We start from the raw sequence: 57,671 nt of genomic DNA on the forward strand, positions 1-57,671 counted from the left end.
GCGCGAGCCGCGCCGGCGCAAGCGCGCCGGCCGCGGCGGCATGCGTGCCGCCGGCGCCGAGCGCGAGCCACGTCCAGGTCGCGATGAGGCAGGGCGCCGAATAGACGGAGAGGCCCGCGTGGCGCAGCCAGCGCGCGAGCGGCGCGCCTATCCACGCACTGGCCGCCGACGCCAGCAGCGCGAGTGCGACGGCCGTGCCGGCGTCGCCCGCGAAGGTGAACGCCGCCAGTCCCGCGAGCGCACCGTTGAAGCCCGCGAGGCCGTCGCGGATCTCCGTGCGCGGCTGGCCGGCCAGCCGCGCGCAGACGTTGGCCGTCGTCGCGCCGATCAGCGCCGCGCACGCGAGCCGCAGATCGCACAGGGCAAGCGCCGCGAGTACGCAGACGCCGGTGCCGGCGTGCCGCTGCAGGACGATCTGACCGAGGCTGCGCAGGAGCGTGCGCAACGGCCCGGCGAGGCCGGACGGGGCGTCCGTGGCAGAAGCGTCGGTGCGTGGGCTGGCGAAAGCGGCGTCCGGATCGGCTTGGGCGGTCGCTGGGGTGGACATGTTGGGCGAATGGGAGCGAAGAAGGCGCGGACTATGAAATGCGGATTCGGGCAAGCGAGGGCCGCAGCGGACTCAAAACACGGACGAAACTGCGGACCAGAGACGAGGCGGACCCAAGGCAGCGGGCCGGAAACCGCGCCCGGTCGACCCGCTTCGCGAGGATAGGCGAAGCGGGGCGTCTTGCGCATGCGCGGGCGTTGATAGTCGCTATTTGCAAGCGATTGGGCGCCGCTGTGCCGAACTCGCGGTTCTGGTGACGCGCCTGCCTAACGGGCATCGCGTGGCTGGGACGCCGTCTGCGCTACGATGGCCGTAGCGGCCTGGCAGCCGCCCGGCATGAGACCGCGAAGCAAAGAACCCAAGTAAGCGCTCTGCATGGGACCGGAGTAAGCGCTGACTCGGGTCGACCGCGAAGCAAACGACAGGAGACGAATCATGCGTGAGGTACGTTGGGCTTCGGAGGAGGGCGTTGGCATCGAGCATCTGGCCTTCGATGCGAGCGGCGGCGCGATCCGCGTGGAAAGCGTGGTGGTCGGGCAGCGCTACGGCAAGGCGTATGGGCTCTGCTACACGGTGCATTGCGACGCGCTCTGGCGCGCGACTTACGCGGCGTTCCGCGTGATGGGCGGCAAGGCTTTCGCGATGCATGGCGACGGCCACGGCCACTGGCGCGACGGCGAGGGCCACACGCTAGAGGCGATCGAAGGCTGCATCGATATCGACATCGCGGCCACGCCCTTCACGAACACGTTGCCGATCCGGCGTCTGAACCTCGCGCGCGGCGAGCGCCGGGAGATCGAGGTCGCCTATATCGCGGCGCCCGGGCTCGTGCCCAAGCGCGTCGAGCAGGCCTACGTCTGCCTCGAGCCGGATCGCGAGTACCGCTACGAAGGCATCTTCCGCGATTTCATCGCGGACCTGCGCATCGACGAGGACGGCCTCGTGATCGACTATCCCACGCTGTTTCGCCGCCTGCCGCCTCCCACGCGCTGACACGGCGGGGGCGCGCGCAACCGGTGCAGCGGCATCAGGCAGGCGCCGCAAGCGGCCTGGCCTCAAGAGGCTCGACCCCAGTCGTCTCCGCCTTACGCGGCCTGACCTCAAGCGGTCCCGCCTTGCGCGGCCCGACCGGCATCCGTCTTGCCGAACAGCAGATGCTCGATGAGATCGTTGTCGATGGTCTCGTTATTGAGCGTGCGCGCGAGCAGCTCGCCCGCGAGCAGTTGCGGCGAGAACACCATGTCGGGCTGCAACAGGCGCAGGCGCTGCAGGTTGCGGCTGTCGTTCACGAGCGCCACGGTGCGCACCTTCGGCGCGAGCTCCTTGATCGCGAGGATCACGAAGGCATTCTCGGCATCGTCCATGCGCAACGCGAGCACGGCGAGTGCCGTCTCCGCGCCCGCGTGATGCAGCGTGGCCGTGTCGCTCGCGTCGCCTTCCACGAGATCGGCCTCGGGCGGATAGGTGTGCGGCGTGCCCGGCGCGACGATCACCGTGACGGCGTAGCCGCGCTTCTTGAGGCCCGCGTACACGCTGTGCGCGAGCGGCGAGGCCCCGACGATCAAATAATGGTTCTTGCGGGTCACGTTGGAGATGCCTCCCTTCACGATGCGTTTGAGCTTGCCGCCGATCACCGGCCCGAGCACGGCGCTGACCGACGTGGCGAACACGGTGATGCCGAGCACGACGATCGAGGTCGTGAAGAGCCGTGCGGTGTCCGAGCGCGGCACGATATCGCCGTAGCCCACCGTCGACATCGACACGATCGAGAAGTAGAACGCCGTGACGAGCGTGCGGATGGGCGGCTCGAAGCCGTCGCCGAGATAGAGCGCGCCGAACACCGCATAAATGAGCAGCGAGCTGATGCTCAGGAATGCGAACAGCGTGCTGGCGGCGAAGCTCGAGCGGTCGAAGCGCCGCCAGTAATAGACGAGCGCGAAGGCCAGCGCGAGCGTGAAGGCGAACACGACACTGCTGCGGTAGTCGCCCCACAGGCTGATGCCGGCGGCCGCGGCGAGCAGCAGGAGCGAGATCCCCCACGCCACGCGGGCGCGCAGCGCAATGCCGATCGCCATCGTCGTGAGGCCCGCCGCGATCACGGCCTGCGGCAGCGCGAGCACGCCGAACGCGTTGATGAGCGAGATCCAGTCCTCGAACCACGAGCCGCGCGAATGGCGCAGCACGTTTTCGGCCACGGGTCGCAGGAGCATCAGCCCGTCGACGACGAGCAGCAGCGCGAGATACCCATGCGGCACGAGCTGGGTGGCGAGCGTGCGCAGGCGGCGCGCGAAGGCTTTCATACGGCCAACGGCTGGCAGGGCGTTACGCGCCGTGCTGGGCCGTCGGGCCCGCCGCCGGCAGCGCCGCTTGTGCGGCTTGCGTGGCGCGAGCGGCTGGCTCAGCCTGCGTCTGCACGATATGCAGCTCGCGCGCGCGCAGCGGCAGCGCACATTGCGCGTCGGTCAGCGCCTGGCGCACCTTGCGCGAGAGATTCCAGCGCATGTCCCAGAACGTGTCGATGTTGGACCAGACGCGGATGTTCAGGACCGCGGTGCTGTCGTCGAAGCGGCTGACCATCACCTGCGGCGCGGGCGTTGGCAGCACGTTCGGTTCGGCGGCGGCGAGCGTGCGCAGCACGTCGATGGCACGGTTCACGTCGTCGCGCACCGAGACCTCCACTTCGAGGTCGAGGCGCCGCGTGGGATTGCGGCTGTAATTGCGGATCGAATTGCTCCACAGCGCGCTGTTGGGCACGTATTCGCAGATGCCATCGGGCTTGGTGAGGCGCGTCGTGAAGAGATTCACTTCCTCGACGGTGCCCGCGACGCTGACGCCACTGCCGCCATCGATGTAGTCGCCCACCTTGAAGGGCCGCAACAGCAGCAACATGATGCCCGCGGCGATGTTCTGCAGCGTGCCTTGCAGCGCGAGGCCGATGGCGAGGCCCGCGGCGCCGAGCACGGCCACGATGCTCGCGGTCTGCACGCCCACTTGCGAGAGCGCGCCGACGATCGCGACGAGGCGCACGCCCCACAGCGACGAGTCGCGCACGATGGGGCGCAGCGTGGCGTCGATACTGTCCTGGCGCGCGAACCAGTTGCCGACGCGCCGCGCGATCCACCAGCCGATCCAGAGTATCGCCGCGGCTGCACAAAGGCGCAGCGCGAAGCCGGTGAGGGCGTCCCACAGGAAGTTCCAGTTGGACGGGTGAACTTGATTGAACAGGGATTCCATAAGCGCGAAGTCCTCGAAGTCTGCCGGACCGGCGCGCGGCCGGCCTGCCTGGAGGACGTATTGTAAGGGCGCGCGTGCAGCATCGAGCCGCACGGTGCGCACTTCTCACTCGATATTGCGCTCAGTTTCCCGCTCAGTGGCGCGCGCTCTTGTGCGCCGTTGCCTCCGGCAAGGTGCGCTGGCCTTCGCCCAGCGCGCGCTGCATGAGGGTCGTGTCGCGCCAGGCGTCGTGCTTGAAGCCCACCGAGCGCAGCGTGCCCACGAGTTCGAAGCCGAGACTCTCGTGCAGCGCGAGCGAGCCGCCCTTCGGGTCGGCGACCACGGCAATCATCTGGCGCCACGGGCCGGCCTCGCAACGCGCAATCAGCGCTTCGAGGAGCGTGCGGCCGAGGCCGCGTCCGCGAAACGCCTCGTCGATGTAGATCGAGTCTTCGATGGTGTAGCGGTAGGCCGCGCGAGGCCGGTAGGGCGTGGCGTAGCAATAGCCGGCCACCCGGCCGTCGATCTCGGCAACGAGCCACGGCAAGCCATGCTCGCACACGGCGGCGTGGCGGCGCAGCAACTCGTCCTGCGCGGGTGGCGTCTCTTCGAACGAGGCCGCGCCATACAGCACGTGATGGGCGTAGATTGCCGCGATGGCGGGGAAGTCGGCGGGCGTGGCGTCGCGCAGGAGCGGCGCGGCGATGCGAGGTGCATTCATGAGCTTGGTGCGGGGTTGGAGCGCTTTCGTGGGCGCCGCGCGGGCGATATCGGCATCAGGCATGGGCAGCGCGGCAATGCTTTTCACTATGCCTTGGACGGGCGATGAAAAGAAGCGCGCCAAAAATGGTGCGGTCCTTCGAGAACGTTCCGGTTGCGCTGCGGCAACATTTCGACGGCGCTTCTACAACGTCATCCGCGTTGCGCCTGCGGCGCGCGGTTCGATGCCGGAGCACCGCGGCCGAAGCGGCGCGCCCCGGCCACGCAGCCGATCACCACGACAGTCACGGCGATCATCGCGGGCGGCACGGCCTCGTGCAGCAGCAGCGCGGCGAGCACGAAGCCGAAGAACGGTTGCAGCAACTGCAGCTGGCCTACGCCCGCAATGCCGCCGAGCGCGAGGCCGCGATACCAGAACACGAAGCCGATCAGCATGCTAAAGAGCGACACATAGGCGAGCCCCCACCACGAGGCCGCGCTGACCGCCGCGAACGAGGCGGGCAAGCACCACCAGGCGAGCGGCACCATCACCGGCAGCGAGATCACGAGCGCCCAGCAGATCACCTGCCAGCCGCCCAGGTGCCGCGAGAGCCGCGCGCCTTCGGCATACCCGAGTCCACAGGCGACGATGGCGGCCAGCATCAGCGCGTCGCCCCCGGGCGACGCATCCACGCCGTGACGCAGCGCGAACGCGACCACGGCGCCGCTGCCGATGGCCGAAAAGACCCAGAACGCCGGCTGTGGACGCTCGCCGGCGCGCAGCACGCCGAAGATCGCCGTGGCGAGCGGCAACAGGCCGACGAAGACGATTGCATGTGCCGAACTCACATGGCGCAGCGCGAGCGCGGTGAGGAGCGGAAAGCCCACCACCACGCCGAGCGCCACGATCACGAGCGGCCAGACCTCGCGCCGTTCGGGCCGCGGCGCGCGCAAGACGAGCAGCAGCAGCGCGCCGAGCGCGCCCGCGATCGTGGCGCGCGCACCGGTGAGAAAGAGCGGGTCGAGTCCGAGCACGGCCAAACGCGTGGCGGGCAGCGAGCCGCTGAAGATGAGGACGCCTGCGAGGCCGCAGAGCCAGCCGTCGGTGGTGGAATCGAGGGGTTTGCGCATGGATGGTGTAGTCGTGAAGAGCCTGTGCCGGTCGGGCCATGATGCGCGTTCGGCGGCAAACCGGTAAGCCAAGGATCAGTACAATATGGGCAAACTGTATTGAACACGGAGCAGTACAGATGGAAGACACCCGGCAGACAGCAAACCTGGCGCTCACCCGCGTCGAGCAGGTGATGCAGGCGCTGCGCGAGCGCATCGCCTCGCGCGCGCTGGCGGCGGGCGCGCGCGTACCGTCCATCCGCACGATGAGCGAGCAGCTCGGCGTCTCGAAATCCACGGTGGTGGAGGCGTACGAACGGCTCGTCGCGGAAGGCGCGCTCATCGCGCGGCGCGGCTCGGGCTTTTTCGTGGCGGGGCACGCGCTGCCGGGCGCGCAGGGAGCTTATGGGGCATTCGCGGCGCGCGGTCTGCCGGGTCCGCGCCTCGATCGCGAGATCGATCCCTTGTGGCTCACGCGCCAGTCGCTCGAAACCGATGCGCGCGCGCTGCGGCCCGGCTGCGGCTGGCTGCCCGCTTCGTGGCTGCCACAGGATGCCGTGCGGCGCGCGTTGCGCGCCATCGCCCGCGACCCGCGCGCCCAGCTCACCGACTATGCCTCGCCGCTCGGGCTGCCGGCGCTGCGCCAACAACTGGCGTGGCGGCTGGCGCAGCACGGCGTGGAAGCCGCGCCGGAGCAGATCGTGCTCACCGATGGCGGCAGCCAGGCGCTCGACCTCCTGTGCCGCTTCCTGCTCGAGCCCGGCGACACCGTGGTGGTCGACGACCCGTGCTACTTCAACTTTCAGGCGCTTTTGCGCGTGCACCGCGTGAAGGTCGTGAGCGTGCCCTATACGCCCGCGGGCCCCGATCTCGCGGCGTTCGAGCGCGTGCTCGCCGAGCACCGTCCGCGCCTGTACGTGACCAACTCGGCGATCCACAACCCCACCGGCGCGGCGCTCGCGCCCACCGTTGCGCATCGGCTGCTCAAGCTCGCCGAGGAATACAAGCTGTTGATCGTCGAGGACGACATCTTCGCCGACTTCGAAACCGATCCGGCGCCGCGCCTTGCTGCCTTCGACGGGCTTGCGCGCGTCGTGGCCATCGGCAGCTTTTCGAAGACGATGACGGCGGCGGCGCGCTGCGGCTATATCGCGGCGCGCGCGGACTGGATCGAGCCGCTCGTCGACCTGAAGCTCTCGGTGTCGTTCGGCAATGGGGAGCTGGCCGCGGATCTCGTGCAGCGGCTGCTGGTGGACGGCACGTATCGGCGCTATCTGGATGGCCTGCGCGCGAAGCTCGCCGACGCAATGGGCGACACGTTGCGGCGCCTCGCGGCGGCGGGCGTCACGGCGTGGACGCGCCCGCAGGCCGGCATGCTGCTGTGGGCGCAATTGCCCGATGGGCTCGATGCGGCGCTGGTCGCGCGCGAAGCGCTGGCGCACGGCGTGGTGCTCGCGCCGGGCAACGTCTTCAGCGTCTCGCGCAGTGCGGGAAGCTTCCTGCGCTTCAACGTTTCGCAGTGCAATCGGCCGAAGGTCTACGAAACGCTGCAGCGCGCGATGGAGCGGGCCTCGGAGGCGAAGGCCGAGCCTGCTTGAGCCCGCTTGAGCCTGCGAGGGCATGGCGGCAGCGCGGCGCTTTTGTGCGTCGCGCCGCGCCCTTATCCGCGTGCTTGCCCGGTCAGGGCTCGTGGCGCAGATACCCTTCCTTGCTCGGATCGCGCATGCGCCACGACACGATCAGCGAGACCGCGCACAGCGCGGTGACGTACCAGTAGAACGTCGACTCGCTGCCGATCGACTTGAACCACAGCGCCACGTACTCGGCCGAGCCGCCGAAGATGGCGTTGGCAACCGCATACGAGAGGCCCACGCCCATCGCGCGCACTTCGGGAGGGAACATCTCCGCCTTGATGAGGCCGCTGATCGACGTGTAGAAGCTCACGATCGCGAGCGCGACCACGATGAGCCCGAACGCGGCCATCGGGCTCGACACGTCCTTGAGCGCATGCATGAGCGGCACCGTGCCGAGCACCGAGAACGAGCCGAACAGGATCATCGACATGCGCCGGCCGATCTTGTCGGAGAGCGCGCCGAACACCGGCTGCAGCAGCATGTAGACGAACAGCGCGCCGGTCATCACGTTGCTGGCGGTTTTCGCATGCATGCCGGCCGTGTTCACGAGGTACTTCTGCATATAGGTCGTGAACGTGTAGAAGATCAGCGAGCCGCCCGCGGTGAAGCCCACCACCGTCAGGAACGCGCCCTTGTGCTGCCACACCCCGCGTATCGTGCCGGCGTCCTTCTTGTGGCGCGATTCGCTCGTGGAGGTCTCGTCGAGCGACTTGCGCAGATACAGCGAGATCAGCGCGGCGGCCGCGCCCACCACGAACGGAATGCGCCAGCCCCACGCCTTGAGCTCCTCGGTCGAGAGCGTCTGCTGCAGGATCACGAGCACGAGCAGCGCGCAGAGCTGGCCGCCGATCAGCGTCACATACTGGAACGAGGCGAAGAAGCCGCGCCGGCCCTTGAGCGCGACCTCGCTCATGTAGGTGGCGCTCGTGCCGTACTCGCCGCCCACCGAGAGCCCCTGGAACAGGCGCGCAATCAACAGCAGCAGCGGTGCGAACGCGCCGATCTGCGCATAGGTCGGCAGGGCCGCGATCACGAGCGAGCCGCCGCACATCATCAGCACGGAGATCATCATCGCGGCGCGGCGGCCGTGGCGGTCGGCGATGCGGCCGAACAGCCAGCCGCCGATCGGGCGCATCAGGAAGCCCGCCGCGAACACGCCGGCGGTGTTCAGCAACTGGGTCGTGGTGTTGCCGCTCGGGAAGAAAGCGGGCGCGAAATACAGCGCGCAGAACGAGTAGATATAGAAGTCGAACCACTCGACGAGATTGCCCGACGAGGCGCCGACGATGGCGAGCACGCGTCTGCGGGTGTCGTGCGCGGTGGGCACGGCTGGCTCGGTCTTGACGTCCATGGGTGGGTCTTTTCCTGTGTAGTGCGCTGGGTGATGCGCTTATTGGGGCACGACGGCTGTGTGAGCGTCGCGTGCGATTGCGCGGACCGCCCTGTCAGGCGCGCGGCCACAGGATTTTAGCTAATCGTAATATTTTTGCCAGAAAACGTAAGGTTGGCGCGCGCACGCTGAACACGGGGGCGCGCCCGGGCGCAGTGGCGCCGGCAGGGGCAGGACATGCGGCCTACGCGCGGCGCGCGGGAAAGGGGGGCGGGGCGGCCGGGGTGTCAGCGCGCCGCCGCGGAATTCAAGGGTGCTTGCGCAGCGGTACGTCGCGCAGTAGCCACGCCAATGCGAACGCAAACACGACCACGCACGCCGCCGAGAAATAGACCGTGTGCAGCGCACCGGCGAACGCATCGAGATACTGGGTGTGCACCGCAGGCGGCAGATGATGGATCGCATCGGGTGTGAGCGGCTGGGGCAACTCGACCCCGCTGCTCAGCATGGTTTCGAGGCGTGCATTCAGCCCGTGCGAGAACACTGCGCCGAATGCGGCCACGCCCACCGAGCCGCCAATCGAGCGAAACAGCGTCGCGCCCGAGGTGGCCACGCCCATATGCTTGAACGCCACGGTGTTCTGCACCGCGAGAATCAGCACCTGCATCACCATGCCGAGACCGCAGCCGAGCAGGCCCATATACAAATACATCCGGGTGATCGGCGTTTCGATGCGCAGTTGCGCGAGCAGCGTCATCGCGGCGGCCACGAGCGCGGTGCCGACGATCGGGAACATCCGGTACTTGCCGATCTTGCTGATGAGCCTGCCCGAGATGATCGACATGATCAGCACGCCGCCCATCATGGGCAGCATCTGCATGCCGGCCTCGGAAGGCGTCGAGCCCTTCACGACCTGCAGATAGAGCGGCAGGAAGGTGACCGAGCCGAACAGCGAGACGCCCACGATGAAGCCGATCAGGCTCGAGAGCACGAAGGTGCGCTCGCGAAACAGCTCGAGCGGCATGATGGGCTCGACGGCGTGCTTTTCCTCGTGGATGAAGCCCGCGACGGCCACCATGCCGAGCACGAGCGTGAGCCATAGCTGCGGCGAGCTCCACGGCAGCAGCGAGCCGCCTTCGCTCGTGAAGAGGATCAGGCAGGTGAGTGCGGCGGCGAGCCAGCCTGCGCCCATATAGTCGATCACGTGCTTCACGTGCGCGACGCGCGGCTTGAACACGGCGCCGATCACGGCGAGCGCCACGGCGCCCAGCGGCAGGTTGATATAGAAGATCCAGCGCCACGAGAGATGCTCGACGAGAAAGCCGCCGATGAGCGGTCCGATCACGGTCGCGAGGCCGAACACGCCGCCGAACATGCCCTGGTACTTGCCGCGCTGCGCGGGCGGAATGACGTCGCCGATGGCGGCCATCGTTACCACCATGAGGCCGCCGCCCCCGATGCCCTGCAACGCGCGCAGGACGATCAGCTGCTCCATGTTCTGCGCCACGCCGCATAGCGCGGAGCCGAGCAGGAAGATGGCGATGGCGGCCTGCAGCACGATCTTGCGGCCGAACAGGTCGCCGAACTTGCCGTACAGCGGCACCACGATGGTGGAGGTGAGCAGGTACGCGGTGACGACCCACGAGAGCCGGTCGAGCCCGCCCAGTTCGCCGACGATGGTGGGCAGCGCTGTCGAGACGATGGTCTGGTCAAGCGCGGCGAGCAGCATGACGAGCAGCAACGCCGGAAACAGCAACCGGATCGGGGGATGCCCGGTTGCATGCGTGGGGCGTTGTGCGGCCTGGGTCGTGTCTTGCATGGGGGATTGCATCGGGATTCTCCCGCTTTTCTCGATCGTTTCGAGATCGCCTTCGATCTTGAAATTAATTAACTTGAAGATTAATATTAGGATAATTCTCAACGGCCGTCAAAGGCCGAAAACGTAACCCGATGAAAGAGCCCAAAGCGCGCGTGGCAGCCCCGCGCACCGTCCGATCTGCCACGAAATCCGCCACGAAGCCGGTCAAATCGCCGGAAGTGCCCGCAGTGGAGGCAAACTCCGCCGCCGGCAAGCCCGCGCCGCGCCGGCCCGGCCGGCCGAGCGGCGGCGTGGGTGGTGCCGAGCAGCGCGAGCGTCTGATTGAAGCTGCGCTCGCGCTGTTCGCGCGTCAGGGCATCGTCGACACCACGCTTTCCGCGATCGCGCGCGAGGCTGGCGTCACGCCCGCGATGGTGCACTACTACTTCAAGACGCGCGACCAGCTGATCGACGTACTCATTGACGAGCGCTTCCTGCCCTTGCGCTCGGCCACAGGCGGCGTCTTCGAGGCCCATCCCGACGATCCCGTGGCCGCGCTCACAGCGCTCACGCTGCGCTTCGTGGAAGTGGGGCAGACGCATCCGTGGTTCGCGCCGCTGTGGATACGCGAGGTGATCAGCGAGGGCGGCTTGCTGCGTCAGCGCATGCACGAGCGCTTCGGGCACGAGCAGCAGCGCGCGGCGCACGAGGCCATCGCGCGCTGGCAGCGCGAAGGCAAGCTCAACGCGGCGCTGGAGCCGTCGCTGTTGTTCCAGTCGCTGCTCGGGCTCACACTGCTGCCGCTCGCCACGGCGCACGTGTGGCGCAACGACCTCGTGCCGCGCCGCGTCGGCGCCGAGGAGATCGCACGCCACGCCGTGGCGCTGATGACCCAGGGCATACGGCCTGCATAGCAGCACGATTGGCGTTCGCGCAAGGTGCCGCGCATCGCGGCGCGGCGGTATTCATCCGATCGAGGTCCACTCTGACTTCCGCACAGCCCGTTCATGCTCCTGTCGTGGTTTGGTTCCGCGACGATCTGCGTCTGGCCGATCAGCCGGCGCTCGCCCATGCGGCCGCCACGGGGCGGCCGCTGATCTGCCTCTATGTTCACGATCCTCACGCGGCGGGCGAGCGCCCGCCCGGGGGCGCGGCGCGCTGGTGGCTGCACGAGACGCTGCGCGCGCTCGACGCGGCGCTGCGCGAGCGCGGCGGCCGGCTCCTGCTGATGCAAGGCCCCGAGAGCGAGATGCTCGAAGCCTGTGTCACGGCGAGCGGCGCCGCCGGCGTGTTCTGGAACCGCCGTTACGGCGGCAACGAGCGCGACGCCGACGCCAGATTGAAGGCGCGACTGCGCGCGCGCGGCCTTGAGGCCGAGAGCTTCAACGGTACGCTGCTGTACGAGCCGTGGACGGTGCTCAACCAGTCCGGCGAGCCGTTCCAGGTGTTCACGGCCTGGTGGCGCGCATGCCGGCGCGCCGGCGATCCGCCGCCGCCGCTGCCCGCGCCGCAACGGTGGAATTTTCAATCGCTACCGGCACGTCTTACCCAATTCGCATTGAAGCTCGACGATCTCGGCCTCGCGCCGCGCAAGCCCGATTGGGCCGGCGGCCTGCGCGAGGCCTGGCCGGCGGGCGAGGAAGCCGCACTCGAACGTCTGCACGCGTTTTTCTCCGACGATTTCGAGGCCTACGCAGGCGAGCGCGACGCACCGGGGCTCGCGGCGACCAGCCGCCTTTCGCCGTATTTGCGCGTGGGTGCGCTCTCGCCGCGTCAGGTGTACGCGGCGCTGAAGGCGGCGCAACACGACGTGACAGCGGGCTCGCCCGCGAGCCGCGAAACGAGCGCGGAAAAATTCTCCAGCGAACTGGGGTGGCGGGAGTTCTGCTACTACCAGCGTTACCACTATCCCGATCTGGCACAGCGCAATCTGCGTCCGGCGTTCGACGCCATGCCGTGGCGCCGCGACGCCCGCGGCCTGCGCGCGTGGCAGCGCGGCCTGACGGGCTATCCGTTCGTCGACGCCGGCATGCGCGAGCTGTGGCGCACCGGCTGGATGCACAACCGCGTGCGCATGGTGGCCGCCTCGTTCGCGACGAAGCATCTGCTGCTGGACTGGCGCGTCGGCGAGCAGTGGTTCTGGGACACCCTCGTCGACGCCGACCCGGCCAGCAATCCGGCCAACTGGCAATGGGTCGCCGGCTCCGGCGTGGACGCGGCGCCGTACTTTCGGATCTTCAACCCCGTCTTGCAGGGCCAGAAGTTCGATCCGCGCGGCGCTTACATCAGGGAATGGGTGCCAGAGCTCGCGGCATTGCCCGACCGGCTGATCCATCAGCCCTGGAAGGCGAGCCAGGAAGACCTGCAAGCGGCGGGCGTGCGGCTCGGCGTGGACTACCCGCTGCCGGTGGTCGAGCACGAGATGGCACGCGCGCGGGCGCTCGAGGCGTTCGCGAAAACCGGCAAGGCGCGAGGCAAGCCAGCCGGCCGCGGGCAAAAAGAGAGCGAATGAGGGGGCAAACGGGAAGGGCACTCAGCCGATTCGCATAGGCACGCCGACATATGCCCCTGTCATCGGCGTGACTTTGATTGCGGCTAACGTGCGCGGCGCTGGGCTGAACGCACGGCATCGGGATTGCTCTAATTGGGCGAGCGGGTGCGTTGCCCGTAGTGTGTTGCCCGCTGCGAACCGCGCGCCCATTGCGCCGCGCGGCAAGCCAAACAGACAGAACGGCATTCAAGCAAACACAATGAACGCAGTACACAAGCTCGACCAGACGACCATCGTGCTGGTCGAAGACGACCCGCAAAGCCGGGATTCCCTGACTTCCTTGCTGGAGGCTGAGGGCGCCCACGTAGTTGCGGTGGAGGACGCCGAAGCCGGCGTCGAAGCGGCTCTGAGCCTCATGCCCGACGCAGTGGTCTGCGATCTGGACCTGCCCGCGATGGACGGTTTCTACCTGATCCAGCGCCTGCGCGACCATGAAATCCGCGGCGATCACGCCCCGGCTGTCGCGGTGGCGCTCACGGGCCACACCGACGAAAGCTGGCGCCTGCGCAGCATCGGCGAAGGCTTTCAGCACTTCATGACCAAGCCGGCGAGGCCCGAGGCGCTGGTGGCGTTGCTGAGCGACGCAATCGACGCGCGCCAGCTGCCTTGAGCGGTCAAGGGCGGAGCGGTATCAGGCGAGATCCTGTGCCGCTCAGGACTGTGCGGTGGCCTTCACGGCTTGCGCGCTATCTGCGCCGGCCGCTTCGGCCTGAGCCGCCTGGCATTGCGCGCAGACGCCCTTGAGCTCGATGCCGTCGCCGGAGAGCCGGTAGCCCGCGGCTTCGATCTGCGCGACCAGCGCCTGGCGCAGCTTCGGCTCGTGCAGCTCGGTGACATTGCCGCATTGCTGGCAGACGACGAGGATGCCGTGCTGGCACTGCGTGAGATCGTGGCAGACGGTGAACGCGTTGATCGATTCGATGCGGTGGACGAGTCCCGCCGACAGCAGGAAGTCAAGTGCGCGATAGACCGTGGGGGGCGCCGATCCCGGATGGATCTGGCGCATTTCGTCGAGCAGCGAGTAGGCCTTGGTTGCGCGACCGGAGGTGAGCAGCAGCTCGAGCACCTTGCGGCGGATCGGCGTGAGCTTTTCGCCGCGCTCGCGGCAGTAGGCCTCGGCCATCGCGAGCGCGCTTTCGAGCGACGCGCCGTGCGCGCCATCTGCACCATTCGCGCCGCCCTCGCCATGATGGTGATCGTGCGCTTCGTGGGCGTGATCGTGATCATGCGCGTGGCCGTGCGGGGCCGCGGTGTCCGGGGACGGTTTTGCTGTCTTCATGCTGCGATTATACGGGGCACGCCGCGCCTGCGCTGGCGCGCCTGGGCGCCGCCCGCCGCCCGGGCGCGCTCAGGTCAGCGGCAGGTCGACGTACTTGCGAAAGCCCTGACGCTGCGCGAGGCGCTGATACCAGCGCTCGAGGTTCGGCAACGCGGGCCGCTCGATGCCTTCGAGCCCGAACCAGCGCCGCGCGAATGAGCCCAGCACGATGTCGGCGAGCGAGAAGCGCTCGTTTTCAAGGAAGAAGCGGCCTTGCAGATGGTGGTCGAGCAGCGTCCATAGCGCGGCCACGCTTTGCACATCGGCTTCGATCTTCGCGGGGTCGCGCTTCTCGGGCGGCGTGCGCACGAGTGCGAAAAAGAGCGGCCGCTCGGTGGGCGCGAGCGTGCCGATCGACCAGTCGAGCCAGCGCTCGATCGAGGCGCGCACCTTCGGGTCGGCCGGGTAGAGCAGGCTCGAGGGGCCGTATTCCATGGCCAGATAGCGCAGGATCGCGTTCGATTCCCACAGCACGAAGTTGCCGTCCACGAGGGTCGGGATCTTGCCGTTCGGGTTCATCGCGAGGTAGGACGGTTCGTCGAGGTGGCCGAACTGGCCGCCCGCGTCGATACGTTCGAACGGCAGCACGAGCTCGTCGCAACACCACAGCACTTTCTGGACGTTCACCGAGTTGGGGCGTCCCCAGATTTTGATCATCTGGTGCTCTCTCCTTTGCAGCAAAAATATTGGCGCGCGATGCGCCGCGATATCTGGCGCAGGCGGCGCGCGGTACGGCCCCGTTAGATGGGGGCCGGGACCGCAACGATACACGATTCGCGCGGCTTTTTTGTTCCGCGATTGCGCGAGCCTGGCACATCGCTGGACTTCGTTCAGGCTGCGCATATCGGGCTCGTCGATTACCGGGGGCCGCGCCCACCCATCATAAGCCGATCGTTTCCGATAGTAGACGAGCCTTCTGCCCTGGCATGGTGGCTAACGTCCGCCTGGCACTGACGGCGCTCAAATCCGTGACGATGTTCAAGCGCTATGTTCCACAGACTGACAGATCGAAGGAACGGCGGCATGGCCAGGAAGAAGGCAACTATTGTGTCACCGGCGGCGCCTGCAACGCTGCTGGGCGACATTCGGGCACTGATCGAGGCGTCGCGCCAGCGTGCCGCCCTGGCGGTCAATGCGGAGTTGACCCTGTTGTTCTGGCGCATTGGCCGGCGCATCCATACGGAGGTGCTGGCCGGGCAGCGGGCCGGCTACGGCGAGGAAATCCTGCCGACGCTGGCCGCGCAGCTTGTGCGCGACTACGGGCGCAGTTTCGCGGACAAGAACCTGCGCCGCATGGTGCAGTTTGCAGTCACTTTTCCGGCCGAGCCAATTGTCGTGACGCTGTCACGACAATTGAGCTGGTCGCATTTTGTTGCGCTGATCCCGCTGAAAGACCCGTTGCAGCGGGACTATTACGTGCAAATCTCCTGCGCTGAGCGCTGGAGTGTGCGAACGCTGCGCGAGCGTATCGACTCGATGCTGTACGAGCGCACGGCGCTGTCGAGGAAGCCGGATGCGTTGATCGCGCAGGAGCTGGCGACCCTGCGCGATGCGCAGCGCATGTCGCCGGCGCTGGTGATGCGTGATCCATACATTTTCGACTTCCTGGGGCTGCAAGACACGTGGCAGGAAGGCGACCTTGAGGCCGCGATCATCCGCGAAATGGAATCCTTCTTGCTGGAGCTGGGGGCGGGTTTTAGCTTCGTCGCCCGGCAAAAGCGTATCCAGATCGACGACGAGGATTTTCATCTTGATCTGCTGTTCTACAACCGCAAGCTGCAACGGCTGGTAGCGGTTGAGTTGAAGGTGGGTGAATTCAAGGCAGCGTACAAGGGGCAGATGGAGTTGTATCTGCGCTGGCTGGACAAGTACGAGCGGGAGCCGGAGGAAGCCTCGCCGCTGGGGATCATTCTCTGCACGGGCAAGAAGTCCGAGCAGATTGAGCTGCTCGAGCTGGACAAGTCCGGTATTCACGTTGGCGAGTACCTGACCACCTTGCCCTCGCGCGCGGTGCTGGTCGAGCGGTTGCATCGGGCAGCGCAGCGGGCGCGGTTGCAGATCGAACAGCGCAAGAGCGACAGCGACTAATTCTGTTCCGATCCTGGGGGCGCGCGCAGATGCGTAGCGCAGGTACGTAGAATAGTCCGCTGCACGACCTGGCTGAATCTGGCCGAACCCGGCAAACCGCGACGAGGACCGTCCATGGCCCGCATTGTCCCCGACGACTGGCAGCATCTGGAAGCGACCGGCGCCGCCGCGCGCGAACGCGAGACGCTCGTGCTCCTCGAGCGCGGCCTGCCCGCCGGCTACACCGTCTATCACGGCGTGCACTGGACGCGCCTCACGGAAGGATTCTCCGTGTTCGGCGAGGCCGACTACGTGATCGTGAGCCCGTCCGGGCGCGCGCTGATCGTCGAGCAGAAGACGGGGTTCCTGCGCGAGACGAAAAACGGCCTCGTGAAGGCGTATCTGCAGACCGAGCGCAATGTCGCGGTCGGGCTCGCGCGCACGGTGGAAGCATTGCACCTGCGCTTCACGGCCGCGTTCGGCGTGGGCAACTACGGTCTCGAGGCGCTCTTTTACTGTCCCGACCATGCGGTGCGCGAGCCGGCGATTGCGGGCGTGCAGCCCTCGCGCATCGTCGACGCCACGCGCAAGTCGCAGCTCGCGGCCATCGTGCGCGAGGCGCTGCCCGCCGACGAGCCACGCTTGCCATGCGCCGCGAAGATCCATCATTTTCTCGCCGACGAGCTCTCGCTCACCCCCGACGCCAGCGCGCTGGTGGGCGCGGCGGGCACGCTTGTCACGCGGCTGGCGGGTGGGCTCGCCACGTGGGCGCGCCGCCTCGAATTCGAGCCGTTTCGCCTGCGCGTAATTGGCACGGCGGGCTCGGGCAAGACGCAGCTCGCGTTGCAGGTGATGAATGATGCGCTCGCGCGCGGCGCACGCACGCTCTATGTGTGCTTCAACCGGCCGCTCGCGGACCACATTGCGAAGGTCGCGCCGCCCGAGGCAAAGGTGGCCAACTACCATCAGCTATGCGACTGGGTCTCGCGCGACGGCGGCCATGTGCCCGACTTCGAGGGCACGAACGTCTTCGACGATCTGGAGCGGCGCTTCGCACAGGCGCCCATCGACGCGCGCTGGCAGTTCGACGTGGTGATCGTCGACGAGGGGCAGGACTTCCAGCCGGCGTGGGTCGATGCGCTTGCGCGCCTGTTGCGTCCGGGCGCGGCGTGGTGGTGGCTCGAAGACCCGCTCCAGAACCTCTACATGCGCGAGCCCGTGGCCTTGCCCGGCTGGACCGTGCTGCGCGAGACCACCAATTACCGCAGCCCGCGCGACATCCTCGCGTTCTTGCGCGAGGCGGCGGGCGAGGCCGTGCCCGCGCTCGCGCAGCATGCGGCGGGCAGTCCGTTCGACGGCTCCGAGGTCACGCTCGCCGTCTGGGACGAACGCGCCGAAACGGGCGCGGGAGGCAGGGTGGGGGATGGCGAGCAGGAGCCCGCCTTGGTCGCGGCGACCAAGCGCGCGATCACGCAGGCGCTCTCGCTCGGCTTTCGCAAGCAGGACATCGTGGTGTTGTCGTTCCGCGGACGCGAGCATTCGCATTTCACGGCGCTCGACCATCTGGGACCGCATCGGCTGCGCAGCTTCACGGGGCAGTACGACCTGTTCGGCAATCCGCAGTATCGCGATGGCGACGTGCTGCTCGATTCGATCTATCGCTTCAAGGGACAGTCAGCGCCTTGCGTGATCCTCACGGATGTCGACTTCGAGACGCTCGACGAGCGCACGGCGCGCAAGCTCTTCGTGGGTACGACGCGCGCGACCATGAAGTTGATTGTGGTGGCGTCGGCGCGCGCCGCGCGGGCGATGGGGCGCGATCCGGCGACGGCCGGCGAGCACGCTGTGTCAGGGGCAGTGGCCTCTATAGCCGCGCGCGAGAAGCGGTGAGACGCGGAGCCGGACCACCCGCGTATCAGCCCCAGGCCGACGCGCCGATCTGCGTGCCCGCGCGCGCCTGGGCGTTCCACCAGATCACGCGCAACAGCGGTGCGAGCCGCGCGATGTAGATCGCCTGCACCGGGTCGCTCTCGATGAAATGCGTCACGCCGCAGCGCACTGCGGCGGCAGCCTTGTGCGCGGCTGCGCCCGACGGCGTGTCGTCGTGCTCGCCCGGCGCGCGCATCATCAGCTCCAGATGACCGAAGCCGTGCCGGTCGAGCCATGCCTGGGTGCGCTCGCGGTCGATTTCGGGGCGGCCGGTGATGATGGCGCGCGCGTGCTTCACGTCGATGTCCGGCACGCGCTCGAGCGGCAGCAGTGCGTCGCGCTCGGCAAGCGCCGCTTCGAGATCTTCGTCGTAGCGCGAGAGCGGAATGTCGGGCAGGAGAATGCCGTCGAGGTCGATCGCGTAGACCGCGTATTCGTGATCGTCGCCCATGCCCGTGCCTTCGCGCGAGCCCTCGCGCGACCAGTCGGCGCGATAGCGGTCGGTGTAGGCCTGGCGCTCCCAGGGGAACAGCGCGAAATAGCCGCTCGCGTCGATCGAATAGTCGGGGCGCAGCCGGCTCAGGTCGTCATACGCGCCCGTGAGCGTGCGCACCACGAGGCCGTGCTCGCGCAGGAACGCGATGCAGTCGACGAGCGTATGGCCCCGTCCGGCAATGTCCTCGCACACCAGCACCTTCGAGCCCGGCTCGGGCATGGGCAGCGTGGAGTCCCAGCGCACCTCGCGCGTCTCGCGCGAGTAGCGCAGGAAGGCCACGTTCGCGCCGGTCGCGTGCGAGACCATCAGCGCGAGCGGCGCGCCGCCGCGCAGGATGCCGACGACCGCAGCGAAATCCTCCTCGATCAGCAGCGGCTGCAGCGATTCGACCCAATGGTCGAGCTGTTCGTAGGTGAGCGGAACGACGGGTTTGTTCATGGGACGGGGGTGACAGTGCGATGACGGTCTGTTGCGCCACGCGGCCGCGTGCTGCCGATGCGTGCGTCAGCGAACAAGACCTCTATTGTCGGATTAATGTTTGACGATATTATGCCTATGCTTGCCGGCTCATGCAGACCGGCACGGTGCGGGTCACTCAAAGGGCCATATCGTAGAGCTGCACGCAGGACTGCGCGCAGGGCTGCGGCATGACCACACAATGAATATTGCGCCAGGGGAGCGAGAGCCATGCAGGATCCTGTTGTCGGGCAAGACGGCCGGCACGAAGCCCGGCCCGCATGCCGCGAGCGCCGGCGTTTCACGGCTGCGCTCGCGGGGCTGCTGGCGGTGGCCGCGTTGCCGGTGCCCCGGCTCGCACTGGCCGCTTCGGACGGCTCGCTTCAGCTCGACGTGAACGGCGAAGTGCGCGTGACCAATGACGCTGCGCACACCGATTATCACTTCAGTGAGGCGGCGCTGCTCAAGCTGCCTGCGCATTCGATCGTGACGTCCACCACCTGGACGCCGCGCTCGACCTTCACGGGCCCGCTGCTTTCGGACGTGCTCAGTACCGTGGGCGCTTACGGCAGCCAGATCGAAATTCACACCATCGACGACTACACTTGCGTCGTGCCCGTGTCCGACGCCGCGCGCTACGGCGCGGTGCTCGCCTACGAGATGAATGGCAAGCGCCTGAAGGTGAGCAATTTCGGTCCGCTATTCCTGATCTATCCGCGCGACCAGTTCCCAATGGAACTCGACGGCGCGGCGGGCGACGCCAAGTTCGCCTGGCAGATCGTTTCGATGACCATCAAGCAGTGAGAAGGTGATGCGACGTCCGCTGCGGCGCCTGCTGCATGTGCTGATCTGGGTTGCCGCGCTGGTGCCGCCGGTGGTGGCCGTGGGCTATCTGCTCTACGCGAACCTGCTCAATCCCAACGTGGTCCAGCGCCTGACCGGCAACTACGACGGCCTCTACTGGGACGCCGCGCAAATGCAGATCGCCTACGCGCGCTTCGAGAGCCAGTTGCTGATCTACGCCGACGGCCTCGACCGCGATGTCGACAAGGTGCGGTTGCGCTATGAAGTCCTGCAGTCCAAGCTCAACGTGATGAAGAGCACGACGCGCAAGCTCGCGAACAAGCCTGAGCTCATGAAGCGCCAGCAGGCCGATCTTGCCGCGATCCATGCCGCGATTGTGCCGTTCGACGCCGAAATCGCGACGCTGACCGAGAATCCCGAGCGCGCGGTGCCCATGCTGATGGTGCTCGACGCGCAGTGGGCCCAGGTGACCGATCTCGCGTTGAGCCGGCGCTTCGCCGACGTGACCGAGCGCGAAGGCATCCGGCGCGACTTCATCGCGAAGCGCCGCGAAATGTTCGCGGCGGGCCTCGTGCTGCTGATGCTCTCGGCGGCGGCGGCGGTGCTGCTCGTGATGAACGGCTACCGGCGCACGCGCCTGATCCGGCAGCAGCACGCGGCGCTCGAGGCCGAGCACCAGGCAAGCCGCGCCGCGCGCGAGGCAAGTACGGCCAAGGACGCGTTCCTCGGCATGATCAGCCATGAGCTGCGCACGCCGCTGCACGCCATCGTGTCGTCGATCGAGCTGCTCGGCTTCAACTCGCACTCCGAGTCGGACAGCAAGGTGATCCAGCGGCTCGAAACGGCCGCGCGCCAGCTCGAGGCGCAGATGAAGGACCTCACCGACTACGCGCGCCTTGGGGCAGGCAAGCTCGAATTGCGTCAGGAAGCGTTCGACCCGCGCGAGCTCCTGCAGTCGATCGTCGACGAGAACGAGCAGGCCGCGCGCGCTCGCGGCCTCGCGTTCGAGTACGCCTGCCACGGCGTGCATCGGCGGCTCGTGGCCGATCCGCACCGCATCCGCCAGATCGCCAACAACCTCGTGACCAACGCGATCCGCTACACCGAGCGCGGCGCGGTGCGCATCGAGTTCGTCAGCGGGGCGGTCGTGCATGTCGGCGTGCCGCTCGCGCAAACGTTGGCGATCATCGTGAGCGACACCGGTCCGGGCGTGCCCGCCGCGCAGATTCCGCTGATCTTCAAGGAGTTCACGCAGCTCGATACCTCGCGTTCGCGCCGCTACGAAGGCGCCGGCATGGGGCTCGCGATCGTGCGCGGGCTCGTCGACCTGTTTGGCGGCACGATCGAAACCGACAGCCGCGTCGGCAGGGGCACGACCTTCACGGTGACGATTCCGGTCACGACAGTCGTGGCGCCGGTCGCCGACGTGCTCGCGCGGGCCCCCCACGACGAGGCGCAGCAGCAGGTGCTGGTGGTGGACGACAACCCGCTGGTGCGCGAGTCGCTCTGCGAGATGGTCGCGCACATGGGCTACACGGCACTCGCCGCCGACGACGCGGACAGCGCGCTGGCCCGCCTCGACGAGACGCGTTGCGGCGTCGTGCTGCTCGACCTGCATATGCCGGGCCGCGACGGCTACGCGTTCGTGACGGGGCTCGAGGCGCGCGAGGGCGCGGGGATTGGCGAGCGTCCGCGCGTGATCGCCGTGAGCGCCGATGTGCCCGCGCTCGCGGCCGCTGCCGCCGACAGCGAGAATCCGTTCTTCGACTTGTTGCCCAAGCCGGTGCACTACGAAGTGCTGCGCACGGCGCTGCTGCGCGCGCTCGATGCGCCGCGCGCGCAGCGTGCGCCGCATCTGCCGACCCTACCGGATACGCAGCAGACGTCCGGCGAAGCGCGCGAGAAGCTTGGGACCTGAGCAGCCAGAAGCGCACGGCGCAGAGCACGCGCTGGCGGCGCGCCCTGGGGGCGCGCCAGCCTGGCAGTCCTGGTAATTTTTGCGATGCGGCTGGTGTCAGCCGCGATTGAGGCGCTTGGAAAGATCGGCGACGAGAATCGCCATGCGCGCGGGCTTTTCGTAGCAGGCCACGTTGTAGTGGCGCACCACCTGGCTGATCTCCGACTCGCTTGCCTTGCCGGTCAGCAACTCGCCGGTGAGCACGAAGATGGGCGCGTCGGGGTTCTCTGAGGCGCGCACCTTGCGGATCGCCTCGGCGGAGGTCTGGCTGCCGAACAGCCAGTCGATCACCACGCCGTCGAACACGTTGTGCTCCAGCGCATGATCGAACGCCGCGAGGCCATAGAGTGCGTGCGCCGTGTAGCCGCAATGTTCGAGATAGTCGCGCAGGTTGTCGGCGGATGACTGATCGTCGTCCACCACGGCGATGAGCGGCTTGTCGGACTCGGCGCGGCGCGGATAGATCTCGATCTTGTGAACTTCGCGCGCGTTCTGATAGAGCGCGCCGTCGGGGCGCACCACGCGCCACTGCCCCTGCTTCTCGTAAGCGACGAAGTCGGGGCGGCTGCCGGGCTCCACGGGCGCACCGATCCAGGCCGTGCAGGCGAGCTCCACGGCGCTCACGCACAAGAGCGCTTCCTGCGCGCTCGCGCCCACCATGCCGGGGTCGAGCAGCTGCGCGCCGAACAGCTGCCCGGCCGGCTCGCCGAACGCCTCGGCCACTTTCTTGATTTGCGCGAGTGTCCACGGGCTGTTGCCGCGAAGCTTGCGGTGGCCCTGCGAAAAGCTCAGGTCGAGGATGCGGCACAGCTCCGTCGTTTGCTGACGTTTGCCGATGCCATGACGGCTCATCAGCTCGCGTACGCGTTCTGCGACCGAGACCGAGTCGGTTGAATGTTCAACGTTCGACATGCTGCAAATGGGGGAGGATCGAGGGTCGGTTTGGGCTAATTATCTCGTGCCGCGCCGCCACTGCCGGAAGAAATAATTCTGACAGGCGTGGGCGGACATTATTCTAAACGCATAATTTTACAGTTGCGTAAGTTTTAAGCGGCAACATACGGTGACGTACATTATCTTGGCGCAACAATCGTTCCTGGGGCAAGCGGCGGCGCCAATGAGTCCGCGCGAGCGCGATTGTATTTGCGACAATAGCCGTTCTACGCGAATTCCCCGGTCTGGGCCGCGGGCCTGTCTACCTGGCGGGGCAGCACTCGCATCGGGATCGGGGCGATGCCGTGAGGAAAGATTGAACGAAATGACCAGCAAGCCAGCACAGAAACCGGTGGGTGAGGACGCAACGTATCGCGGCCACGATGCCGGGCCACTCGAGGTCCGCCATCGTGACGTGCCGTACTACAGCCAATGGGGCAGCCCGGACTGGGTGGCGCGCATCGTCGAAGAGGGCGCGGACCCGTGCGACGATCCGGGCTGGCGCGCGAGCGGCTTCGCGCTGCCCGGCGACTACCGCTTCTGGGCAAAGCGCCTGTGCGGGCTGACCTGCTTCGAGTCCGCGCTCGACTACTGGGGCATTGCCCACGCGCCGCGCGCCGGGCTGCTCGAAGATGCGCTGCGCCACGGCGTCTATCGCATGCGCGAGGACGGCGGCGTGGACGGCCTGATCTACCGGCCATTCGCGGCATGGGCCGAGGCGGCGTTCGGCGTGCGCGTGGAGGTGATGACCGACGAGGACATCGAGGCGAGCGCCGCGCGCCTGAACGCCGACACGCTCGCGATCGTCTCCGTGAGCCCCGAGATTCGCTATCCGGAGCGCGCGAACGCGCATCGGGGCGGCCATCTGATCCTGCTGCACGGACGCAGCGATGGCGGCGTGTGGTTCCACAATCCCTCGGGCGTCGCGCCGTATCAGGCCGATGCCTGGCTATCCTATGAAACCGTCGCGCGCTTTCACGCGCGGCGCGGGATGGCGCTCACGCGCCTGGCGTGAGCGCCACCCGGGCGATGATAGACGAGCAAGACGCGGGCAGTGCCGCCCACTGTGCCCGTCTCTACATCAAGCCGGCTGCAGTCCCCCCAGCAACTGCCGCACGCGAGACAGATCGCGATTGATCGCGCCCGCGTCCTCGAAGAGCGCCGCGAGCCAGTCGACGAATACGCGCACGCGCGGCGAGACCTGGCGCGACTTCACGAACGCGACCGAGACGGGCGTGGGCAGCGGCTTCCACTGCGGCAGCACTTCGACGAGCGCGCCGCTGTCGAGATAGGGCTGCGCCGCGAGCAGCGGCGGCTGGACCAGCCCATACCCTTGCAGGCCGCAGGTGAGATAGGCGAACTCGTCGGAGACATGCACGAAGCCGTCCACCTTCACCTTGGTCGCGCTGCCGTCCACTTCGAAATCGAACTCGAAGGGGCGGCCCGTGAGCGGCGAAATGAAATTCACCACGGGGTGCCGCGGGAGATCGTCGAGCGATTGCGGCGCGCCATGGCGCGCGAGATACGCGGGGCTCGCGCAGGTCACGTGTTCGAGCACGCCGAGGCGCCGCGCGGCGAGTCCCGAGTCGGGCAATTCGCCGAGCTGGATGCTGCAGTCCACGCCTTCGCCGACGAGGTCGACATTACGCAGGCTCACGCCGATCACGAGATCGATCTGCGGATAGCGCGCGTGGAAATCGTCGAGCGCGGGCAGCACGATCGCGTTGGCGATCAGCCCCGGCATCTCCACGCGCAGCCGGCCGCCGATCGCGCCCGGCGACTGGCGCACGCTCGCTTCGGCATCGTCGATGTCGGCAAGGATTTGCGCGGCGCGCTCGTAGTACGCGGCGCCTTCGGGCGTGAGCGAAAGACGGCGCGTCGTACGCACGAGCAATTGCGTGCCGAGCAGCGCTTCGAGGCTCTGCATCAGCGTGGTTGCACTGGCGCGCGGCATGTCGAGCGATTGCGCGGCTTTGGTGAAACTGTTGGTATCGACGATGCGAACGAAGGTGCGCATCGCCTGGATGCGGTCGATCACGGGCGAGCTCCTGAGTCTAGTTAGGACTGCTTGAACGAATTCCGCGCTACGGCAGAAAAGGGGTGAACCGCAAAGCGGCATAAGCGCTTCGCGGCGCCGGCGTCTCGCGGAATGGGCGCGCGGCGGTTAAGCAACGATGTCGGTTCAATGGCGGCGCTCGATGACTGCAAACGGCAGCGCCGGCTCGACTACGTGAGGCCGGGAAAAAGAAGGCCTCGATACGAAAGGGCTGGTTGGGCCGTCCGGAATGGACGGCCCGGCGGGGCAGGGTATGGCGTCGTATGTGGCGCGATTATTGGCGCAGCGAATCGATGTCGATCACGAAGCGGTACTTCACATCGCTCTTGAGCATGCGCTCGTAGGCGTGGTTGATGTCCTGCATCTTGATCATTTCGATATCCGACGTGATGCCATGCTGCCCGCAGAAGTCCAGCATTTCCTGCGTTTCTGCAATGCCGCCGATCAGCGAGCCCGCAAGACGGCGGCGCTTCATGATCAGGTTGAACACTTGCGGCGAGGGGTGATCGTGCTCGGGCGCGCCCACCAGCGTCAGCGTGCCGTCGCGCTTGAGCAGTTCGATGAACGGGTTCAGATCGTGCTGCGCGGCCACCGTATTGATGATCAAATCGAAGCTGTTGGCGTGCGCCTTCATCTGCTCCGGGTCTTTCGAGATCACGACTTCGTCGGCGCCGAGGCGCTTGCCGTCCTCGATCTTCGAAGGCGAGGTGGTGAACAGCACCACGTGCGCGCCCATCGCATGCGCGAGCTTCACGCCCATGTGGCCGAGGCCGCCGAGCCCCACGATGCCGACCTTCTTGCCCGGACCCGCGCTCCACGTGCGCAGCGGCGAATACGTGGTGATGCCCGCGCACAGCAGCGGCGCCGCGCCCGCGGGGTCGAGGTTCTCGGGCACGCGCAGCACGAAGGCTTCGTCGACCACGAGTTGCGTCGAGTAGCCACCGTAGGTGATGTCGCCGCTCACGCGGTCGACGCCGTTATAAGTGCCCACGAAGCCGTTCTCGCAATACTGCTCGAGGCCTTCCGCGCAGCTCGCGCAGGTGCGGCACGAATCGACGAGACAGCCGACGCCCACGAGCTGGCCCACCTTGAAGCGCGTGACGCCCTTGCCCACTTCCGTCACGCGGCCGACGATCTCGTGGCCAGGCACGACCGGATAGAGCGTGTTGCGCCATTCGTTGCGGGCCTGATGCAGGTCCGAGTGGCACACGCCGCAGAACTGCACGTCGATACGCACGTCGAGTTCGCGCAGATCGCGGCGCTGGAATTCGAACGGAGCGAGCGGCGAGGCGGCGTCGCGGGCGGCATATCCGTAAGTCGGGTACATGGGCGATGACTCCTGAATCTGAGTTGCAAGGGGCGCGCAAACGCCGCAGCGCAGCGCATCGAGCGCCACGCGTGTCGGGTGTTGCGGCAGGGTTCCCATCCTAAGGACCGGGGCCGACCCAGGGAATACCTGAAGCTATCGAAGACTTGCCTGTTTCTCCTGCCGAAGTACGCGCGCCTGCGTTCGGTGATAGATTGACAAGCCTGTTTCTCTGTCGGTATCGATGAATCCAGGGTGACAACTGTCATGAAAAGCTCACAAACCCTCCGCGCGGCGCACGGTGGTGCCGCGCTCGCGCCAGCCGCGGCGGTAGCGCCGCTCGTCTCCATGGCCAGCTCCGCCAACGCGTCGCGCCCGGCACCCGACGACGCGATGCAGCGCCGCGTGGTCGAGCTGCTGCTGCAGCTCACGCAGCACGACGGCGTGCATTGCACGGCGCTCGAAGGCGTGCGGCTCTATCGCGGCAGCCAGAGCCATCCGCGCAGGCCGGTGATGTACGAGCCGAGCATCTTCATCGTCTGCCAGGGCCGCAAGCGCGGCTTTCTCGGCGACCAGGTGTTCATCTACGATGCGCAGCAATATCTCGTGCTCTCCGTGCCGCTGCCGTTCGAGTGCGAGACCGAGGCCACGCCCGAGAAGCCGCTGCTCGCCATTTCCGTGCGCGTCGATCTGACGATGGTGGCCGAGCTGCTGATGGCGCTCGACGACACGCGCGGCAGCGCGATGTCCGAGCCCGCGGGCATCTACGCGACGCCGCTCGACGCGCCGCTCTCGAACGCCGTGCTGCGCCTGCTCGAAGCGCTCACGCAGCCGTGCGAGGCGCGCATCCTGGGGCCGGCGATCGTGCGCGAGATCTGCTATCGCGTGCTCACGGGCGAGCAGGGCGATGCGATTCGCGCGGCGCTCACGCATCAGCAGCATTTCGGCCGTATCGCGAAGGCGCTGCGCCGCATTCACAGCGACTACCGCGGCGATCTCGACGTGGGCTTGCTGGCCGCCGAGGCCGGCATGAGCCTCGCGGTGTTCCATGCGCACTTCAAGGCCGTGACCTCGACTTCGCCGATGCAGTACGTGAAGACCACGCGCCTGCATCACGCGCGCCTTTTGATCACGCACGACGGCATGAACGTGAGCGCGGCGGCCACGCGCGTGGGCTACGAGAGCGCCTCGCAGTTCAGCCGCGAGTTCAAGCGCCTGTTCGGCTGCACGCCCGCCGACGAGATGCGCCGCGCGCGCAGCGCCGCCGAGGCCGCCGCGCCGCGCGTGGAAGCGCCGGCGCGCTATGTGACGGTGGTGTGAGCCGCCGTTGGTGTCGCGGGTATCCATGAAAAACAGATTCGCATAACGAATGAATAATGCTGCCATGAACCCTGCCTCGAAGCCGCGCCTGCTCGTGCTGATCCCGCTCACCGGAGCCGACCGTGCCGAGCTTGCCGGGCACTTCGACGTGCTCTATGCACCCGATGCGCAGCAGCGCGCCCAGACGATCGAACAGCATGGTCCCACGGTGCGCGTGGTGCTCACGAACGGCACGACCGGGCTCACGGCCGACGAAATCGACCGCATGCCCGCGCTCGAACTCGCGGGCGCGCTGGGCGCGGGCTATGAGAATCTCGCGCTCGATCATGCGCGCTCGCGTGGCATCGCGCTGTGCAACGGGGCCGGCGTGAACGCCGATTGCGTTGCCGATCACGCGATGGCGCTCCTGCTTGCCGCCGTGCGCGCGGTGCCGCAGTTCGATGCCGCGTGCCGGGCCGGTGTCTGGCGCGATGCGCTGCCGATGCGGCCCACGCTCACGGGCCGGCGTCTCGGCATCGTCGGCTATGGGCAGATTGGCGCGAAGATCGCGCGGCGCGCCGCAGGCTTCGAGATGACGATCGGCTATCACAATCGCACGCCGCGCGAGGGCGTGAGCGCACGCTATTTCGACACGCCGCTCGCGCTCGCGCAATGGAGCGACTGCCTCGTGGTGGCGACGCCGGGCGGTGCGCAAACGCAGCACCTGATCGATCGCGCGGTGCTCGACGCGCTCGGGCCCGAGGGTTTTCTCGTCAACGTTTCGCGCGGCAGCGTGGTGGATACGGCGGCGCTGGCCGTTGCGCTCGCACAGGGCACGCTGGGCGGCGCCGGCCTCGACGTCTATGAGGGCGAGCCCGCGCCGCCGCAGGCGCTCGTGGCGCTCGATAACATCGTGCTCACGCCGCACGTGGCCGGCACGTCGCCCGACGTGCGCGCGGCCAGCATTCGTCACTTCATCGCGAACGCCACGCAGTGCTTCGCGGGCGCACCGCTGCTGACGCCGCTCTGAACACGCCTGCGCGCGCCGCGATCCTGACGGCGCGCAAGCACGCTCGAGGCTCGTCAGACAGAGCGGCAAGCCGCAGATTCCGCGGTCGCATCCGCGCTTGAAACGGGCGCGGGTTGCACCGTGCCTCCGCCCAAAAAGTTGCACTTCACGAGCGAATCGGAGTTTACCCGTATGGTCTCGAGAATATGGGATCGGCAAACTACGTTCTAACACAGAGACAGTGTCTCTAATAGAGAGACAGACGACAATGCTCAAAAGCTTGGGAAGCGCCCTTCAACTGATGCGTTACTTCACGGCCCAGCAACCCGCCTGGGGCGTGCGCGAACTCGCCAAGGCGAGTGGCGTGCATCACGCGGTCGTGCACCGCGTGCTCGCCACCTTTGCCGCCGAGGGCTATCTGGTGCAGGACGAACTGGGCCGCTATGCGCTCGGTCTGCGCTGGTTCGAAATGGGCGAGATCGTGCGCCATACGGTGTCGCCCACGGAGGTCGTCGGCCCCGTCCTGCATCGCCTGGTGGAGGAAAGCGGCGAGACGGTGTTCCTCTCGGTGCTCGACGGCGACGAGGGCCTGTGCCTGAACATCGCGCACAGCGAGCAACAGTTGCGCTTCTCCATCGAAGAAGGGCAGCGCTTCCCGCTGCACGAGGGGTCGCACGGCAAGGCCATCCTGGCGTTCCTGCCCGATGCGGCGCGGGCCGGGCTGTGCGCTCAGGCTCAGTCCCACGGCGAACCTGTGGAGCGTGCGGCGCTCGACGCGCATCTCGAGCGGATCCGCACGGACGGCTGGGCCTATACGAGCGAGGAGTCGGCGCCGGGCGTGGCTGGCATCGCCGTGCCGGTGTGGATGAAGGACCGCAAACGGGTGGCCGGGTCGCTCGCCATCTCCGGACCCATGCAGCGGCTCGACGAGGCTTCCGTGCCGCGCCTGCTCGATGTGCTGCGCGAGGCGCAACGCAAGATCGAGGGCGTCGTGGGCCTGCTGCGCTAAGTACTACGAATCAGGCGCGAGGCCACAACCGGCCCGGCCGCCTGCCCAGACCAATCAGGGAGACAAAAATTGATGAACACGATGCACGAACAGGGCACGCAGAACGGCCCTGCCGCGCGGGCGCGAGCGTCGCTGCGCGTCCGCTTTGGGGAGCCGCTGCTGCTGCTGGTTTCGCTCGCGCTCTCGGTGCTCGGCGCGATCATCGGCATGCAGCTGATCGTCACGCTCGGCATTTCGGCGAACACCTCGGTGATCGGGGCGCTGATCGCCATCGTGTTTTCGCGCATTCCGATCGAAGTGGCGCGGCGCTTTCGCGTGCTGGAGCGGCAGAACCTCGTGCAGACGGCGATTTCGTCGGCCACCTTCGGCGCTGGCAACTCGCTCATGATCCCGCTCGGCGTGCCGTATGCCGTGGGCATGCCGGAGCTCTCGCTGCCGATGATGATCGGCGCGCTCGCGGCCATGCTGGTGGACGGCGCGATGCTCTACTTCCTGTTCGGCACGCGCACCTTCCCGGCAACCGGTAGCTGGCCGTCCGGCGTCGCGACCGCGGAAGCGATCTGGGCTGGCGACCAGGGCGGCCGCAAGGCGGCTTTTCTGGGACTCGGCGTGCTGGTGGGCGTCGCGGGCTCGTGGCTCGGCGTGCCGATGTCCGCCTTCGGCGCGGCGTTCCTCGGCAACATCGCCGCGCTCACGATGTTCGGCATCGGCTTGCTGGTGCGCGGCTATTCCGTCGCCGTGACCGGCATCGACATCGCCAAGGCGTATATCCCACACGGCATCATGATCGGCGCGGGCACGGTTGCCATGATCCAGGTGGGCAGCGAGATTTATCGGGCGCGCCAGGCTTCGGGCGCGCAAGCGCAAAGGGCCGCGCAGGCGTCTTCGGCGGGACGCGCGGGGCGCATCCTCGCGGGCGGCTACGTGATCTATGCGCTCATCGCCTTGCTCATCACGGGGCTCGCCGGCGGCTTCACGCACATGTCGCTCGGCATGGCCATCGCGTTCGTGCTGTATGCCGCCTTCGCCGCCTATGTTCACGAGCTCATCGTGGGGATCGCCGCGATGCATTCGGGCTGGTTCCCCGCGTTCGCCGTTGCGCTCATCACCTTGACGATCGGCATCCTGATCGGCTTTCCGCCCACGGCGCTGGCCGTGCTCGCGGGCTTCTCGGCGGCCACCGGCCCGGCCTTCGCCGATATGGGCTACGACCTCAAGACCGGCTTCCTGCTGCGCGGCGAAGGGCGCGATCCCGAACTCGAGCTCGCGGGGCGGCGCCAGCAGTTCATCGCCGCCATGGCGGGTTTCGTCGTGGCTGGCGTAGTCGTCCTGCTGTTCAGCAAGGGCTTCTTCGCGCGCGACATGCTGCCACCCGTCGATCGGGTCTACGCCGCGTCGATCAAGGCCGGCTCGTCGTGGGAGATCACGCGCAGCCTCGCTTTGTGGGCGATTCCGGGCGCGCTTCTGCAATGGCTGGGCGGCGCGAAGCGGCAGCTTGGCGTGCTGCTGGCCACGGGCCTGTTGCTCACTTCGCCGCTCGCGGGCTTCGCGGTGCTGGCGGGCCTGCTGCTGCGCCTCGTGCTGCGCCGCATGCGCGGCAAGGAGCCGCCCGAGCTGAGCGCGTTTGCAGGCGGCGTCATCGCCGGCGATGCGCTGTTCACGTTCGGCCGCTCGCTCATCAAGATCAAGTAATTCCGCTTTCGAAGACAACGTCATGCCACTGGATATAGAACAGATTCGCCGCGATACGCCGCTCACGCAGAACACGATTTATCTGGACACCGCCGCCGCATCGCTGCCGCCGGACGCGGTGCTCGACGAGGTGCGCGGCTACCTGCACGACACCGGTCACATCGGCATCTATCTGCCGGCGTTTCGTAAGGAAACCTATGCACGTGTCGATGCGGTGCGCGCGCAACTCGCCGCGTTCCTGAACGCCCAGCCGGACGAGATTGCGTTCATGAAGAACGCGAGCGAGGCCATTTCGCTGGTCGCGCAGGGCATCGACTGGAAAGTCGGCGACGAGATCCTCGTGGCTGACACGGAGATGCTGAGCAACCTGCTGCCGTGGAAGCGCCTCGAGCACACGCGCGGCGTGACCGTCCGGATGGTGGCAGCCAACAGCGAGGGCGTGCTGGACCCGCAAGCGTTCGCGCAGGCGATGACGCCCCGCACCCGGCTGCTCACGTTCTCGCATTTGCCCAACTCCACGGGCGCGCTGCAGGATGCCGCGGCGATCTGCGCCGTGGCGCGCGAGCATGGCGCGCTGTCGCTCGTCAACGCTTCGCAGAGCGCGGGCATGGTGCGCACCGACGTGGCCGAGCTCGGGTGCGATTTCCTGGCCGGCTGCGGACGCAAGGCGCTGCGCGCCACCGAAGGCACGGGCTTTCTTTACGTGCGTCGCGCGCTGGCCGACGGCATGGAGCCCGCGCTCGCGGGATGGTGGAACGGCACTTACGACAGGAGCACGGGCGCGCTTTCATTCGTTTCGGGCGCGCGCCGCTTCGAAGCGGGCTGCCCCATCGTGCCCGCCATTCTCGGGCTTGGTGCGGCGCTGACCTATGCGCAAGCCATCGGCATCGACGCCATCGAGGCGCGCGTGCGCGAACTCACGGCCTATGCGGTCGAGCGCCTGGCCGGCTTGCCCGGCTTCGAGCTGTATGGCCCGCGCGACGCTTCGCAGCGTATCGGCATCGTGCCGTTCAACGTGCGCGGCATCGATCCGGCCGCGATCGTCGCCGGGCTGGAGCAGCATAGCTGCATCATCGAGGCCGGCAATTTCATGGCCGATGCCATTCTCGCGCGCTACGGCGTGTCCACGATGGCGCGCGTCTCACTGCATTACTTCAACACGCACGAAGAGATCGACCGCGTGACGGCGCTCGTTAGCGCGGCGATTTCCCGTTGATCCCGACCACTGAACCGGAAGACAGACCATGAACCAACGCATTCTGCTCATGAGCAGCTCCCGCAAGGACAGCCTCGGCTACCTCGAACACGCGGGCGACCAGATCCACGCTGTGCTGCGCCGGGAAAAACGGCGCGTCGTATTCGTCCCGTACGCGGGCGTGACGTTCAGCTTCGATACCTACGAAGGCATGGTCAAGCCCGTCTTCGAGCAGCTCGGCTACGAGCTCGAAGCGATCCACCGCAGCGCCAACCCGCGCGCGGCGATCGAGCAGGCGGACGCCATCGCGGTCGGCGGCGGCAACACGTTCGCGCTGCTCAAGCGCATGTACGAGGCCGACATCGTCGAAGCGATCCGGGCGAAAGTGCAGGCCGGCACGCCCTATATTGGCTGGAGCGCCGGCAGCAATGTCGCGTGCCAGACCATTCGCACGACTAATGACATGCCGATCGTGCAGCCGCCGACGCTCAAGGCGCTGGCGCTCGTGCCGTTCCAGATCAATCCGCACTTCATTAGCGGCAAGCCGGCCGGGCACAACGGCGAGAGCCGCGAAGAGCGCCTCGCCGAATTCCTCGAGATCAACGCACCCGAGCAGGTCTTCGCGCTGCCGGAGGGCTCGGCGCTGCTGAGCGATGGCACCACCGGCACGGTGCTCGGCGAGCGCGGTGCGCTCCACTTCGAGAGCAAGGACACGGTGACGAAGCTCGCCGAAAACGAGTCATTCGCGCTGAGCCGGATTACCGGCCCCGCGGGACTGCAGAACTGGGCACGATTCAGCGTATAGGCCGGCACATAAGCCAGCTGCGCGCAAGACGCAGGCAAATCAGGGAGATCAAATCAATGAAGAAGCAGTATGTGGCGCTCGCGCTCAGCGCGGGCGCGGCGATGCACGCGCATGCGCAATCCACCGTGACGCTTTACGGCATCGTTGACGTCGGGATCAGTTACCAGACCCACACCAATCCGGCGGGCTCGTCCACCTGGGCGATGCAGCAGGGCAACGAGGGCTTTCTCTCCGGCAGCCGCTTTGGCCTGACTGGCAAGGAAGACATCGGCGGTGGCTGGTACGCCGGGTTCACGCTCGAGAACGGCTTTCTCGCCAACAATGGCAAGCTCGACCAGCAGGGGCAGCTGTTCGGCCGCCAGGCGTTCGTCAAGCTTGGCCAGCAACGCTACGGCGAGTTCGCGCTGGGTCGCCAGTACACCACGGCCAACACCATGCTCTACTACGTCGATCCGCTCGGCGTGGGGGCCGCGCCGACCAACTCGTGGCAGGTTTACCTGACCGGCCAGCGCTACGACAACGCGCTCAGCTACACGGGCAGCTATGGTCCCTTGCAGGCAATCGTGCAATACGCGGTGGGCGGCATTGCCGGGGATACGCGTGCGCGCTCGTCGATCTCCGCGGGGCTCAAGTACGCGCAGCCCAGTGTGACGGCGATCGTGGATGTCCAGCAGACCAACGATACGCAGGATCGCTACGCGCGCATCTATCTGGCGGGCGTCAAGGTGCCGGCGGGACCGGTGGATCTCTATGCGAACTACTTGCACAGCGATCGGGAGGCCGGCTTCGACTCGTCCAACGGCGGTGAGGATACCGCGTCGATCACGAGCATGACGTCCGGCTCGCCCACGGCGGCCGTGGCGATCAACCGGGTGTTCGCGAGCCACCGGCGCGACGACTTCTTCACGGTGGGCGCCGGCTGGCACATTGCGCCGCAGTGGCAGCTGATCGGCGCCGGCATGTACGACCGTACGCTCGCCGAGTCGTTCAGCGGCACGCGCACGACGGCGTACGGCGTGCTCGACTACTCGCTGAGCAAGCGCACCGATGTTTATTTTGCCGCCGCCTACGAACGCGTCACGGGCGGCTGGGCCGGCCTGTTCGGCAATACGACCACCAACGCCGCCGCAGCGGGGGGCACGGGCCTCAATGGCCGCAACGAACAGGTATCCACGTTTGCGGGATTGCGTCACCGCTTCTGAAACAGGTGTTGCCTGCCGATAACACGTCAGGTACTAATTTAGTTGTACAAAGGAGGTAGGAAAGTATGTCTTTGCAATGTACGCTGACGGTCCACGAAGCGCTCGACAGTGCGAAGGTCAACGGGCAATCCATCGTCGCCATGTTCGCTCCGTATGTGGAGATGGGCGTGAAGGTGACCGTGACGACCGTCGCAGGCGAGCCGCCCGCGGATGCAGCCAAAACGACCGATTTCATTTCGATCCTGATTCCGGGCGCGACCGGCAAGACCGCGGGCGGCAACGCGCGCACCCTCGGCGTGATTGGCCGCAACGGCGCGATCGGCGGCCGGCCCGTGCGCATCGGCATGATTTCGGACGCGGATGGACCGATCGGATCCATCGCCACCGCGCTCAAGCTGGCGAAGATGAAGGCGGCCGGCGACGACCTGCCGGGCGACGTGATCGTCACCACGCACATCGCGAAAGACGTCTCGATCAGCTATAACGACGGCGTGCCGTTTGCCGGCATGCCGGTGTCGTCGGCGACCATGAACCAGTACCAGGTGTCGCCCGAGATGGACGCGATCCTCTCGATCGATGCGTCCAAGGGTAACCGCATCGTCAAGCAGCGCGGCTTCGCGATTTCGCCGACCGCGATGCAGGGCTATATCCTGCGCATGTCGCCCGATCTCGTGAACATCATGGAATCGACCACGGGCCGCCCCGCGTTCACGCTGCCGATCAGCCAGCAGGACATCACGCCGTACGACAACGGCCTGTACCACTTCAACAGCATCATGCAGCCACACGCCGCGACGTCTGCGCCGGTGGTCGGCGTGGCGCTCACGGCGCAGTCCGTGGTGGGCGGCAGCGATTCGAGCGCCAATCACGAAGTCGACATCGCGGAAGCGGTGCGCTTTTGCGTGGAGGTGGCCAAGCGCTTCACGGTGGCGTCGCCGGACAACCCGTGCGAGTTCTACAACGCGGCCGAATGGCAGAAGATCCGGCAAGCGTACCCCGATCTTTCGGTGTTCCAGACCTACGGCCATGCGGAGCTGCGCCGCGCCTGACCCATCCTGACCCCCGGGCGTTGCTGGCCGTTGGCGGCGGTGCACCTCGGGGGGCGTCTAAAGACGAAATCAAGGGCAACCCGATGCCGACTTAAGGCCGCCTTAAGGTGCGCCAAGGTAGCTTGCACTGCTCCGATTCGCCCCGGACTTCCTTTCTTCGTCCCCCGGCTATGTACGCTGGACCACGTGCCGAAGAAAGTCTCCACAGTGGCGGCCATCCGCGCGGTTATGCATGCCGTATCATCTTCCGTTGAGCGACGAAGTCTCGCTCGCTGCCTTGCGCGCCGCGCACGGGCGGCCGACTTCCCGGTCCCGGGAGCCATGAGACGTTACGCATGCAAACTTTGATCGAGGCATTGCACCGAACCGCCGACCTCGTGGTGAACGACTTCTATGAGGAATTGGCGCGCTTGCCCAAGTCCCGGCGCATCCTCGAAATGCTGTCGGGAGAGGAACTCGCGCATCTGAAGACGCGGCAGGTGCAGAACCTGCTCGCACTCGCGCAGCCGTCATCGACCTCGCAGGAGCGCGCCGAAATGGCGATGCGCGTCGGGCGCATCCATGCCATCGTCGGGCTCGACAAGGAAGAGCTCGTGCGCAGCCGCGGCATCCTGCAGGAACTCGTCGACAAGCAGATCGGGCGCAATGTGAGCCGCCAGGCGCTCTCGCTCTACGCGCGGCGCCTGATTGCGGACACCGCCTGGCAACTGAAGGCGTATCAGGCGGTGCAGGATTCGCAGCAGGAGGTGCTTCAGCGCATCACGCGCATCGTCTGGGAGGCGGGCAGCTATACCCATTTCATCGACCAGGTCATTGCCGCGCTTTCGGATCACGACGAGGTGACGGGATGCGCGATCGGTCGTCCCGATGCGGCCGGAATCTTCCACTTCGAGGCGGGCGCGGGCGGCCGGGGGCACCCAGGCCGCAGCGGCGCGGACGGCGGTGGCGGGTTGATCGACGCGCTGACGGAGGAGGGGCACGTCATCAGCGTGCGCGCCGACCACCCATGCGGGCAGGGCGCCGTGGGGCGCGCCTGGCGCAGCGGCAAGGCCGAGCGCGTCGTCAATTATCAGACCGATCCGCTCGTCGCCCGCTGGCGCGATGTCGCCGCGCGCGAGGGCTTGCGCTCCGCCGTTGCGCTGCCGCTCGCCGCGACCGGCCAGCCGCCGATCGCGATCCTGATGCTCTATAGCGCATGGCCGGGCGGTTTCGTCGGACCAGACCAGGTGGCTTTCGTCGAACTATTGCAGACGCTGCTCGGCTGCGCGGTCACGCGCCTGCAGACCCAGGAGGGGATGCACGGCGCCGCGGTGCCGATGAGCGTGCGCCAGCACTGGGCGGCGCTTGTGCGTACGGGCGCGCTGCAGATGCACTATCAGCCGCTGCTGAATCTGGCCACGGGCCGCTGCCGCAAGGTGGAGGCGCTCGCGCGCCTGCGCGACGGCGAGCGCCTGCTCATGCCCGACGAATTTCTCTTCGCGCTGGCCTCCGACGATCTGCTCGAGCTGTTCGCGCGCGGGCTGCACCAGGCGCTGGCCGACCGCCGCCAATGGCTCGCGGCGGGACACGATCTGGCAATTTCGATCAACCTGCCGCCGGCCGCGCTCAACGACATCCGCTATTTCGAGGCGGCCCGCGAGGCGCTGCAGACCTACGCGTGCCCGAGCGCGCAGCTCACGCTGGAAGTTCTGGAGACCGAAGCATTCTCACTGAACGAGGGGCAGCGCTCGATTCTCGGAAAGTTTCGTGCGCTGGGCGTGCTGCTCGCACAGGACGATCTCGGCTCGGGGCATAGCGGGCTCGCGCGGCTGCGCGAATTGCCGTTCGACTGGATCAAGATCGACCGCGAGATCGCCCATCTCGATGGCGACACGGCGCTCGATGCGCTGCGCGTGGTGTATCAGGTGACGCGTCTCGGCCATTCGCTGGGCAAGCTCGTGCTGGCGGAGGGTGTCGATTCGCCGGATCTGCTGGCGGCGCTCGCGATACTCGGCGTGGACGGCGCACAGGGCTACGTGATCGCGCGGCCCATGCCGGCCGCGCAACTGCCCGCATGGATTGCCGGCGACGAGGCGCGCGAAGTGCACGAAGCGCCCGGCGCGCCCGGCGCGCGCGCGGGCGAGAGCGTGCTTGCGCGGCTCGCACGCTTCGTGGTGTGGGAAGAACGGGTGCTCATGATCGCGGCCGCGCCCGGCGCGGCGCGCGATCTCCTCAAAGCCGCTGCGGTTGTCGCGAACACGCCGCTGGCCGACGCGCTGGTGGGACTCGGCGACGTGCTGCCGGCAGGCGAGGCGCGTGAGGCGCTTCAGCGCGATCTCCTGCGCGCCTTGCTGGAAGGCGGCCGCGAGAGCGACGCGTGGCGCGCCGCGCGCGATCGCCTCATGAGTGCCATCGCGGCGACGGCGCACGAGACTCACATCCCCGAGCCTGTGCCGTCACACACGCACTGAGCGGGCCGTGGCGCGCTCGTGATGCGCGCCCGGTTCGCACGTTCTCCGCGCCTTACTCGGCCAACGCGATGGCCACATCCGTTGCCGCCGCCGGCTGCCTGCGTTGCAGCACCGCGATGCACACGAGCGACACGGCCGAAAGCGCACTATAAAAGAGCGCCAGCGGCCACCATTGCCCGGGGAAGTCGTGAGCGAGCAGCGTGCCGACCAGCGGCGTGAGGCCGCCCGCAAGCGCCGCGCAACATTGATAGGAGATCGAAATAGCCGAATAGCGCACGCGCACCGGGAAGGCGTTGGTCATGAAACCCGCCATCACCGCATACGAGCTCGACATGCACATCACGGCAATGGCAATGCCGATCACGATAGCGGCCGGCTTGCCGGTCGAAACCAGCACAAACATCGGCCAGGGCGAGAGCATCGCAAGCGCCGCCGCGAGCGTGAGGAAGCGGCCCGCGCCCACGCGCTGCGCGAACCAGCCCGAGGCGAGCTGCGTGAAGAGCTGGATGAACGCGACGACGAACAGGCAGTCGAGGATCAGCGCGCGGTCGAGGCCGAGCGTCTGCGTCGTGTAGTTGAGCATGAAGGTGTTGACGAACCACGCGCCGGCCACGCCGATCACGTTGGCGCCGAGGCACAGCAGCACGACGCGCCAGCTGTCGCGCAGCACCTCGAGGATCGGCAGCGCGGCCGTGCGGCGCTGGGTCTTGAGCGCCTCGAACTCGGGCGATTCGCTCACGCCCGAGCGGATCAGCAGGCCCACCACGAGCAGCACCGCGCTCGCGATGAACGGCAGACGCCAGCCCCAGGCAAAGAGCGCGGCGTGGTCCAGGTGCGCGACGCTGCGAAATGCGAGCAGCGCGAGGATCAGCCCCGCGGGACTGCCCAGTTGCGCGAACGAGGCGAGGAACGTGCGCTTTTCCTTCGGCGCATGCTCGCCCGCCATCAACACCGCGCCGCCCCATTCGCCGCCGATGGCGATGCCCTGCGCGATACGTAGCGCGACCAGCAGGGCCGGCGCGAGTGCGCCCGCGCTGGCATAGGTGGGCAGAAAGCCGATGCCCACGGTGCCCACGCCCATGATCGAAAGCGTCGCGACCAGCGCCTTCTTGCGACCGATGCGGTCGCCCAGATGTCCGAACACGAGCCCGCCGAGCGGCCGCGCGAAAAAGCCCACGGCAAAGGTGCCGAACGAGGCGAGCGTGCTGTAGAACGGCTCGTTCGACGGGAAGAACAATTTGCCGAAGATGAGCGCCGCTGCCGTGGCGTAGATGTAGAAGTCGTACCACTCGATCGTCGTGCCGACGAAGGCGGCCAGTGAAGCGCGCGCGGGCTGGCGCGCGGAAATGCTCGTCATGTTTGTCTCCTTCAACCTTCATTTAAGCGGTCGAGCCGGCTCGGGCCGGTCTTCTATCCGTTGATGTCGCGTCCTGATTGCGGTTAGCGCTTTATCCCTTCACCACCCCCGCATCGAAGAGCTTCTGCTGGGTGGCGGCGTCGATGCCGAGCGCGTCGAGCACTGCGCGCGTGTCGGCGCCGAGCGCGGGCGGCGGCGTGCGATAGGTGGCCGGGGTGCGCGAGAGCTTGACGGGCGCGCCCGTGCCCCGATAGCCGTCCATCTCCACGAGCATGCGGCGATGCTGCGTGTGCGGATGGGCAACTACGTCATCGACCGTCTGCACGGGGCCGCACGGTACGCCCGCGGCGATCAGGTCGCGCGCGAGCGGATCGCACTCGTGTTGCGCGAGCCGGGCTTCGAGCGCCGCCTTCAATTCGGGCCGGTGTGCGCAACGGTTGCGGTTGTCGGCAAAGCGCGGGTCATCGGCGAGTTCGGGCACGCCCAGATGCGCGCAGAGCTTCGCGAACTGCCGGTCGTTGCCCACCGCGAGGAAGATGGGCGCGGTGCCGGTCGCGTAGCTGTCGTAGGGCGCGATGTTCGGATGCGCGTTGCCGCTGCGCTGCGGCGTGCGTCCGTTGCCGAAGTAGTTCGGCAGATGTGGATGCAGCAGCGAGACGCCGCAGTCGTAGAGCGCGATGTCGACCGACTGGCCCTGGCCGCTCTTTTCGCGCTCCGCGAGCGCGAGCAGGATGCCCGCGAGCGCATTGAGGCCCGTGACCATGTCGACGATCGGCAGACCGATGCGCAGCGCGGGTCCGTCGCTTTCGCCGTTCACGCTCATGAGGCCGGCCATCGCCTGGATCACGGCGTCGTAGCCGGGCAGGCCGCCGAGCGGGCCGTCAGGGCCGAAGCCGGAGATTGCGCAATGAATCAGGCGCGGAAAGCGCGGCTTGAGATCGCGTTCGTAATCCATGCCCCAGCGTGCGAGCGTGCCGGGCTTGAAATTCTCGACGAGGACGTCGGCGCCTTCGAGCAGCTGCCAGAGAATCGCGCGGCCTTCGTCGCGCGACAGGTCCACGGCAATGCCTTGCTTGTTGCGGTTCACGCCCACGTAGTACCACGCCGTTTCGTCGAGAAAGGGCGGGCCCCAGCCGCGCGTTTCGTCGCCAACGGGCGGCTCGAGCTTGATGACTTCGGCGCCGTGGTCGGCGAGTGCCTGCGTGCAGTACGGGCCGCCGAGCACGCGGCTCAGGTCGATCACGCGCAGGCCGTGCAGCGCGCCGTTGACCGTGGACGATGCGGATGCTTCGGATGTCTGATGAATGCTCATCGCTCGGGCCTCACTGTGCAGGCAGCAGTTGCATCGCGTCCGCGAGCGGCAGCGGCTCTTCGTCGACCAGCGCGCGCAGTTGCGCGGCATCGGCGTCGCGTTCGTCGAGCGCGAGCGGATCGCGCGGCAGCAGCTTGTGGCGCACGATCAGGTGCGCGAGTGCGAGGCGGCGGTAGTCCTGCGCGCCGCGCGAGACTTGCGCGGCCTCGCACGCCATGAAGGCGGCCGTGGTGGCGTGATAGAGCGCGCTCGCGGCCTGGCGCACCGACTCGTCGCGGCCGCATTCGGCCACGCTTTCGAGCGCCGCGCCCGCGCGTTCGAAGGCGGCGCGCAGAAGCGCCGCGCTCGCCTCGGGCAGGCTCGCTTCGGCGAGCTGCGCGCGCACATAGCGCGCGAGCGCATCGAGCGCGCCTTCGCGTTTGGCCGCGCGCGCGACGTCGAGCGCGACGATGTTGCTCGTGCCTTCCCAGATCGAGCCCAGATGCGCGTCGCGCACGAGGCGCGGGTCGCTCCATTCCTCGATATAGCCCACGCCGCCGCGCACTTCCATGGCGTCGCCGGTCACGCGGCGCGCGTCGCGGCAGGCGCGGAACTTGATGAGCGGCGTGAGGATGCGCACGCACTTCGCCGCCAGCTCATCGCCGCGGTCGGCGCGCGCGAGCAGCGTGGCGATCTGCATGAACATCGTGCGCGCCTGCTCGGCGGGCAGCATCATCTTGAGCAGTTGGCGCTGCATCAGCGGCATCTCGATCAGCTTGCGGCCGAACGCTTCGCGATGGCGCGCCACGTGCAGCGCTTCCGTGAGCGCGCGGCGCATGAGGCCCGCCGCGCGCACGCCGTTCGACAGACGCGACATGTTGATCATGTCCGCCATCTGATGGAAGCCGCGGCCCACTTCGCCGATCAAAAATGCCTGCGCGCCTTCGAGCACGATCTCGCCGCTCGCCATCGAGCGGCTGCCGAGCTTGTCCTTGAGGCGCACAATGCGATAGCTGTTGCGCGTGCCGTCGGGCCGCGTCTTCGGCAGCAGGAAGAGCGCGAGCCCTTTGATGCCCGGGGGCGCGTCGTCGGGGCGCGCGAGCACCATCGCGAGATCGGCGTCGGCGTTCGAGCAGAACCACTTGTCGCCATAGAGGCGCCATGTGTCTTCGCCGTTCGCGCCGCGCTCGCGGACCGCGCGCGTGGCGATGCGTGCGACGTCCGAGCCCGCGGCCTGCTCGGTCATGAACATCGCGCCCTGATAGAGCGTGTCGAAGTCTTGCGACGCGAGCATCGGCAGATAGCGCGCGACGAGCTCGGGCGAGCCGAAGCGGCGCAGCGTGCGCGTGAGCGAGTCGGTCATGCTCACGGGGCAGCACAAGCCGAATTCCGCCTGCACGAACAGATAGGTGAGCGCGTACTTCACGAGCGGCGCGGGCGCATTCTCGCGATGGCTCATCGCCGCGAGGCCCAGCTCGGCGTAGGCGACGCGCTCGAGCGCGACGTAGTCGGGATGTTTTTCGAGGCTCTGGAGCGGCTCGCCGCGGCGCGTGCGCTGCTTCAGCGTGGGCGGATTGTGGTCGGCGACGAGCGCCAGCGCGTCGAGCTCGTCCGAGGCGCGCTGGCCCAGGGTGACGAGCTGGGGCTCGATGGCGGCGTAGGCCGCATCGCCGAGATAGCTGCGCAGCAGCGGGGCCAGACCCGGGTCGCTCGTGAAGAAGTTGATGCCGCGGCTGTCGGGAATGTTGGCCGAGCCGTCGGCTTGCGCGGCGACGGTGGAAAGTTCGCTCATGAGGGTGTCTCCAGCCTTAGGGTTGGTTCGGATCTGCGCGCTCAGGCGCGACAATGGGTCCCAGCACAGAGGCCAAGCTTAGGCACGGCGACGATAACGGTCCAATACAAACGATGTCCTGTACGATAAGCAGCATCTATCGATAACGACATTGGGCAGACGACAAAACCGGATGGAGACACCGCGATGGAACTCAAGCAATTGCGCTATTTCGTGGCCGTGGCCGAGGAGCTGCACTTCGGGCGCGCGGCGCGGCGGCTCTTCATTTCGCAGCCCGCGCTGAGCTTCGACATCCGCAAGTTCGAAGAGCAACTGGGCGTGCAGCTGCTCGAGCGCACCAACAAGGCCGTCGCGCTCACGAACGCGGGCTTCGTGCTGCTCGAAGAGGCGCGGCGGCTACTGGAGCAGGCCGAGGAGGTGCGGCGCATTGCGGCGCGCTCGGCGCATGGGCTTGCGGGGCGGCTGCGCATCGGCTTCGTGAACTCGATGCTCTATCGCGGGCTGCCCGAGGCGGTCCGGCGTTTCGAGGCCGATCACCCCGCCGTGGAGGTCGTGCTGCGCGAGATGAACACCATCGAGCAGGTTCATGCGCTGCAGCGTTTGCAGATCGATCTGGGCTTCGCGCACTGGGGGCGGTTTCCGGCCGAGGTGCACTCCGAGCCGCTGTTTTCCGAGCCGTTTCTCTGCTGCCTGCCGGCGGGGCACCGCTTCGCGCGGCGCAGGCGCATCGAGCTCGCCACGCTCGCGCGCGAGCCGTTCATTCTGTTTCCGCGCTCGGTGTCGCCGCATTATCACGATCAGATCATTGCGACCTGCGTGGAGGCCGGCTTCAGTCCGCAGATCCGCCACGAGGCGAGGCTGTGGCAGACCGTCGTGACGATGGTGGAGTTCGGCATGGGCATCGCGCTCGTGCCCGCCGCGCTCGGCAACATGGGCGGCGAGCGTGCGGTGTTCAGGCCACTCGCAAGCAATCCTTATGAATCGCAGGTGCTCAAGCTGGTGCGTGCTGGCGAGACCGACGCCAGCGTGCAGGGGTTCGTGGAGTATCTGGCAGTGCAGGGGCGCGTTGGTCCATAGTTAGCCGGCGTATCGGCATGCCTCGCTATGAGCAGACCGTGCCGCGCGCGGCTCAGACAATGACCTGATCGCCGCGCGCTGTATGCGACGGCCACGGCAGCGGACCGCCATCGGCGAGCACGCGCGTGATGCTTTCGGCATCGAGCGGCTTGCTGAAGCGGAAGCCCTGCGCTTCCACGCAGCCGAGCGCCAGCAGAAACTCCTGCTGCGCGAGCGTCTCGACGCCTTCGGCGATGACGGACAAGCCCAGCGCCCTCGCCAGCGTGACGATCGCCTTCACGATCGCCCCCGTGTCGCTTTCCTCGATCCGATGCACGAATGCCCGGTCGATCTTGATGCGATCGACCGGCAGCGCCCGCAATTGGCTCAGGCTCGAGTAGCCCATGCCGAAATCGTCGACCGACACGCTGATGCCGGCGCCGCGAAACTCGTTGAGGCGGCGCACGGCGATGTCGGGCTGCTGCATCAGCGCGGTCTCGGTGACCTCGAGCTCGAGTTTCGCCGGATCGACACCCGTCTCGCGCAAGATGGCCTGAAACGTCTCCACGATATTCGGGCGCTGCAACTGCAGCGGCGACAAATTGATCGCGATGCGCACAGGCGCAATCCCCATGCGCCGCCAGACGGCGGACTGGCGGCAAGCCTCCTGGAGCACCCACTCGCCGAGCTTCGCGACGAAACCCGACTTTTCCGCAATCGGGACGAACTCCGCCGGCGCGATCTCGCCGTAAATCTCGTCGTACCAGCGCACGAGCGCTTCGACGCCAAGCACCTGGCCGTTGCGCATGTCGACCTGCGGCTGGTAATGCAGGCGCAGCATGCCGTCTTCGATCGCTCTTCTGAGACGTGCCGAGAGGATGAGCTTCGCGTCGGCGTCCGCGCGCATCTCGGGCCGATAGCGTTCCCAGCAATTGCGCCCGCGATTCTTGGCCGCGTACATGGCCATGTCCGCGCACGGAATCAGCGTTTGCGCATCGCAGGCATCCATGGGAAACACACTGACGCCGACGCTCGCGCTGACCAGGAGCTCATGCCCGTCGACGAGCACGGGCTCGGCCATTGCCGCGAGCACGGTGTCGGGCAGATCGAAGCGCGCCGTGTCGCCCCGCCTGCCAGGCGCCACGACGATGAACTCGTCGCCGCCGTAGCGCCCGACGATGTCGCCCGGGCGGGCGCAGGCACGCAGACGCTCGGCGACTTCGACGAGCAACCGGTCGCCGACGCTGTGCCCGAGCGCATCGTTGACGGTCTTGAAGGCATCGAGGTCGAGGAAAACGACATGGACGGATTCGCCGTTGCGGCCGGGGGCCGCGAGCAGGGCCTGCAACTTTGCGCTGACCGCCGCGCGATTCGCGAGCCCGGTCAGGCTGTCGCATTCGCTCAGCTCGCGCATGCGGCGCGAGCGGTCGAGCAGCTTGACCGAGACGTCATGCGCCGTTTTGGCAAACAGTAGCGGATAGACGAAGATGATCGGCAGCCAGACCGGCGCGACCCGCATGCTCAACGGATAGAAGGCGATGCCAAAGGTCGCCGCCCCAGCCACCAGACCGGCAGCGCTGGCGCCCAGCCCGGCGACGAAGAGCGGCCATCCACCGATCGCCATGTTGTCGAGCGCGAACATCAACAGGATCACGACGGTCGCCACGGGCTCGAAACGAACGGCCACGATGAGCCAGCCGCCGAAGGCCGAATCGACGAGCATGTTCCACTGCTCTTTGCGGGGCGCATCGCCAAGGGGAGGGCTCACGAGCCGGTAGGCGATATGCGGCCAGACGAGGCAGACGACAGGCACGCCCACGAGGAGCCACGCCGGCGCTTGCTGCAGGTGCAGCAAGGACAGCATGGGGAGCGTGCCCATCGCGTAGCCGAGGGTCCTGAGCACGTAAATGCGCCGCACAAGGCCGATGGTCCAGGCCCTGTCGGCCTGGGCGGACGTGAGCACGGGGTCTCCTCAGTCAAGTCTTATGATTCAACGAGAGTAGCCCAGATTTATCTGTGGGTCTAACACCAGACGTTTGACACCCGCAGCAACTCCCCGCTAACCGCAGGTCCCGATCTCCCCGCAGGCGGTGCAGAAGTCGCAGCCGTCGCGCCGGATCACCGCGTTCGCGCCGCACGAGCCGCATTTGCGGCCGAGCATCGCGTGGGGCGCCGCGAGCGCCGCGTCGGCCGGCAGGGCGTTGGGGCCGTCGAGCACGCGCTCGCCCGCGCGCGTCGCGGCATCGACTTCGCCAACAGGACTTGCGCCTGCGCGCGCGGCGCCCTCGGCGCGCCGCTGCGCGAGCAGCCGCGACGGCACCTGGCGCCCCTCGGCGTCCAGAAAGCCGCGCCGGTGCAGGATCTGCTGGATCGCATAGGCGATGGCCGCGACCTCGGAGTCGTGCCACAGCGGCGTGCGCTTGCCGTCGAGCCGCTGGGTCTCGCCATAGCGCACCTGGCCGCGGTCCCATGAGACCTTGCGCAAGTCCTGCAGATTGCGCGCGACGAAGCCGCCGCGCGCGGCGAGCGAGAGCGAGCGCATCGTCGCCGTGATCCATTGCTGCGACTCGTCGCGCTGGCCGATGGGAATGAAGAATTCGATGGGCCGCTCGATCGTCATGGATTCGCCGCCCACCTGGCCCGTCACTTCGAGGAACGACACGGCCACATAGAGCGAGACCTTGCCCGTCTGCGTGAGGTATTCGATCTTCTCGATCACGGCCGGCAGCTCGCCCTTGGGCCGATGATCGATCGCCACGCGCAAGGGGTCGAGCAGGGCGTCGCTCTGGGCGTCGTCGAGCGCGTCGCCGGCGGCGGGCAGCGTCTGCAGCACCGCCCCGAGCGTCTCGTTGGGTCGATAGGTCGCGAGGCCCTTGAGCCCGCGCCGCCATGCGTCGAGATAGAGGTTCTCGAACGCGTCGAACGGATAGTCGGCGGGCACGTTCACCGTCTTCGAGATCGAGGTGTCCACGAACGGCTGCACGGCCGCCATCATCGCCACGTGCTCTTGTGCGCTCATCTGCAGCGCGCTCACGAAATACCCGGGCAGCGCATTGACGTCGCCGCCCAGCTCGCGATAGACGCGCCACGCGTGGTCCTCGACCGTGAAGGTCTCGTTGCTGCCGTCCGCCATGCGGCGCGTGCGCTGGTAGGTCCACGAGAACGCGGGCTCGATGCCGTTCGAGGCGTTGTCGGCGAAGGCGAGGCTCACGGTGCCCGTGGGCGCGATCGAGAGCAGGTGGCTGTTGCGGATGCCGTGCGCGCGGATCTCGGCCTGCAGGTCTTCGGGCAGGCGCGAGGCGAAGGTGCCGGCCGCGAGATAGGTGTTCGCATCGAAGAGCGGGAACGCGCCGCGCTCGCGCGCGAGCGCCACCGACGCGCGGTACGCCGCGTCGCGCATCGTGCGGCCCACCCGCGCGCCGAACGCGCAGCCTTCGTCCGAGTTGTAGCGGATGCCGAGCATCACGAGCGTGTCGCCGAGGCCCGTGAAGCCCACCCCGATGCGCCGCTTGGCGGCCGCTTCCGCCTGCTGCTCGGGCAGCGGCCAGAGCGTGACGTCGAGCACGTCGTCGAGAAAGCGCACCTGGGTGGCCGTGCGCGCGGCGAGCTCGTCCCAGTCGAACGCGGGCTTACCGCCGCGCAACTGCGCGAACGGCTCGCGCACGAAGCGCGTGAGATCGAGCGGGCCGAGATTGCAGCAGCCATAGGCGGGCAGGGGCTGCTCGCCACACGGATTGGTCGCGCGGATGCTCTCCAGCGCGCGCAGGTTGTTGTCCTCGTTCATGCGCGAGATGAACACCACGCCGGGCTCGGCCATGTCGTAGGTCGAGCGCATGATGGTGTCCCACAGCGCGCGGGCGCGCTTTTCCGCGTAGACCCACAGGCCGTCCTCGCGCTGCTTGAGGTCGCCTGCCGCGCGCAGCGCGGGCGAGGGCTCGGCGCGATGCACGAGCGGCCAGATTTCATCGTTCTCGACGGCGCGCATGAACGCGTCGGTCACCGCCACCGAGACGTTGAAGTTGTTCCAGCGTCCCTTCGAATGCTTGGCCTCGATGAACTCGGGCAGGTCGGGGTGATCGCAGTCGAGCACGGCCATCTGCGCGCCGCGCCGCGAGCCCGCGCTCTCCACGGTGCGGCATGAGGCATCGAACACGTCGATGTAGCTGCACGGCCCGGAGGCGCTCGATCCCGTCGATTTGACGTGCGCGCCGCGCGGACGGATGGCCGAAAAGTTGTAGCCGACGCCACCGCCGCGCCGCATGGTCTCGGCGGCCTGCAACAGCGCGACGTAGATGCCGGGGCGGCCTTCGTCGTCCACGCCCTGGATGCTGTCGCCCACCGGCTGCACGAAGCAGTTGATGAGCGTGGCCTCGATGCCGGCGCCCGCCGCGCTCATGATGCGGCCCGCGCCCAATGCGCCGTGGCGCAGGTTGTCGACGAAGCGCGCCTCCACCTCGGCGCGCAGCGCGGGCGGCTCGGCCTGCGCGACGCCGTGGGCGACGCGGCGGTAGATGTCGTCCGCGCTTTGCTCGTCGCCCTTGGCGTACTTTTCGAGCATCACGTCGAGCGAGAAGGACTGCGCGGGGAACGGGAGCGGGGACGTGTCTTCAGCCATGGCCGGGCCTCTCGGGGCGCCGCGCGCTCGCTGGACGAGAGATGACGGGTGCGAGAGGCGTGGCGGCGGTTGCGGGACGAAGCGCCGCTCGCGCAAGAGGTGCGCGGCCGGCGCCATCTTCTGCAACCTTACCGCAGCGGCGGCGGTCGTGTATCTGACAGCACGTCGCGGGGAGGCGGAACGCAGTCAGGCCGCTTCGCTGAAAGGCACATTGGCGACGAGGTCGCCGAACACTTCCGCTGCGATCATCACCGAGGCATTGAGCGGCGCCGGCCGTTCGGCCGGCTTGAACACGGCGTCGCCGCGGCGGATCTTGCGGCGCGAGACGGCGCAGGTGCCCGAGGTGTGCGCCGAGCGCCGGCGCCAGCGTTGTTCGCCATAGTGGCAGCGGCCGGGTTCGACCCAGCGGATCACGAGCGCTGAATCCGTTTGTTCGAGGATTTCGATGCGTTCACCGTTGGCTCCGTCAAGCGCAAGACACGCCTTCTTTCTCATTGTCGGCTCCGTAAGTGGGGTTTGCCCGGACTGTATTCCTGTGCGCCGCCAAGTGCCATTGTGTCGCCGTTGAAACACCATTCCACAAACGACAACAATCCCCCTGCGACACTATGCGATTAACGAAGGAATGGGGGTTTGCGGGCGATCAAGGTGCGACATGCCGGATTTGTGCAACGCAGTGTTGTGCAAAGCGCGACACGAAAATCGGCCTGGAGGGGTGGGGTTGGAACGCCGGGAGCCGGCACGAATCAGATGAAAAGCGGCCTGAGGCGGCGGCTGGCGATTCGCGTTTTCGGTGCGCCGCCCGTATGCTGGCGGCCTGGCGACTGGTCCGGGGCTGGCTTTGCGCCATGCCGGCGCGCCTCGCGTTCGGATGCCTGCAGGCTCGGCTACATGGAGACCCGGCTGCCGGCGTCTGCTTGCGGGGCCCGATTTGCTGCACCGCACGAGCCGTTTTGTCGAATTTTCACGAGGTTACATGATTCATCGCCCGCCTGCTCCCAACTCCGCAAACGAGCAAAAAATCCAGCGCTTCGCCTCCGCCGCGTTGTTCGCCGCGCTCGTCCTGCTCGCGCTGTGGGTCGTGCGCGAGTTCCTGCCTGCCGTGGCCTGGGCGTGCGTGGTCGCCATCGTGCTGTGGCCGGCCTATCAGGCCATCGAGCGCCACCGCTGGTTCAAGTGCCGCACCACGTGGATCGCCACGCTGCTCACGCTGGCCATCGCGCTGCTCGTCGTGCTGCCGATCGCGGTCACGGCGATCCAGGCGGGCGGCGAGGCACACGAGCTCTATCTGTGGGTGCGCGCGGCCCAGGAGAACGGCGTGCCGGTGCCCGACTTTGTCTCGCAACTGCCGGTGGGCAGCCACTCGCTGAGCGCCTGGTGGCAGACCAATCTCGCGCAGCCGCTCAAGGCCTCGCCCGCGATGAAGAGCCTGCACGGCGACACCCTCGTGTCGTTCGGGCGGCATTTCGGCGCGCGCGCCCTGCATGCGACGATGACCTTCGGCTTCATGCTCGTCACGCTGTTCGTGATCTTGCAGGCGGGGCCGAGGCTCTCCGGCACCGTGATGCGCGGCGCGCGCCGCGCGTTCGGCGCGGATGGCGCGCAGCTGCTGCAGCGCATGGCCTCCGCCGTGCGGGCGACGGTTACGGGGCTCGTGGTTGTCGGGCTGGGCGAGGGCGTGCTGCTCGGCATCGCCTACATGTTCACCGGCGTGCCGCATGCGGCGCTGCTCGGCACCGTCACCGCCATCGCGGCGATGCTGCCGTTCTGCGCGCCCGTCGTGTTCTGCGGCGCGGCGCTTTGGCTCGTCGTGCAAGGTTCGGTCATCGGAGCCGCGGCGCTCGTGGTGTGGGGCTTCGTGGTGGTGTTCGTCGCCGAGCACTTCGTGCGGCCCGTGCTGATCGGCAACTCGACGCGCCTGCCCTTCCTGCTCGTGCTGTTCGGCATCCTCGGCGGCGCGGCGACCTTTGGGCTGATCGGCATCTTCATCGGCCCGGCGCTCATGACCGTGCTGATGGTGCTGTGGGTGAACTGGGCGGAGTGACGCCGGCGCTTCGGGCCTGTGGGCGCATTGGGCTCCCCGGGACGCCCGGCGGCTTTAAGGGACGTCGTGCGGCTTTCATGGGCAGCGCCCGGCTTTGAGCCGAGCACGGTTCCCACGGACGCCGCGCGGCTCTTAGCGCACGCAGGCGAGCGTGTACTTGAGCGCGGCGGGCAGCAGCTCGCGCCAGACGGGCCAGACGTGGCCGCCATCGACGATGCGCAGTGCCGCGGGGTTGCCCGCCTCGCGCAGGCGCGTGTAGAGCAGCGACGATTCGGCCTGGATCACGAGGTCGTCGTCGCCCGAGGCGATGAAGATCGGCACGCGCCAGGGCCGTCCGAAATAGCCGCTCCAGAGCGCCGGATAGTTGAGCGCGCGCCAGACATGCGGATCGAACTGGTGCTCGCCGAACACGCCCACGCGCCGCGCCGATGAAGACAGTGGCGGGTCGCCCGAGTAGATCGCCGGCGAGAGCAGGAAGGTGCCGCAGAACATCTCGGGGTGTTCGAGCGTATAGCGAAGGGCGCCGAAACCGCCCATGGAGACGCCGCCGATCGCGCGCGTGCCGCGCTCGTCCTCGACAGCGAAATGCGATTGGACCTCCGGTATGAGGTCGGCAAAGAAGGCCGTCTCCATCTTTTCCTTGCGGTCGACGTACCAGTTTGTGCCGCCTTGCGGCATCACGATCACGACCGGGGGGATCTCGCGGCGGGCGATCAGCGTATCGACGGTGCTCTGCAGGTCGCCTTGCGTGACCCAGTCCATCGCATCGCCATTGTTGCCGTGCAGGAGATAGAGCACCGGATAGCGCGCCGCGTCGGTGCGATAGCCGGTGGGCAGGTAGACCGCGTACGGCCAGTCGCGGCCGAGCGCCGTTGCGTGGAAGCTGTGCAGCGCGACCGTGCTGGCCGCGGCGGGGGCGGCGAAGGTGAAGAGCGTGGTGAATGTCGCGAGGGCCGCGAACAGCGCGGTGCGAGGGTGTCTGCGCATGGCAGGAGAGCCGGTCAGGAGGGCGCGTCAGCGGCGCGGGGTCATCATGCTAGCAGTGGCCCGTGCGTGCCGGAAGCCGGGCGGCGAGCGGCGCAGGCACGGGTCCGGAAAAAACCGCGCGCGGGGCCGCGAGGTTGCGTCTGTGACGCCTGCGTGCCTGCGAAACGGACGGACCTTTGCGTTGTCGCCGGTCCGATCCACTCAGGCCGACACCTTCGCGCGTGTGGGCAACAGACGCTTGAGCGGATCGGATGCGCGCGCAACCAGAAGCAGCGCGGTGAGCGCGAAGGCGTCGGCGGCGAGGCCGAGTGGCACGTTCAGATAGCCGTCGGTGTACCAGTAGAGCAGCGAGTCGACCGTCAGCGAGATGACCGCACCGGCCACGAACGAGAGCAGCCCCTTGCGACCCACCAGTCCCACCCACGGCAGGGCGGCGGCGAGCTTCTTCGCCCAGCCGAGCCGGATCACATGCGCGGTCAGCCAGGCCACGCCGAAGAAGTTGATCGCGCGGAACCAGGCGAGATTGCGCTTGAATTCGCCATCGAGCGCGGTGTTGCCCAGATGCAGGCGGTAGATGGCGGCCCCCGCGACGATGGCGAGCGCGAGCGCCGTCACGAAGCCGCCGAGCTTGCGCTGCGCGGTGACGCTTTGGAACACCGGCTGCGTCTGCGCGATCACGCCGGCCACGAACAGCAATTGCCAGCCGAACGGATTGAAGTCCCAGTTGACGTCGGCCACGTGCGGCAGCCACGGCGTGAGGTGCGGGGCGATGCCCCACAGCGCGAGGCTGATCGCGGCCAGCAGCCACGGCCGCGTGCGCGCGAGCGGCAAGGCGAGCGGCGCGGCCAGCGCGAAGCACGCGTACATCGGCAGCACGCCAGCGAGGTACGGCTGGCGGCGCAGTAGCACGATGTCGCGCAGCGCCGCGGCGGGGGCGAGCGTGAGGTCGTCGAGATCGGTGGTGGCGAGGTTCGGCGCGTCGACGTTGCAGGCGACCAGGACCGCCGTCACGAGCAGCATGAGCAGCGCGGTGATCACGAAGGCGCGGTAGATCTCGAACGCGCGCTTGATGAAGCGCTGACGCGCGGCGGCCTCGGTGCGGCGCGCGCAGAGCGCGGCCCAGGCGGTGGCCGTGGCGAAGCCGCCGAGGAATACGAACACTTCGGCGGCGTCGCACAGCGCGTAGGCGTGCAACGTCACGCGCGAGACGATGCTGCCGCCGATGTGGTCGACGACGATGATCAACAGGACAAGGCCACGAAAGAAGTCGAGTTCGACGAGACGATTGGATGACTGTGACATGGCTCCGGCGTCAACCGGACGTGGCGCGCCGAGTAAGCCGGAAACGGCCGGGTGGCGCGCACGGCCGCGCTGGCGCGTGCAAAAAAGGTCGCTGCGGCGGCAGGTTGCCTGAGCGCGATGCTCGACGACGGCAACTGCCTCGGCTTGCCGCTCGGGCAGCCGTTGCGCAGCAACGGTTCAAGCCCATGTGACGCAAGCGCCGGGGCCGCGATAGCACCGCCTCCTGCGCAAGGCCGGAGCGGCACGTGGAGTCAAAGGCCCGGCAATCAGCGACGAGGACAACGGCGGCTCAGGAGTGACCTGTACTGGCACGCCAAGGTTCCCACGGGCCGGGTCTTACGCTTGACGGCCGCAATACTACATGAGTTTCAAATGGCTTTCAGCGGGTGCCGCGACTTAAGTTCTGGTTCAGCGCGCCGATATGTCAAGAAATGAGGGCTGGATCTCGCGCTGTTTCCGGCCGCGCAGGCGAGAAGATGGCGCATCTTTTTAAGATTTGTATCAGAGTGTTGTTGCCTGCCTGAGATATGTGAATTGCGCTTTACAATGCCAGACTGTTTTCAAGATAGAAGCGGAATTGCCGCCTCGATTTTTGCGCGACAGTGGCCGATTTTATCGGACAAAGCGCGCATTTTGAATGCAGATGGAAGTGGGGCGGACGCGAGTGTTCAGGCCGGCGAGTGGGGTGGGAGCGCGATTTGACGCTGCAGACCTGGCCACTTTGCCTGCTGTGGAGTGTCCGGCGACTCCGATCGACCGCGAAGCATGGGACCAGAGTAAGGCGCTAAAGCGCCCACTCTGGTCGACAGGAGATTAACAATCATGTTTGAGGATCGTTCAGATCCGCGCGCCAACAGTCTGCTGACGCGCCGCTTGTGGCAGCGCCTCGCAGGCCTCGGCCTGGCCGCATTGCTGGGCGCTTGCGCAAACGTTGGCCAGCAGCAGCCGGCGCCTTCGCAGCCGCAGCCCGACCCGTCGGCGGCTGTAAGCCCGGCCTCGGGTGCCGCTGCAACGGCAACCGGTGCCGCGGCGAGCCAGCAACAGGCCGCTAGCGCGCCGGTCACGCGCGTCGTCACGAAAACCACCTGGGTGCGTGTGCGCCGCGGCGATTCGCTGCTGCGCATCGCGGCGAACCACAAGGTTTCGGTCAAGGAACTGGCGGCATGGAACGGCATCAAGCCCACCAGCCATGTGCGGGCCGGCCAGTCGCTCAGGCTCGTCTCGAAGCAGACGATCACGGTGCAAGCCGCTGCGCCTGCTCAGGCAGGCGGCACGAATGCCGCAGCGAGTCCGGCGGCGGACGCAGCGGAAGGCCGCGAGGTCGCGGCCGAGGTCAAGCGCCATGCGCGCAGTGTGGCGCTGGTCTGGCCGGCGCAGGGCCGCGTCGTGGAGCCGTTCGAGCCGGGCACGACGCGCGGCATCGAGATCGCGGGCAAGGCTGGCGACCCGGTGATCGCCGCAGCCGACGGCAAGGTCATGTACGCGGGCACGGGCCTGAACGAGTACGGCAGCCTGATCATCGTCCAGCACAACAAGGACTTCCTGACCGCCTACTCGCACAACCGGCGTCTGCTCGTGAAGACGGGCGACGTGGTCCACCAGGGCCAGCAGATCGCGGAGATGGGCAGCGAGAACAACGACCGCGTGGCGGTGCTGTTCGAGGTGCGCCGCGACGGCAAGCCTGTCGATCCGATGCCGTATTTGCCGGCGTCGCCGCAGGGTTGAGCGCGTCGTTTCCGATCGCGGCGCAAGGGCGTCGCGTTTCTATTGTCCGATTTGCGCGGCGAGGCCGAGCTCGCCCGCAACCTTTCCGAGCCGCTTGTCTCGCGTCCAGATCGCGACGCCCGGCTGCAGGCGGGCGGACGCAAGCAGACTGGTATCCACGTAGCCAATGCCGCGATTGAACAACTGCGCTTGTTCGATCAGATAGAACGTCTCTTCCGGCGTGGCGACGGGCACGGCTGGCAAGTCGCGCAGCGCGCCAAGGACGAGCTCGCGCTCGCGCAGGCTGCCAAGCGAGATTTCCCCGATTACATAAGCATGTGCAAGCACGCGCTCGTCTGCGAGCAGGCCTTTCAGCAGGGGATCGGTGGCGTTGAAATGGTCGATCCAGACCGATGTGTCGACGAGAATCATTCGACATCCGTCCGACGGCGTGGCGCTGCCACGATGCCGGGCTGACTGCCGCCAAGGTTCGCAAGCCGTCGCGCGGCCTCGCGCTGGATCAGGGCTTTGAGGGCTTCGCGCACGAGCGCTGTCTTTTCTTCCAGACCGGTATAGGCCTGGGCTTTGGCGATCAAGTCGTCGTCGAGAGCGATGGTGGTGCGCATGATGGTTACCCCTCAATGTACAGGCATAAAATATAGCATCGATTGATGTGCATTTCGATGTGTCCATGACCGGTCCGATTGTTTAGCTGCAAAAGCACTGGCGTAGAGCAAAAACGCCCTGATGCATCGCAGCATCAGGGCGTCTTTTAAATCAGCGCAGGCAGCGTGCTTCTTAAAACCGCTTCTTAAAACGAATCCCCCGGCACCCGCACCGATCCCTCCATCAGCACGCGCGCGCTACGGCTCATGATGGCCTTCGTGACCGTCCATTCACCGCCTTCCTGACGCGCCTCGGCGCCCACGCGCAGCGTGCCCGACGGATGCCCGAAACGCACTGCGTTGCGCTCGCCGCCGCCTGCCGCGAGATTCACGAGCGTGCCCGGAATGGCCGCCGCCGTGCCGATCGCCACGGCCGCCGTGCCCATCATGGCGTGATGAAGCTTGCCCATCGACATCGCGCGCACCAGCAGATCGACGTCGCCGGCTTCCACGCGCTTGCCGCTCGACGCCGTATAGCCCACAGGTTTCGCGACAAAGGCGATCTTCGGCGTGTGCTGGCGCGTGGCGATCTCGTCGAGGTTCTTGATCAGGCCCATGCGCAGCGCGCCGTGCGCGCGGATGGTCTCGAACTTCTTCAGCGCCTCGGCGTCGCTGTTGATTGCGTCTTGCAGCTCCGTGCCCGTGTAGCCGATGGCCTCGGCGTTCACGAAGATCGTCGGGATGCCCGCGTTGATCATCGTGGCCTTCAGTGTGCCGACGCCCGGCACTTCGAGGTCGTCGACGAGCTGGCCGGTGGGGAACATCGCGCCGCCCGCGCCTTCTTCTTCGGCGGCGGGGTCGAGGAATTCGAGCTGCACTTCGGCGGCGGGGAAGGTCACGCCGTCGAGTTCGAAGTCGCCGGTTTCCTGCACCTGGCCGTTCGTGATGGGCACGTGCGCGACGATGGTCTTGCCGATGTTGGCCTGCCAGATGCGCACGGTGAAGACGCCGTTCTCGGGAATGCGGCTCGCGTCGATCAGGCCGCCGCTGATCGCGAACGGGCCCACGGCCGCGGAGAGATTGCCGCAGTTGCCGCTCCAGTCGACGAAGGCCTTGTCGATGGCGACCTGGCCGAACAGATAGTCGACGTCATGACCGGGCCGGCTGCTCTTCGCGACGATCACGGTTTTGCTGGTGCTGGACGTGGCGCCGCCCATGCCGTCGATTTGCTTGCCGTACGGGTCGGGGCTGCCGATGACGCGCATGAGCAGCTTGTCGCGCGCAACGCCGGGCGTTTGCGCGGCTTCGGGCAGATCCTGCAGGCGGAAGAACACGCCTTTACTGGTGCCCCCGCGCATATAGGTAGCGGGGATTTTGATCTGGGGTATATGACTCATGAGAATCCCATGTCGATGAAGTCAACGAACTCCCCTCTCCCTTGAGGGAGAGGGGCAGGGGGAGAGGGGGGAGGCGGCACCTTTCGCGACTTCCCCAACGATCACCTCGAGCACCACTTCGATGTTCAGCAATATCTCGTCGTTCCAGAAGCGCAGTACGGTGAAGCCCCGGCTCTGCAACCAGGCATCGCGCGCCGCGTCGTCGGCGCTGCCGTTGTGCTGCCCGCCATCGGCCTCGATGACCAGACGTGCACCGAAATGCACGAAGTCCACGATATAGGGGCCGATAGGCTGTTGCCTGCGGAACTTCTGGCCGCACAGGCGATGCGCACGGAGGTGGCGCCATAGTAGTTGTTCCGCGTCCGTCATGTTTTTACGCAGAAACCTGGCGAACTGGATTTGATGTGGTGCGGCCACCATCGTCCTCCTCCCCCTCTCCCCAACCCCTCTCCCTCAAGGGGAGAGGGGCTATTTGGTCATGCTGCCTGCGACGACTCGAGGAAGTCCTGTGCGAAGCGTTGCAGCACGCCGCCCGCTTCGTAGATCGAGACTTCTTCGGCCGTGTCGAGGCGGCAAGTGACCGGTACCGCCACGCGCTCGCCGTTCTTGCGGTGAATCACGAGCGTCAAGTCGGCGCGCGGTGTGCGCTCGCCGATCACGTCATACGTTTCCGTGCCGTCGATGCCGAGCGTCGTGCGGTTCGTGCCAGCCTTGAACTCCAGCGGCAGCACGCCCATGCCGATCAGGTTCGTGCGGTGAATGCGCTCGAAGCCTTCCGCCACGATCACCTCCACACCCGCAAGGCGCACGCCCTTGGCCGCCCAGTCGCGCGACGAGCCCTGGCCGTAGTCCGCACCCGCAATGATGATCAGCGGCTGCTTGCGCTCCATGTAGGTCTCGATGGCTTCCCACATGCGCGTGACCTTGCCTTCCGGCTCGATGCGCGCGAGCGATCCCTTCTTCACCGCGCCGTCCACCACCGCCATCTCGTTGATGAGCGTGGGGTTCGCAAACGTCGCGCGCTGCGCCGTGAGGTGGTCGCCGCGGTGCGTCGCGTACGAGTTGAAATCCTCTTCGGGCAGGCCCATCTTCGCGAGGTACTCGCCCGCCGCGCTGTTCGCCATGATGGCGTTGGAGGGCGAGAGGTGGTCGGTCGTGATGTTGTCGCCGAGCACGGCGAGCGGGCGCAGGCCCTGCAACGTGCGCTCGCCCGCGAGCGCGCCTTCCCAGTACGGCGGACGGCGGATATAGGTGCTTTGCGCGCGCCAGTCGTAGAGCGGGTCCGTGGTCTCGCCGCTGGCGGCCGTAACCGCGAACATCGGTTCGTAGACCTTGCGGAACTGCTCGGGCTTCACGCTCTGCGCAACGATGGCGTCGATTTCCTCGTCGCTCGGCCAGATGTCCTTCAGGTACACCGGCTTGCCGTCCTGGTCCGTGCCGAGCGAGTCCTGTTCGATGTCGAAGCGGATCGTGCCTGCAATCGCATAGGCGACCACGAGCGGCGGCGAGGCGAGGAACGCCTGCTTCGCGTACGGATGGATGCGGCCGTCGAAGTTGCGGTTGCCCGAGAGCACGGCGGTCGCGTACAGGTCGCGGTCGATGATCTC

Annotated in this window: 48 protein-coding genes (1 of these 48 running past the window's edge); 22 read left to right on the forward strand and 26 right to left on the reverse strand. The window is 67.3% G+C overall.

Annotated elements, in window-relative coordinates; translation table 11 throughout:
• On the reverse strand, positions 1-547 hold a 547-nt coding region (locus BO1_RS50795; RefSeq protein ID WP_167338337.1), incomplete at its 3' end, for an urea transporter.
• 435 nt (positions 548-982) lie between these two features.
• On the opposite strand from BO1_RS50795, the gene BO1_RS12840 reads away from it, so the two are divergent.
• A complete protein-coding gene (locus tag BO1_RS12840) occupies positions 983-1,540 on the forward strand; it encodes a putative glycolipid-binding domain-containing protein (protein ID WP_028217908.1) in 558 nt (185 codons plus the stop codon).
• 107 nt (positions 1,541-1,647) lie between these two features.
• On the opposite strand, the gene kch is transcribed toward BO1_RS12840, so the two are convergent.
• The 4 genes from kch to BO1_RS12860 all read right to left on the reverse strand — a co-directional run bounded on the left by kch (position 1,648) and on the right by BO1_RS12860 (position 5,590).
• Positions 1,648-2,847, reverse strand: a complete 1,200-nt coding sequence (gene kch, locus BO1_RS12845) for a voltage-gated potassium channel protein (protein WP_028217909.1) — start codon at positions 2,845-2,847, stop codon at positions 1,648-1,650.
• Positions 2,848-2,869: 22 nt separating this feature from the next.
• Entirely contained in the window at positions 2,870-3,781 is a 912-nt protein-coding gene (locus tag BO1_RS12850) for a mechanosensitive ion channel family protein (protein ID WP_028217910.1), read from the reverse strand.
• A 133-nt stretch (positions 3,782-3,914) separates the two neighbouring features.
• Positions 3,915-4,481 (reverse strand): GNAT family N-acetyltransferase, encoded by a 567-nt coding sequence (locus tag BO1_RS12855; RefSeq protein WP_028217911.1) that lies wholly within the window; start codon positions 4,479-4,481, stop codon positions 3,915-3,917.
• Positions 4,482-4,672: 191 nt separating this feature from the next.
• Positions 4,673-5,590: a DMT family transporter gene (locus BO1_RS12860; protein ID WP_028217912.1), complete on the reverse strand. Its 918-nt coding sequence runs from the start codon at positions 5,588-5,590 to the stop codon at positions 4,673-4,675.
• A 119-nt stretch (positions 5,591-5,709) separates the two neighbouring features.
• Here BO1_RS12860 and BO1_RS12865 point away from each other — a divergent pair, with 119 nt between their 5' ends.
• Entirely contained in the window at positions 5,710-7,167 is a 1,458-nt protein-coding gene (locus tag BO1_RS12865) for an aminotransferase-like domain-containing protein (protein WP_028217913.1), read from the forward strand.
• An 82-nt stretch (positions 7,168-7,249) separates the two neighbouring features.
• Here BO1_RS12865 and BO1_RS12870 read toward each other — a convergent pair whose 3' ends face one another.
• Complete coding sequence (locus BO1_RS12870; RefSeq protein ID WP_028217914.1) at positions 7,250-8,554, reverse strand: MFS family transporter; 1,305 nt, start codon at positions 8,552-8,554, stop codon at positions 7,250-7,252.
• A 286-nt stretch (positions 8,555-8,840) separates the two neighbouring features.
• Complete coding sequence (locus tag BO1_RS12875) at positions 8,841-10,352, reverse strand: MDR family MFS transporter (protein WP_322788525.1); 1,512 nt, start codon at positions 10,350-10,352, stop codon at positions 8,841-8,843.
• Positions 10,353-10,483: 131 nt separating this feature from the next.
• On the opposite strand from BO1_RS12875, the gene BO1_RS12880 reads away from it, so the two are divergent.
• From BO1_RS12880 to BO1_RS12890, 3 genes are all read left to right on the forward strand, one after another.
• Positions 10,484-11,245, forward strand: a complete 762-nt coding sequence (locus tag BO1_RS12880; RefSeq protein WP_028217916.1) for a TetR/AcrR family transcriptional regulator — start codon at positions 10,484-10,486, stop codon at positions 11,243-11,245.
• Between the two features lie 53 nt (positions 11,246-11,298).
• A complete protein-coding gene (locus tag BO1_RS12885) occupies positions 11,299-12,843 on the forward strand; it encodes a cryptochrome/photolyase family protein (RefSeq protein WP_043284718.1) in 1,545 nt (514 codons plus the stop codon).
• A 238-nt stretch (positions 12,844-13,081) separates the two neighbouring features.
• Entirely contained in the window at positions 13,082-13,492 is a 411-nt protein-coding gene (locus tag BO1_RS12890; protein ID WP_084687934.1) for a response regulator, read from the forward strand.
• Positions 13,493-13,534: 42 nt separating this feature from the next.
• On the opposite strand, the gene BO1_RS50800 is transcribed toward BO1_RS12890, so the two are convergent.
• Complete coding sequence (locus BO1_RS50800; RefSeq protein WP_043284685.1) at positions 13,535-14,161, reverse strand: Fur family transcriptional regulator; 627 nt, start codon at positions 14,159-14,161, stop codon at positions 13,535-13,537.
• A gap of 69 nt (positions 14,162-14,230) precedes the next feature.
• Entirely contained in the window at positions 14,231-14,857 is a 627-nt protein-coding gene (locus BO1_RS12900) for a glutathione S-transferase family protein (RefSeq protein WP_028217919.1), read from the reverse strand.
• 366 nt (positions 14,858-15,223) lie between these two features.
• Between BO1_RS12900 and BO1_RS12905 the strand changes: the two genes are divergently transcribed.
• Together BO1_RS12905 and BO1_RS50805 are read left to right on the forward strand one after the other, a co-directional pair.
• Complete coding sequence (locus tag BO1_RS12905; RefSeq protein ID WP_028217920.1) at positions 15,224-16,288, forward strand: PDDEXK nuclease domain-containing protein; 1,065 nt, start codon at positions 15,224-15,226, stop codon at positions 16,286-16,288.
• A gap of 114 nt (positions 16,289-16,402) precedes the next feature.
• Positions 16,403-18,157, forward strand: a complete 1,755-nt coding sequence (locus BO1_RS50805) for an ATP-binding domain-containing protein (RefSeq protein ID WP_084687921.1) — start codon at positions 16,403-16,405, stop codon at positions 18,155-18,157.
• A gap of 25 nt (positions 18,158-18,182) precedes the next feature.
• Here the strand turns inward: BO1_RS50805 and BO1_RS12915 are convergent, their stop codons facing one another.
• Positions 18,183-19,130 (reverse strand): phosphoribosyltransferase, encoded by a 948-nt coding sequence (locus BO1_RS12915; protein WP_028217921.1) that lies wholly within the window; start codon positions 19,128-19,130, stop codon positions 18,183-18,185.
• Positions 19,131-19,379: 249 nt separating this feature from the next.
• Here BO1_RS12915 and BO1_RS50810 point away from each other — a divergent pair, with 249 nt between their 5' ends.
• Both BO1_RS50810 and BO1_RS50815 read left to right on the forward strand, forming a co-directional pair.
• Complete coding sequence (locus tag BO1_RS50810) at positions 19,380-19,952, forward strand: molybdopterin-dependent oxidoreductase (protein ID WP_084687922.1); 573 nt, start codon at positions 19,380-19,382, stop codon at positions 19,950-19,952.
• 7 nt (positions 19,953-19,959) lie between these two features.
• Positions 19,960-21,870: an ATP-binding response regulator gene (locus BO1_RS50815; RefSeq protein WP_063744680.1), complete on the forward strand. Its 1,911-nt coding sequence runs from the start codon at positions 19,960-19,962 to the stop codon at positions 21,868-21,870.
• 96 nt (positions 21,871-21,966) lie between these two features.
• Here the strand turns inward: BO1_RS50815 and BO1_RS12930 are convergent, their stop codons facing one another.
• A complete protein-coding gene (locus BO1_RS12930; RefSeq protein WP_028217922.1) occupies positions 21,967-22,821 on the reverse strand; it encodes a helix-turn-helix domain-containing protein in 855 nt (284 codons plus the stop codon).
• A 346-nt stretch (positions 22,822-23,167) separates the two neighbouring features.
• Between BO1_RS12930 and BO1_RS12935 the strand changes: the two genes are divergently transcribed.
• Positions 23,168-23,857 carry a C39 family peptidase gene (locus BO1_RS12935; RefSeq protein ID WP_084687923.1) on the forward strand — a complete coding sequence of 230 codons (690 nt, stop codon included), beginning with the start codon at positions 23,168-23,170 and terminating at the stop codon, positions 23,855-23,857.
• Positions 23,858-23,923: 66 nt separating this feature from the next.
• On the opposite strand, the gene BO1_RS12940 is transcribed toward BO1_RS12935, so the two are convergent.
• A complete protein-coding gene (locus tag BO1_RS12940; RefSeq protein ID WP_028217924.1) occupies positions 23,924-24,880 on the reverse strand; it encodes a LysR family transcriptional regulator in 957 nt (318 codons plus the stop codon).
• Positions 24,881-25,172: 292 nt separating this feature from the next.
• On the reverse strand, positions 25,173-26,225 hold the full coding sequence (locus BO1_RS12945; protein ID WP_028217925.1) for an NAD(P)-dependent alcohol dehydrogenase: 1,053 nt from the start codon (positions 26,223-26,225) through the stop codon (positions 25,173-25,175).
• A gap of 327 nt (positions 26,226-26,552) precedes the next feature.
• On the opposite strand from BO1_RS12945, the gene BO1_RS12950 reads away from it, so the two are divergent.
• The 9 genes from BO1_RS12950 to BO1_RS50820 all read left to right on the forward strand — a co-directional run bounded on the left by BO1_RS12950 (position 26,553) and on the right by BO1_RS50820 (position 37,914).
• Entirely contained in the window at positions 26,553-27,524 is a 972-nt protein-coding gene (locus BO1_RS12950) for an AraC family transcriptional regulator (protein WP_028217926.1), read from the forward strand.
• A gap of 49 nt (positions 27,525-27,573) precedes the next feature.
• A complete protein-coding gene (locus BO1_RS12955) occupies positions 27,574-28,533 on the forward strand; it encodes a 2-hydroxyacid dehydrogenase (RefSeq protein WP_245643782.1) in 960 nt (319 codons plus the stop codon).
• 247 nt (positions 28,534-28,780) lie between these two features.
• Complete coding sequence (locus BO1_RS12960) at positions 28,781-29,521, forward strand: IclR family transcriptional regulator (protein WP_028217928.1); 741 nt, start codon at positions 28,781-28,783, stop codon at positions 29,519-29,521.
• Between the two features lie 81 nt (positions 29,522-29,602).
• On the forward strand, positions 29,603-31,213 hold the full coding sequence (locus tag BO1_RS12965) for an OPT/YSL family transporter (RefSeq protein ID WP_043284729.1): 1,611 nt from the start codon (positions 29,603-29,605) through the stop codon (positions 31,211-31,213).
• A gap of 28 nt (positions 31,214-31,241) precedes the next feature.
• Positions 31,242-32,429 (forward strand): aminotransferase class V-fold PLP-dependent enzyme, encoded by a 1,188-nt coding sequence (locus tag BO1_RS12970; protein ID WP_028217930.1) that lies wholly within the window; start codon positions 31,242-31,244, stop codon positions 32,427-32,429.
• Between the two features lie 28 nt (positions 32,430-32,457).
• A complete protein-coding gene (gene pepE, locus BO1_RS12975) occupies positions 32,458-33,213 on the forward strand; it encodes a dipeptidase PepE (RefSeq protein ID WP_028217931.1) in 756 nt (251 codons plus the stop codon).
• A 56-nt stretch (positions 33,214-33,269) separates the two neighbouring features.
• Positions 33,270-34,415 (forward strand): porin, encoded by a 1,146-nt coding sequence (locus tag BO1_RS12980; RefSeq protein WP_028217932.1) that lies wholly within the window; start codon positions 33,270-33,272, stop codon positions 34,413-34,415.
• 65 nt (positions 34,416-34,480) lie between these two features.
• The gene (locus tag BO1_RS12985; protein ID WP_028217933.1) at positions 34,481-35,464 is read left to right on the forward strand and encodes a DUF1177 domain-containing protein; all 984 of its coding nucleotides are present in this window, start codon (positions 34,481-34,483) and stop codon (positions 35,462-35,464) included.
• 335 nt (positions 35,465-35,799) lie between these two features.
• Positions 35,800-37,914 (forward strand): EAL domain-containing protein, encoded by a 2,115-nt coding sequence (locus BO1_RS50820; protein WP_052409440.1) that lies wholly within the window; start codon positions 35,800-35,802, stop codon positions 37,912-37,914.
• Positions 37,915-37,966: 52 nt separating this feature from the next.
• Here the strand turns inward: BO1_RS50820 and BO1_RS12995 are convergent, their stop codons facing one another.
• From BO1_RS12995 to BO1_RS13005, 3 genes are all read right to left on the reverse strand, one after another.
• Positions 37,967-39,271, reverse strand: a complete 1,305-nt coding sequence (locus tag BO1_RS12995) for an MFS transporter (RefSeq protein ID WP_028217934.1) — start codon at positions 39,269-39,271, stop codon at positions 37,967-37,969.
• Positions 39,272-39,362: 91 nt separating this feature from the next.
• Positions 39,363-40,583 (reverse strand): CaiB/BaiF CoA transferase family protein, encoded by a 1,221-nt coding sequence (locus tag BO1_RS13000; protein ID WP_043284689.1) that lies wholly within the window; start codon positions 40,581-40,583, stop codon positions 39,363-39,365.
• 10 nt (positions 40,584-40,593) lie between these two features.
• Positions 40,594-42,354, reverse strand: coding sequence for an acyl-CoA dehydrogenase family protein (locus BO1_RS13005; RefSeq protein ID WP_028217936.1), 1,761 nt, complete (start codon positions 42,352-42,354; stop codon positions 40,594-40,596).
• Between the two features lie 186 nt (positions 42,355-42,540).
• Here BO1_RS13005 and BO1_RS13010 point away from each other — a divergent pair, with 186 nt between their 5' ends.
• Positions 42,541-43,431 carry a LysR family transcriptional regulator gene (locus BO1_RS13010; RefSeq protein WP_028217937.1) on the forward strand — a complete coding sequence of 297 codons (891 nt, stop codon included), beginning with the start codon at positions 42,541-42,543 and terminating at the stop codon, positions 43,429-43,431.
• Between the two features lie 52 nt (positions 43,432-43,483).
• On the opposite strand, the gene BO1_RS50825 is transcribed toward BO1_RS13010, so the two are convergent.
• The 3 genes from BO1_RS50825 to BO1_RS13025 form a co-directional block, all read right to left on the reverse strand.
• The gene (locus tag BO1_RS50825) at positions 43,484-45,373 is read right to left on the reverse strand and encodes a putative bifunctional diguanylate cyclase/phosphodiesterase (RefSeq protein WP_052409441.1); all 1,890 of its coding nucleotides are present in this window, start codon (positions 45,371-45,373) and stop codon (positions 43,484-43,486) included.
• A gap of 96 nt (positions 45,374-45,469) precedes the next feature.
• On the reverse strand, positions 45,470-48,025 hold the full coding sequence (locus BO1_RS13020) for an adenosylcobalamin-dependent ribonucleoside-diphosphate reductase (protein ID WP_028217938.1): 2,556 nt from the start codon (positions 48,023-48,025) through the stop codon (positions 45,470-45,472).
• Positions 48,026-48,211: 186 nt separating this feature from the next.
• Positions 48,212-48,520 carry a DUF3331 domain-containing protein gene (locus BO1_RS13025; RefSeq protein ID WP_028217939.1) on the reverse strand — a complete coding sequence of 103 codons (309 nt, stop codon included), beginning with the start codon at positions 48,518-48,520 and terminating at the stop codon, positions 48,212-48,214.
• 481 nt (positions 48,521-49,001) lie between these two features.
• Between BO1_RS13025 and BO1_RS13030 the strand changes: the two genes are divergently transcribed.
• Entirely contained in the window at positions 49,002-50,069 is a 1,068-nt protein-coding gene (locus tag BO1_RS13030) for an AI-2E family transporter (protein WP_028217940.1), read from the forward strand.
• A 132-nt stretch (positions 50,070-50,201) separates the two neighbouring features.
• Here the strand turns inward: BO1_RS13030 and BO1_RS13035 are convergent, their stop codons facing one another.
• Positions 50,202-51,056: an alpha/beta hydrolase gene (locus BO1_RS13035; RefSeq protein WP_028217941.1), complete on the reverse strand. Its 855-nt coding sequence runs from the start codon at positions 51,054-51,056 to the stop codon at positions 50,202-50,204.
• 201 nt (positions 51,057-51,257) lie between these two features.
• The gene (locus BO1_RS13040; RefSeq protein ID WP_028217942.1) at positions 51,258-52,358 is read right to left on the reverse strand and encodes an OpgC domain-containing protein; all 1,101 of its coding nucleotides are present in this window, start codon (positions 52,356-52,358) and stop codon (positions 51,258-51,260) included.
• A gap of 822 nt (positions 52,359-53,180) precedes the next feature.
• On the opposite strand from BO1_RS13040, the gene BO1_RS13045 reads away from it, so the two are divergent.
• Complete coding sequence (locus BO1_RS13045; RefSeq protein WP_084687924.1) at positions 53,181-54,083, forward strand: peptidoglycan DD-metalloendopeptidase family protein; 903 nt, start codon at positions 53,181-53,183, stop codon at positions 54,081-54,083.
• Positions 54,084-54,122: 39 nt separating this feature from the next.
• Here the strand turns inward: BO1_RS13045 and BO1_RS13050 are convergent, their stop codons facing one another.
• The 5 genes from BO1_RS13050 to acnD all read right to left on the reverse strand — a co-directional run.
• Positions 54,123-54,494: a type II toxin-antitoxin system VapC family toxin gene (locus BO1_RS13050; RefSeq protein WP_028217944.1), complete on the reverse strand. Its 372-nt coding sequence runs from the start codon at positions 54,492-54,494 to the stop codon at positions 54,123-54,125.
• Positions 54,491-54,688 carry a type II toxin-antitoxin system VapB family antitoxin gene (locus BO1_RS13055; protein ID WP_028217945.1) on the reverse strand — a complete coding sequence of 66 codons (198 nt, stop codon included), beginning with the start codon at positions 54,686-54,688 and terminating at the stop codon, positions 54,491-54,493. The genes BO1_RS13050 and BO1_RS13055 overlap by 4 nt, the downstream gene beginning before the upstream one ends.
• A gap of 185 nt (positions 54,689-54,873) precedes the next feature.
• The gene (gene prpF / locus BO1_RS13060) at positions 54,874-56,064 is read right to left on the reverse strand and encodes a 2-methylaconitate cis-trans isomerase PrpF (RefSeq protein ID WP_028217946.1); all 1,191 of its coding nucleotides are present in this window, start codon (positions 56,062-56,064) and stop codon (positions 54,874-54,876) included.
• Positions 56,065-56,085: 21 nt separating this feature from the next.
• Complete coding sequence (locus tag BO1_RS13065) at positions 56,086-56,484, reverse strand: endonuclease domain-containing protein (protein ID WP_028217947.1); 399 nt, start codon at positions 56,482-56,484, stop codon at positions 56,086-56,088.
• A gap of 56 nt (positions 56,485-56,540) precedes the next feature.
• On the reverse strand, positions 56,541-57,671 hold the final stretch of the coding sequence (gene acnD, locus BO1_RS13070) for a Fe/S-dependent 2-methylisocitrate dehydratase AcnD (RefSeq protein WP_028217948.1). 1,464 nt of this gene lie beyond the right edge of the window; the window shows 1,131 of its 2,595 coding nt (coding positions 1,465-2,595); its start codon lies beyond the right edge, outside the window; its stop codon occupies positions 56,541-56,543.

The sequence above is a fragment of the Paraburkholderia oxyphila NBRC 105797 genome (genome assembly GCF_000685075.1).
GTDB lineage: Bacteria > Pseudomonadota > Gammaproteobacteria > Burkholderiales > Burkholderiaceae > Paraburkholderia > Paraburkholderia oxyphila.

Bases quoted from the DNA above. Each gene is read 5' to 3' on its own strand.
- BO1_RS12860 (WP_028217912.1), bottom strand. From the start codon at position 5,590: ATGCGCAAACCCCTCGATTCCACCACCGACGGCTGGCTCTGCGGCCTC.
- BO1_RS13035 (WP_028217941.1), bottom strand. From the start codon at position 51,056: ATGCGCAGACACCCTCGCACCGCGCTGTTCGCGGCCCTCGCGACATTC.
- BO1_RS12950 (WP_028217926.1), top strand. From the start codon at position 26,553: ATGGCCAGCTCCGCCAACGCGTCGCGCCCGGCACCCGACGACGCGATG.
- kch (WP_028217909.1), bottom strand. From the start codon at position 2,847: ATGAAAGCCTTCGCGCGCCGCCTGCGCACGCTCGCCACCCAGCTCGTG.
- BO1_RS12960 (WP_028217928.1), top strand. From the start codon at position 28,781: ATGCTCAAAAGCTTGGGAAGCGCCCTTCAACTGATGCGTTACTTCACG.
- BO1_RS12965 (WP_043284729.1), top strand. From the start codon at position 29,603: ATGCACGAACAGGGCACGCAGAACGGCCCTGCCGCGCGGGCGCGAGCG.
- BO1_RS13025 (WP_028217939.1), bottom strand. From the start codon at position 48,520: ATGAGAAAGAAGGCGTGTCTTGCGCTTGACGGAGCCAACGGTGAACGC.
- BO1_RS50810 (WP_084687922.1), top strand. From the start codon at position 19,380: ATGCAGGATCCTGTTGTCGGGCAAGACGGCCGGCACGAAGCCCGGCCC.
- BO1_RS12945 (WP_028217925.1), bottom strand. From the start codon at position 26,225: ATGTACCCGACTTACGGATATGCCGCCCGCGACGCCGCCTCGCCGCTC.
- BO1_RS12995 (WP_028217934.1), bottom strand. From the start codon at position 39,271: ATGACGAGCATTTCCGCGCGCCAGCCCGCGCGCGCTTCACTGGCCGCC.
- BO1_RS13045 (WP_084687924.1), top strand. From the start codon at position 53,181: ATGTTTGAGGATCGTTCAGATCCGCGCGCCAACAGTCTGCTGACGCGC.
- BO1_RS13055 (WP_028217945.1), bottom strand. From the start codon at position 54,688: ATGCGCACCACCATCGCTCTCGACGACGACTTGATCGCCAAAGCCCAG.
- BO1_RS12875 (WP_322788525.1), bottom strand. From the start codon at position 10,352: ATGCAAGACACGACCCAGGCCGCACAACGCCCCACGCATGCAACCGGG.
- BO1_RS13050 (WP_028217944.1), bottom strand. From the start codon at position 54,494: ATGATTCTCGTCGACACATCGGTCTGGATCGACCATTTCAACGCCACC.
- BO1_RS12890 (WP_084687934.1), top strand. From the start codon at position 13,082: ATGAACGCAGTACACAAGCTCGACCAGACGACCATCGTGCTGGTCGAA.
- BO1_RS13020 (WP_028217938.1), bottom strand. From the start codon at position 48,025: ATGGCTGAAGACACGTCCCCGCTCCCGTTCCCCGCGCAGTCCTTCTCG.
- BO1_RS12900 (WP_028217919.1), bottom strand. From the start codon at position 14,857: ATGATCAAAATCTGGGGACGCCCCAACTCGGTGAACGTCCAGAAAGTG.
- BO1_RS13000 (WP_043284689.1), bottom strand. From the start codon at position 40,583: ATGAGCATTCATCAGACATCCGAAGCATCCGCATCGTCCACGGTCAAC.
- BO1_RS12855 (WP_028217911.1), bottom strand. From the start codon at position 4,481: ATGAATGCACCTCGCATCGCCGCGCCGCTCCTGCGCGACGCCACGCCC.
- BO1_RS13065 (WP_028217947.1), bottom strand. From the start codon at position 56,484: ATGGTGGCCGCACCACATCAAATCCAGTTCGCCAGGTTTCTGCGTAAA.
- BO1_RS50805 (WP_084687921.1), top strand. From the start codon at position 16,403: ATGGCCCGCATTGTCCCCGACGACTGGCAGCATCTGGAAGCGACCGGC.
- BO1_RS12980 (WP_028217932.1), top strand. From the start codon at position 33,270: ATGAAGAAGCAGTATGTGGCGCTCGCGCTCAGCGCGGGCGCGGCGATG.
- BO1_RS12865 (WP_028217913.1), top strand. From the start codon at position 5,710: ATGGAAGACACCCGGCAGACAGCAAACCTGGCGCTCACCCGCGTCGAG.
- BO1_RS50800 (WP_043284685.1), bottom strand. From the start codon at position 14,161: ATGAAGACAGCAAAACCGTCCCCGGACACCGCGGCCCCGCACGGCCAC.
- BO1_RS12905 (WP_028217920.1), top strand. From the start codon at position 15,224: ATGGCCAGGAAGAAGGCAACTATTGTGTCACCGGCGGCGCCTGCAACG.
- BO1_RS12955 (WP_245643782.1), top strand. From the start codon at position 27,574: ATGAATAATGCTGCCATGAACCCTGCCTCGAAGCCGCGCCTGCTCGTG.
- BO1_RS12915 (WP_028217921.1), bottom strand. From the start codon at position 19,130: ATGAACAAACCCGTCGTTCCGCTCACCTACGAACAGCTCGACCATTGG.
- BO1_RS50815 (WP_063744680.1), top strand. From the start codon at position 19,960: ATGCGACGTCCGCTGCGGCGCCTGCTGCATGTGCTGATCTGGGTTGCC.
- pepE (WP_028217931.1), top strand. From the start codon at position 32,458: ATGAACCAACGCATTCTGCTCATGAGCAGCTCCCGCAAGGACAGCCTC.
- BO1_RS12935 (WP_084687923.1), top strand. From the start codon at position 23,168: ATGACCAGCAAGCCAGCACAGAAACCGGTGGGTGAGGACGCAACGTAT.
- BO1_RS12840 (WP_028217908.1), top strand. From the start codon at position 983: ATGCGTGAGGTACGTTGGGCTTCGGAGGAGGGCGTTGGCATCGAGCAT.
- BO1_RS13005 (WP_028217936.1), bottom strand. From the start codon at position 42,354: ATGAGCGAACTTTCCACCGTCGCCGCGCAAGCCGACGGCTCGGCCAAC.
- BO1_RS13030 (WP_028217940.1), top strand. From the start codon at position 49,002: ATGATTCATCGCCCGCCTGCTCCCAACTCCGCAAACGAGCAAAAAATC.
- BO1_RS12930 (WP_028217922.1), bottom strand. From the start codon at position 22,821: ATGTCGAACGTTGAACATTCAACCGACTCGGTCTCGGTCGCAGAACGC.
- BO1_RS12850 (WP_028217910.1), bottom strand. From the start codon at position 3,781: ATGGAATCCCTGTTCAATCAAGTTCACCCGTCCAACTGGAACTTCCTG.
- BO1_RS50820 (WP_052409440.1), top strand. From the start codon at position 35,800: ATGCAAACTTTGATCGAGGCATTGCACCGAACCGCCGACCTCGTGGTG.
- BO1_RS12880 (WP_028217916.1), top strand. From the start codon at position 10,484: ATGAAAGAGCCCAAAGCGCGCGTGGCAGCCCCGCGCACCGTCCGATCT.
- prpF (WP_028217946.1), bottom strand. From the start codon at position 56,064: ATGAGTCATATACCCCAGATCAAAATCCCCGCTACCTATATGCGCGGG.
- BO1_RS13010 (WP_028217937.1), top strand. From the start codon at position 42,541: ATGGAACTCAAGCAATTGCGCTATTTCGTGGCCGTGGCCGAGGAGCTG.
- BO1_RS12985 (WP_028217933.1), top strand. From the start codon at position 34,481: ATGTCTTTGCAATGTACGCTGACGGTCCACGAAGCGCTCGACAGTGCG.
- BO1_RS13040 (WP_028217942.1), bottom strand. From the start codon at position 52,358: ATGTCACAGTCATCCAATCGTCTCGTCGAACTCGACTTCTTTCGTGGC.
- BO1_RS12870 (WP_028217914.1), bottom strand. From the start codon at position 8,554: ATGGACGTCAAGACCGAGCCAGCCGTGCCCACCGCGCACGACACCCGC.